This is a genomic window from Microtetraspora sp. NBRC 13810 (genome assembly GCF_030268685.1).
Lineage (GTDB): Bacteria > Actinomycetota > Actinomycetes > Streptosporangiales > Streptosporangiaceae > BSRQ01.
Genome location: NZ_BSRQ01000008.1, coordinates 173,127 through 230,797, shown reverse-complemented (window position 1 = coordinate 230,797; position 57,671 = coordinate 173,127). Strand labels below are relative to the sequence as shown.

The window sequence follows — 57,671 nt, the reverse complement described above, 5'->3', positions numbered from 1 at the left end:
TGCAGCGAAAACAGACTCTCGGGCGAGGCCACCGGCGAGGACACAACTGGGTCATGCCCACTAACGAACCGGAAGAGCGTGGTAAACCCCCAGGCAAGGCCACGCGTCCCAATGATGTGACCACCGAGACCCTCGTGGCCGACAGGTCGCTCGGGGCGGTGCCCGTCGGGTGGGACGCCGATATGGCCGTGACCGCGCTTTACAGCGCGCATTATCGGTCTCTCGTGCGCCTCGCTGTGTTGCTCGTCCGCGACAGCGCCACTGCGGAGGAGGTCGTGCAAGACGCGTTCGTCGCCATTCATGGCGCCTGGCGCAGATTACGCGATCCCGACAAGGCACTCGCCTACTTGCGCCAGTCGGTCGTCAATAGATCCCGTTCCGTGCTGCGTCATCGCGCGGTGGTGGAGAAGTACGCGCCCAAGGGCCTGCCTGACGCGCCGAGCGCCGAGAACGGCGCGATCGGCGAGCTGGAGAGGTCCGCCGTCATCGAGGCGCTGCGGAGTCTGCCGACACGGCAGCGGGAGGCCCTGGTTCTGCGGTATTACGGTGACCTGTCCGAAGCTGAGATCGCCAACGCCATGGGGATCAGCAAGGGCGCCGTGAAGAGCCACACCGCCCGCGGCATGGCCGCACTACGTACTGTTCTGGAGCAGTTGTCATGACCGAGTCCCCCGACGAGCACGGCGAGATTCTCCGCCGTGCGCTCCGTGCGGAGGCCGACGCGGTCGTTCCCTCTCCGGACGGACTTGAGATCATCCGCGCCAGGATCGAGCAGCGCGGTTCACGCTGGCTGGTGTGGTGGCGGGTGGCGGCCTCGGCGGCCGGCGCGGTCCTGGTGGCCGCCGTGGTCGTCGTCGTGGGCCCCCAGCTCGTCGGCGACGACACGCCGCGCAGCAGCCAGGTCGCCCCGGTGGACGACGAGTCGACCGCGCCGCCGGAGATGGCGGCCACCTCCCGTCCGCAGACCACGATCAGGACCGTGCCGCACCAGCCCGCTCCGCCCCAGCCGCCGCCCACGACGGCGGCGGGCAACGACCCGAGCAGGCATCCGGTGACCCGCACGCCGAGCGCCGATCCGCGCCCGACGACGACCCGCCCCTGTCCCACCGGGACCGGCGACGCCGTCGCGGCCGCCCCCTCACCCGACGACGAGAGGTGCCCGGCCAGGGCGACGCAGACCCCGACTCCGACGCCCACGCCGTCGGACGTCACGCCGCCGACCGGCGAGCCGTGCCCGGTCAGCCAGTGCCCGCCCGCCGACCCCGAGCCCTCACCGGCCGGCACCCTGTCACCGCTTCCCACCGGCACCGTCGGCGCCGGTCCCGTGGCCACCACGGGCGGCTGACCCGGCCGCCCGCCCGGGCGGCGCCGGTCACCAGCGGCCGGTGCGGGCCTGAAGGACCGCCGCCGCCACCACGCCCGCGGTCGAGGTGCGCAGCACCGTCGGCCCCAGCAGCGCCGGAGCGGCCCCGGCCGCCGTGAAGCGCTCGATCTCCTCTTCGGCGATGCCGCCCTCGGGCCCCACCACGACCACGATGTCCCCGTGCGCGGGGAGGTCCAGACCGGACAGCGCGTGCCCCGCCTCCTCGTGCAGCACGACGCCCAGCGCGGCCTTCGCCAGCAGCGCCGCGACGTCGGCCGTGCCCGCCTGCTCGGTCACCTCGGGAAGGTGGAACCGGCGGGCCTGCTTGCCTGCCTCCCTGGCGGTGTTCCGCCAGCGGGCCAGCGCCTTGCCGGCCCGCTCGCCCTTCCACTGGGTGACGCACCGGGCCGCCGCCCACGGGACGATCACGTCGACGCCGGCCTCGGTCATCATCTCCACGGCGAGCTCGCCCCGCTCACCCTTGGGCAGCCCCTGCACCACGACCAGCCTGGGCCTGCTCGCGGGCACGTCGTGGCGACGCAGCACGGCGAGCCGGAGGGAGTCCTTGCCGACGCCGGTGACCGTGCACTCGGCGACCCGGCCGGCACCGTCGGTGAGGTCGACCCGCTCACCGGCGCGCAGCCGCCGCACCGTCGCGGCGTGCCGCCCCTCGGCGCCGCCGAGGACGACCTCGTCTCCCTCCAGCTCCGCCCGCCCGGCCAGGAACACGGGAACGCTCATCGGTCAGCGGCCGTTGAACGCGTCTCTCAACCGGGAGAAGAAGCCCTGTTGCCCGGGTGCGAACTTGCCGGGCGGGCGCTCCTCCCCGCGCAGCTTGGCGAGCTCCTTGAGCAGATCCTCCTGCTGGGTGTCGAGCCGGAGCGGGGTCTCGACGTTGACGTGGATCAGCAGGTCGCCGCGGCCGGTCTCGTTGAGCCGTTGCACACCCTTGGCGTACAGCGGGATGACCTGACCGGACTGGGTGCCGGGGCGCACGTCGATGTCCTCCTTACCGTCGAGCGTCTCGACGGACAGGATCGTGCCGAGCGCGGCGGCGGTCATCGGGATCTGCACGGTGCAGTGCAGGTCGTCGCCGTGCCGTTCGAAGATCTCGTGCGGCAGCTCGGCGATCTCCAGGAAGAGGTCTCCGGCCGGGCCGCCGCCTGGGCCGACCTCGCCCTCGCCGGCGAGCTGGATGTGCGTGCCGTCCTCGACGCCCGCGGGGATCCGGACCTTGATCGTCCGGCGGGTGCGCACCCGGCCGTCGCCGGAGCACTCCTGGCAGGGGTTGCGGATGATGGACCCGAACCCGCCGCACTGCGGACACGGGCGCGAGGTCATCACCTGCCCCAGGAAGGACCGGGTGACCTGGGAGACCTCGCCGCGGCCGTGGCACATGTCGCAGGTGTCCGGGTGGGTGCCCGCGGCGGCGCCGGCGCCCTGGCACACCTCGCACAGCACGGCGGTGTCCACGACCAGCTCGCGGGTGGTGCCGAACGCGGTCTCGCGCAGCTCCAGCTCCACCCTGATCGTGGCGTTGCGCCCGCGGCGGGCACGCGAACGCGGGCCGCGGGCCGCGCCCGCCGAGCCGAAGAACGCGTCCATGATGTCGCTGAACGGGAAGCCCGCGCCGAAGCCGCCCGCGCCCGCCCCCGCGCCGGAGGCGAACGGGTCGGCTCCGAGGTCGTACATCTGCCGCTTGTTGGGGTCGGACAGGACCTCGTAAGCCTGGGTGATCTCCTTGAACCGCTCCTGGGTGGCCGGATCGGGGTTGACATCGGGGTGGAGCTCACGGGCCAACCTGCGGTAGGCCCTCTTGATCTCGTCCGCGCTGGCGTCGCGGCGCACCCCGAGGGTGCCGTAGTAGTCGCTCTTAGCCACTTATCGACCTCTTAAGAAGCAGCCAGGATCTGGCTGACGTAGCGTGCCACCGCGCGCACCGCTCCCATCGTGACCGGATAATCCATACGGGTGGGCCCCAGCACTCCGAGCCGGGCCAGTTGCTTGTCGCCCGAACCGTACCCGGCGGCGACGATGGACGTGCCACGGAGTCCGGTGTAGGGATTCTCCGAGCCGATCCGCACGGTGAGCGCGGCCGAGTCGGAAGTCTCCCCGAGGAGGCGCATGAGCACCACCTGTTCCTCCAGCGCCTCCAGCACATCGCGCAGGCCGACGGTGAAGTCGCCGCCCGCCGCGAGGTTGGCCGCGCCGGCGAAGACGATCTTTTCGTCGTGGCGCTCCACGAGAGTCTCCAGGAGCACCGAAAGGATCATCGCCGCCACGGGCCGGTCCTCCACCGGCACGTGCTCGGGCAGGTCGGCCACCGTCTCCGGGACCTTGTCCAGCCCGCAACCGTCGAGGCAGGCGTTGAGCATCGCGCGCAGGTGCGCCACGCGGGACTCGTCGACCGCCTCGGGAAGCTCGATCACCCGTTGGTCGACTCTACCGGTGTTGGTGATGAGGACCAGCATCACACGGCGGTCGGTCAGCGGGACGAGCTCGATGTGCCGCACCGTCGAGCTGCTCAGAACCGGGTATTGCACGACCGCCACCTGGCGGGTCAGCTGCGCCAGCAGGCGCACGGTGCGCTTGACCACGTCGTCGAGGTCGACGGCCCCCGCGAGGAACGACTCGATGGCCCGCCGCTCGGCTCCGGACAACGGCTTGATCTGGGAGAGCCGGTCCACGAACAGCCGGTAGCCCTTGTCCGTGGGGACGCGGCCCGCGCTGGTGTGGGGCTGGGTGATGTACCCCTGCTCCTCTAGCACGGCCATGTCGTTACGGATCGTCGCGGGTGAGACGCCCAGGTTGTGCCGCTCCACCAGGGCCTTCGATCCCACCGGCTCGTTGGTGGAGACATAATCCTCAACGATCGCGCGGAGCACCGCGAGCTTGCGGTCGTCGACCAACGCGCTCACCTCCCTGCGATCCTCGTCGGTCCACTGAGAAACGCCAGGTCTGGCACTCTGTGTTCCCGAGTGCCAAGTGTACGGCGCTCGGACACGAGGTGCGATAACGCCGCAGGCGCGATCTGCTCCGCCGCCGGTCAACCGGCCGTCTTCCGGTGCCGAGCCGGCAAGGTACACACTCTGCTGTATGGCCGAAACCCCCGCCTCCGACGACGCCGGCGACCCCACCAGACGCGTCCAGCGCTCCCCCCGGGGCGTCCCGCCGCCGCCCGCGCACGGCGGCGGCCCTCAGCACGGCGGCCCACGCCCGGGCGAGCCGCCGCACGGAGGCCCTCCCCACGGCGGTCCCCCGCCCGGCGGTCCCCCGCCCGGCGGTCCCGGGTACGGCGGTCCGGCTTATGGCGGTCCGGCCTACGGAGGTCCCAGGTACGGCGGGGCGCCGCCGCCGCAGGGCGGGCCGCGGTTCGGGGAGCCGTACCACGGCGGGGGCGCGCCGCAGTACGGGCAGCGGGCTCCGGTGGACCGGCGGCGGCTGCGTCCCCGCCTGCTGTGGATCGCGGTGGCCTGGGTGGTCGCGGCGGTGTGCGTGGCCGGCGGGGTGGTGGGGGCTGGGCTCGGCGTCGCCTCCGGCGTGACGGACGCGATCCCCGGCGACGTCTTCGCCCCCGGGCAGGGCAGAACCGTCACCCTCGACCCGGCCGACCACCCCGCCCTCTACATCGCCACCGGCGAGACGGTGAGCTACCGCTGCTCGATCCAGGGCGACGGCAGGGAGGCGAAGCTCAACCGCGCGGGAGGTACGCAGACGGTCCGGGACGGCGGCACCACCTGGCAGCTCATCCTGGACATCGGGGTCGCCGAGCCGGGCTCCTACCGGCTCACCTGCGACATCGGGCAGGAGGCGCCGGGCGTGCGGTTCGCCGTCGGGCGGAATCCCGTCGGCGTGGCGGGCTCGATCTCCGGTTCGGTGCTGGTGGCGGTCGTCGTGTCGGCGGCGGGCTTCCTGCTCGCGATCGTCGTCAGCGTGGTGGTGCTGGTCCGGCGCGGCGCCGCGTACCGCCGCCTCGCCGCGGCCCCCGCCGACGGCCCGCCCCTCGGCGCGGCCCCCTTCGGCGCGCCCCCCTTCAGCGGGCCGCCCTTCGGCGGTGCGCCTCTCGCGGGCACGCCTCTCGGGGGCCCGTCCCCGGAAGGTTCTCCGACGAGTGGTCCTCCCCTGAGCGGTCCTTTCCCGGGCGGCCTTCCCCCGAGCGGTCCTCCCCCGGGCGGTCCTCCCCCGGGGGGCCCTCCGGCGGGTGGCCCAGCCGGGGTGCCGCCGTATGGCGGGTAGGGCGGTTGATCGCCGTGTTTGCTAGCGTCGGGTGGCATGTACGGGCGTGACGTGCTGGCCGGAAACTGGCGGCGGCCGGGCAAGGGCAAGATTCCCCAGGTGCCGGCCGAGACCGACCTCGTGGTGGAGGACGCCGGGAGCGGGTTCTGCGGGGCGGTGGTGGCCTGTGACAAGGAGGCGGTCACCCTGGAGGACCGGTTCGGGCGCCGGCGGCTGTTCCCGCTCGCGCCCGCCGCGTTCCTGCTGGAGGGCAAGGCGGTGACGCTGGTCCGGCCGCAGGCGGCCGGACCGCCCGCCGCGCGGCGCAGCGCCTCCGGGTCGATCGCCGTCGAGGGCCTGCGGGCCAGGGTGGCGAGGGAGAGCCGGATCTACGTCGAGGGCGTGCACGACGCCGCCCTCGTGGAGCGGATCTGGGGCCATGACCTGCGGGTCGAGGGCGTCGTCGTGGAGTACCTGGAGGGCGTCGACGACCTGCCGGCGATCGTCGCGGAGTTCGAGCCCGGTCCGGGGCGGCGGCTCGGCGTGCTCGTCGACCACCTGGTGGCCGGGTCCAAGGAGAGCCGCATCGCCGCCCAGGTCACCTCGCCGCATGTGCTGGTCGTCGGGCACCCGTTCGTGGACATCTGGCAGGCGGTCAAGCCGTCCGTCCTCGGCATCCCCGCCTGGCCGAAGGTGCCCCGGGGCGTCCCGTGGAAGGAGGGCGTCATCGCCGCCCTCGGCTGGCGGATGGAACCGGCGGACGCCTGGCGCCGCATCCTCGGCTCCGTCTCCGTCTACACCGACCTGGAGCCCGAGCTTCTCGGCCGGGTCGAAGAGCTGATCGACTTCGTCACCGGCGCCCCGGAGACCTCCTGACCACCGGCCGGGTCCCCGTCAGCCCCGGCCGGCCCCGGTCAAACCGGCCAGATCAGCTAAGGTCAGGTGGGGCTCAGGTCAGGTCGCGGATCAGCGCGTCGGCGAGGAGCCTGCCGCGCAGGGTGAGGACCATCCGCCCGGCCTTGAACGGCTCCGTCTCCAGCAGGCCGCCGGCCAGCGCGCCGGCCACCGCCGTACGGGACTCGGGGGCCACCTCGGCGAGCGGGAAGCCGGTGACGAGGCGGAGCTCCAGCATCAGGCGCTCCATGGCCCGGTCGGCGGGGGTGAGGATCTCGCGGGCGTGCGCCGGGGTCTCACCGGCGGCCAGGCGGGCGGCGTACGCGGCGGGATGCTTGACGTTCCACCAGCGGGTGCCGCCGACGTGGCTGTGCGCGCCCGGACCCGCGCCCCACCAGTCGCCGCCGGTCCAGTAGAGCAGGTTGTGCCGGCACCTGGCGGCCTCGGAGGCGGCCCAGTTGGAGATCTCGTACCAGGTGAGGCCGGCGGCGGTGAGCAGCTCCTCGGCGATCAGGTAGCGGTCGGCGGCCACGTCGTCGTCGGGCATGGGCAGCTCGCCGCGCCTGATCCTGGCGGCCAGGCGGGTGCCGTCCTCGACGATGAGCGAGTAAGCCGAGACGTGGTCGGGACCGGCGGCCAGCGCGGCCTCCAGGGAAGCCCGCCAGTCGTCGTCGGTCTCCCCCGGCGTGCTGTAGATCAGGTCGAGGTTGACATGCTCGAAGCCCGCCTCCCTGGCCTCGCGCACGGCCTGCGCCGCCCGGCCGGGCGTGTGCCGGCGGTCCAGCACCCGCAGGACGTGCTCCCGGGCGCTCTGCATGCCGAAGCTCACCCGGTTGAACCCGCCGCTCCTGAGCGTGGCCAGCGAGGCCGGGTCCACCGACTCGGGATTGGCCTCCGTCGTCACCTCGGCGTCCGGGGCGAGCCCGAACTCCTTGTCGATCACGCCCAGGACGCGGGTCAGGTCGTGGGAGTCGAGCAGGGTCGGCGTGCCGCCGCCGAAGAACACGGTCCGCACCGGCAGGTCGGCGTCGCCGAGAACACGGCGCGCCAGCCGTACCTCCTCGGCCACGGTGTCCGCGTAGTCCCCGTGGGAGGCGCCCGGCCCCAGCTCGGCGGCGGTGTAGGTGTTGAAGTCGCAGTAACCGCAGCGGGTCGCGCAGAAGGGCACGTGGACGTAGAACCCGAACGGCCGCGAGCCGAGACCGTCGAGCGCCCCGGGCGGCAGCTCTCCTGAAGCGGGCACGGGGTCGCCGTCGGGCAGCGTGGAAGGCACGCCTCCAGTCTGCCGCCGCCCGCCCCATGCCTCGACCATCGCGCCCGCGTCCCGGGGCCGCACCTTCCGGAGCATGTGTCCCCGGGTGCTTCGGATGGCGGGCGGATGGGCACCAACGAGCGAGAATCCCCGTGGATTCCGCGGAAGTCGGCCAGCGCGCCGACGAATCTTCCCGGCGCCCCACCCGTGCACTTCAACGGAGAGCCGATGCATACACCGGAACCGGACGACCGCACCGTCGCCCACCCCTCCTCCACCGGCCGCCCCCTGCCCACCGGCGACGCGGCCCCGTCCCACGACGATCCGCGCAGCCACCCCGCCGAGGCCGAACCGTCCCTTGGCGACTCGCACACCCACCCCACCGGGGCCGACCCGCACGACCGGTACCGGGCGTCCGCCGGCGTTCCCGGCGGCCACTTTCCGCCTCCCGCCAGCGACCTTCCGCCCTCGGGCACGGGGGAGCACGCGTTCCCGCCCCCGGACACGGAGCACGCGTTCCCGCCGCCCGCGGGGGGCGAGCATCCGCCGCAGGGTCCGCGGTTCTCGCCGCCGCAGGAGCAGCAGGCGCCGCCGGCTCCCCCGCTGGCCAACCCGACCCGGTACCTGGCGGCGGGCGTCCATCTCGACGACGGGTTCAGGCACCGGGTGCTGCGCGAGTTGCTCGGTGACCGGTTCCGGGCGGTCGCGCCGTCGCTGGGCGGGGTGGACGCGGTGCCGGTGCTGGTGCACGGGCTGCGGGCCGAGCGGCTGGCGGTGTTCCGCGACGCGACGGTGACGGTGTTGCTGCTGCTGGCGTTGCTCCTGTCGTGGTCGGTTGGGGTGGCCTGGGTGGTGGCGTTGCTGCCGCTCGCGCTGCTCGGGCTGCCGGAGGTCCGGCGCGGGCACGTGGCGTGGCGGGTGCTGCTCGCCGTCTGGGCGGGGATCGCGCTCACCGGCACGGTGTCGGCCACGCTGGGCGTCGCGGTGGACGCGGTCTTCGGCGGTTTCTTCGCCCGCGCCACGCCGGGCTGGACGGTGATCGTGCCGGCGTTGTTCCTGCTGGCCGCGTTCGGCGTGGCCGTGGCGCACCGCATCACGGGCTACCTGACGCTGGCCCGTACGCTCGGGCCGGGCGCGGTCCGCGGGCCGGTCGAGGGTTCGCAGGCCCTGCGGGAGCGGCTGGACTACGTCGGCCAGGCGCAGTGGGGGAACGTCACGCTGTACGCCGGTGACGATCCCTTCGTCGGCGCGGGCGACGTCGAGAGCACGTGGTCGATCGCCGTGGAACTGGACCGGCCGCGCGGCGGGTACGGCGAGGGCTCGGCCGTGCCGGTCACCTGGGTGGACCCGGTGGAGACGCACCGCTTCCTGCGCCGGCGCCTGCTCGAGATGCGCGACGCGGTGGACCATCCCGCCCGGCGCCTGGACCGGCTGCACGTCTCCGACCATGTCGTGGCCCGCGGCACGTACGTACGCCCGCACCGGCAGGCCGCCGCCCGGCCGTTCCCCGGCCAGAGCCACCCGCTGATCGACGCGCACACCGGCCTGCCGTACTTCGTCGCCGTGCCCGACACGGTGGACGCCGCCGTCAGGCACCCGCAGGGCGGCATCCGGCACTACCAGCGGATCACGGTCGGTCCGGAGAGCCCGGAGACGCGCAACCCGGCCGGGGCGCTGATAGCTCCCGCGGAGGACCAGGAGGCGGTCGTCTCCGCGTTCGTGCATGTGGCGGTGGAGGGGCGGATGCTGCACCTGCGGTGTGTGACGACGGTGCTGCCGCCGGTACGGGAGGAGTTCCACGTGGTGGATCTGCTGCCGTCGATGTCGCAGCGCGCGGTGGCGCTGGCGGCCGTCCGGCGGATCCGGGTGGACCTGGTGACGGACGTGCTCTTCGCCCCGCTCCGCCTGGCACGCGCCGGGGCGGCGCTGCTGGGCAGGAACGCGCGCCGGGCGAGCCCGTCCGCCTTCCCCGTCTACCCCTACGGCGCCCGGGCCGGCCTGCGGGAGCTGGGCGCCGAACGCGACGCCGCCCGCCTCATGCGGAGCCTGGACGCGGGCAAGTACGCCCAGCTGATCGAGCGCCGCCTCCTCCAGGCCATGCTGGACCACCTGGAGGCCCACGACCTCGACACGACCGCCTACCGCGCGCAGGCGGCAGCCGTACTCGGGCGGACCACCGTGGCGCCGTGAGGACCGCCCTGGCGCCGTGAGGGCGGCGGCCGTGCTCGGGGCGGACCGCCGTGGCACGGTGAGGACCGCCGTGGCGCCCGTGACGGCGGCGGCCGTGCTCGGGGCGGACCGCCGTGGTGTCGTGCGGGGGCGGCCCGGTGTCCGCCCCTGGCGGTGAGGGCCTCGCGGGGTCAGATCTCGTGTTCGGCGCGCTCCGGGAGGCCGTGCTGCCGGGCCAGCGGGTTCCACAGTTCGACGAACGCCCGCTTGGCCTCCGTGGCCCTGGTGGAGGAGTCGACGCCGCGCCGGTAGTCGGGGTCCCGGTTCCAGTCGGCGTCGCAGTCCTGGGCCTGGCGGCGGGCCCAGGTGAGGAAGCTCTCGTCGGCCTCCAGCGACGCGCCGAGGGCGTCGGCCAGCCGGGACCGTACGGCGTCGCCGTCCGCGACGGCGTCCACCTGGAGTTCCTCGACCTGGCGCACCTGCTCGCGCCGGGCCTCGGTGATCCGCTCGATCGTCGCGATCCCGGTCTGCGACTCCGCGCAGCCGCGTACCTGGTCGAGCGCGGGACCGAGCCCGGAGCGGGCGCCACCGCTGTCGGCCAGGACGTCGTCGACCGCCTGGGCCTGCTCCGCCGCCCCCGGCGCGGCGGACGGCTCCCCGGACGGCTCGGCCTCCTCGGAAGGCTCGTCCTCGGGAGGCGGCTCCTCCGACTCCTCGGGGGACGTGGTCTCGCCGGGCTCGCCGGGCTCGCCCCCGACGGGCGGGGCGTTCTCCTGAGGGGCCTGGGAGCCCTCCAGCGTCGCCGTGGGGGCGCTCACGGGGGTGGTGCCGGTTGATCCGTCGCGTCCCAACACGAACGCCACCACGCCCACCACAACGGCCGCGAGGACCACCACGCCTAGTGGCAGCAGAAACCGCCGCGACGACCGCGGCTCCTCCCGCACCTCGCCCCCGGCCCACAACTCCGGCCCACCGCCACCACGCCCGTCCGCCCGGCGTCCCTCCGCATCCCCCGCCCGAGAGCCCCCCGCCTGCCACTCCCCCGCCTGAGCACCACCACCAGCCTGAGGCCCTCCCACCTGAGGCCCTCCCACCTGAGGCCCTCCCACCTGAGGACCGCCCGCTTGGTGACCCGCCCGAGGACCGCCCGCCTGAGGGCTGCCCGCCTGCCTATCGTCCGTGTGCTGGCCGCCCTGTGCCCAGCCCCCCGCCTGCCGATCGCCCGCCTCCCCGCGCCACCATTCCCCGTGTTCCCGCCGGACGGGTTCGCCGCCGCCCGCCTGCCATCGCGGCCCGGGGTCGCCGAGCCAGCCCGCGCCGGGGTCGGTGACCTCCTGCCGGCTTTCAGCGGCGCCGCGGGGGGATTCGCGGGGCGGGCGCCATCGGACGGTGTCCTCCGGCGGGCCGGGGTAGGGATCCGCCCGCCGTTCCGAGGCGTGCCGGCCGGTCGGCGGCGCGGCGCCCCCCGAGCCGCTCCTTGAACCGCTTCCCAAGCCGCCCCCCGGACCACCCGCCTGGCCACCCACCTGGCCGCCCCCCGGACCGCCTCCCGGACCGCTCCCCGGGCCGTCCGCCGGGCCGTCCGCCGGGCCGCCCGCCGTGGCGCTCGTCGAAGCGCTCGTCGAGGCGCTCGTCGAGGCGCCGCAGCGCGGGCACCAGGGAGAATCCCCGGCATTCGCGCCGCAACGGAGACATAAATGCTGTTCGTTCATACCGTCATCACCCACCGATCTCGAAGGGCGGCGACGCAGGTCGATCCCGTCGCCGAGAAATCGCCGTGGCCGTTGACGGCGCGATCGGACCGCTCTACGATCCGGGAAAAACTTAAAGGAAACTTTCCTATAAGTTCAGCCCCGAGCAGTGGAGAAACAGTGGTCCGACTCTCCAGATCCCTCCTCGCCGCCGCCCTCTCCCTCGGTCTGACCGCGATCGCCGTACCGGCCCAGGCACAAGCACACCCCACCCAGGACGCCCGGTTCAAGCGGGTGGGCTACTTCATCCAGTGGGGGATCTACGCCAGGAACTTTCACGTGCGCGATCTGCAGACCAGCGGCGCGGCCGGAAAGCTCACCCACATCAACTACGCGTTCGGCAACGTCGCCGAGGACGGCACCTGCGTCTCCGCCGACGCGTGGGCCGATTGGCAGCGTCCGGTGCCCGCCGAGCAGAGCGTCGACGGGGTGGCCGACACCGCCGAGCAGCCGCTCAAGGGCAACCTGAACGAGCTCAAGGAGCTCAAGGCGAAGAACCCCGGCCTGAAGGTGCTGATCTCGCTGGGCGGCTGGACCGGCTCCAAGTACTTCTCCGACGCCGTGCTCACGGCCGAGTCCCGGGCCAGGCTGGCCGCGTCCTGCGTGGGCCTGTGGCTCAAGGGCGACCTGCCCGGCCTGCCCGCGGGCACCGGCGCGGGCGTCTTCGACGGCATCGACCTGGACTGGGAGTGGCCCGGCTCGGCCGGCAACGACGGCAACGTCATCCGCCCGGAGGACAGGCGGAACTTCACCCTGTTCGTCGCCGAGCTGCGCAGGCAGATGGACGCGTACGACCGGCGCGCGGAGCTGACCGCCTTCCTCCCCGCCGCCGCGGCCAAGATCGACGCCGGGTTCGAGGTCGCGAAGGTGTTCGGCCTGCTGGACTTCGCCACCGTCCAGGGCTACGACCTGCGCGGCCCGTGGGAGCCCCGCACCGCCCACCACGGCAACCTGCTGACCGACCGGCGCGACCCCAACGAGGTGCGCTACAGCGTGGACCAGACCGTGCGCGACTACGTGAACCGGGGCGCGCCCAAGCGCAAGATCGTCGTCGGCGTCCCGGGGTACGGGCAGGGCTGGACCGGGGTGCAGGGCGGCAACGGCCTCTACCGCCCGGCCACCGGCCCCGCGCAGGGAACGTGGGCCGCCGGGACCGAGGACTACAAGGTCCTGGTGGACAAGCCGGGCAAGCGGTACCGCGACCTGGTCACCGGCGCCATGTGGCTCTACGACGGCAACGACTTCTGGTCCTACGACGACCCGGCCGTGCTGCTGCAGAAGGCGGCCTACATCCGGCTCAAGGGCCTCGGCGGCTCCATGATGTGGTCGCTGGACCAGGACGACGCCAAGGCGTCCCTCTCCTCGGCCCTCTACAGCGTCCTGCGCTGACGCCGCACCGCGCCCACGGCGGGGCGGGCGGGCGCGCGCCAGGGGGGCGGCGCGCCCGCCCCCTTGCTACTTCTTGGCCTTCTCGGCGGCGGCGGCCGAATCGGTGGACAGGGCGGCCACGAACGCCTCCTGCGGCACCTCGACCCGGCCGACCATCTTCATCCGCTTCTTGCCTTCCTTCTGCTTCTCCAGCAGCTTGCGCTTACGGCTGATGTCACCGCCGTAGCACTTGGCGAGCACGTCCTTGCGCATGGCGCGGATGTTCTCCCTGGCGATCACGCGCGAGCCGATGGCCGCCTGGATCGGCACCTCGAACTGCTGCCGCGGGATCAGGTCCTTCAGCTTCTTGGCCATCTCGACGCCGTAGCCGTACGCCTTGTCCTTGTGCACGATGGCGCTGAACGCGTCGACCGGCTCGCCCTGGAGCAGGATGTCCACCTTGACCAGCTCGGACTCCTGCTCGCCCGAGGGTTCGTAGTCCAGCGAGGCGTAACCGCGGGTGCGGGACTTCAGCTGGTCGAAGAAGTCGAAGATGATCTCGGCGAGCGGCAGCGTGTACCGGATCTCGACGCGGTCCTCGGACAGGTAGTCCATGCCGAGCAGCGAGCCGCGCCGGCCCTGGCACAGCTCCATGATCGCGCCGATGTGGTCGGACGGCGCGAGGACCGTGCCCCGCACCACCGGCTCGAAGATCTTGTCGATCTTGCCGGCCGGGAACTCCGACGGGTTGGTGACGGTGAACTCCTTGCCGTCCTCCATCACCACCTGGTAGATCACGTTGGGCGCGGTGGAGATCAGCGAGAGGTTGAACTCCCGCTCCAGGCGCTCGCGCACGATCTCCATGTGCAGCAGGCCGAGGAAGCCGCAGCGGAACCCGAACCCGAGGGCCGCGGACGTCTCCGGCTCATAGACCAGGGCCGCGTCGTTGAGGCGGAGCTTGTCCAGCGCCTCACGAAGCTCGGGGTAGTCGTCGCCGTCGATCGGGTAGAGGCCGGAGTAGACCATCGGCTTGGGGTGCTCGTAGCCGCTGAGCATCTCGGCGGCCGGGCGGACGGCCGAGGTGACGGTGTCGCCGACCCGCGACTGCCGCACGTCCTTCACGCCGGTGATGAGGTAGCCCACCTCGCCGACGCCGAGCCCGGCGGCGGAGACCACCGGCTCGGGCGAGATGACGCCGATCTCCAGCGTCTCGTGCTGCGCCTGGGTGGACATCATGAGCAGTCGCTCGCGCTTGCCCAGGTGCCCGTCGACCACCCGGACGTACGTGACGACGCCGCGGTAGGTGTCGTACACCGAGTCGAAGATCAGCGCCCGCGCCGGCTTGTCGGCCGCGCCGACCGGGGCGGGGATCTCGGCCACCACCTTGTCCAGCAGCTCGCGCACGCCGACGCCGGTCTTGCCGGACACCCGCAGCACGTCCGACGGGTCGCAGCCGATCAGGCCGGCGAGCTCCTCGGCGTACTTCTCGGGCTGCGCGGCGGGCAGGTCGATCTTGTTGAGCACCGGGATGACATGCAGGTCCGCGTTCAGCGCCAGGTAGAGGTTGGCGAGGGTCTGCGCCTCGATGCCCTGGGCCGCGTCCACCAGCAGGATCGCGCCCTCGCACGCCTCCAGCGACCGGGACACCTCGTAGGAGAAGTCCACGTGCCCCGGCGTGTCGATCATGTTGAGCACGTGCTCGACGCCGTCGACCTGCCATGGGAGGCGGACGGCCTGTGATTTGATCGTGATGCCGCGCTCGCGCTCGATGTCCATCCGGTCGAGATACTGAGCCCGCATCTGACGGTCGTCGACGACGCCGGTGATCTGCAGCATGCGGTCGGCAAGCGTGGACTTGCCGTGGTCGATATGCGCGATGATGCAGAAGTTGCGGATCACCGTGGGATCGGTCTGGCCAGGCTGGGTGCGCACCGGGGTCCGTTTCGAGGTAAGGGGCGATCTGCGGCTGGCGTGACAGCCGACCTTCATGGTGACATGTCCAGGTGCTGACCCGGACCACCGCACGATTCGGCGTGCGCCTGCTCGTGCTGACGGCGGCAGTGTTGCTCGCCCTCGTCGGCGTCTTCGCCGCCGCGTTGCGGCTCCAGTTTACCGGGACGCCCGCCGTGTGGGCGAAGAGCAGTGGACATGACGCGCTGTGGCTAGGCCATATGTGGATCGACGGCCGCCGCACCGAGCGCGACGTCCGGGCGCTCGCCGTACGGCTGCGCGGCACCGGCATCCGGGACGTGTACGTCCACGCCGGCCCGTTCGAGAAGGACGGCACCCTCAAGCCAGACAAATATCCAAATGCACGAAATTTCTTGAAATGGTGGGATGAGGCGTTGCCTGATGTTCGGGTTTCCGCCTGGCTCGGGCAGAAGGTGGACGGTTATCTCGATCTGGACGATCCGGCGGCCAGGAAACGCGTGCTGGACGGCGTCCGCGACATCATGGCGGCCGGTTTCGACGGGGTGCACTACAACTTCGAGCCCATCGGGAACGGCGACACGGACTTCCTCGACCTGCTCACCCGTACCCGCGCGCTCCTGCACGGCAGGACGCTGTCCACCTCGACGCCGCAGATCGAGCCCTATCCGGGGATGCGGCCGCTCGCCCGCGGCGTCCTGGGCCGCGACAAGTACTGGTCCCGGGACTTCTTCCGCGAAGTGGCGGAACGCACCGATCAGGTGGCCGTCATGACGTATGACTCCGGTCTCCCGCTTTCCTGGCTTTACGGGGGGCATGTCGCCAGGCAGGCGGAGATCGCGCTGGAGACGGCCCCCGCGCGCACGACCGTGCTGGTCGGCGCGCCCGCCTACCACGACCACGCGGCTCCGTGGAACGACTCGGCCGAAAGCGTCGTGGTCGCCGCAGAGGGCGCGCGGCTCGCCCTCACCGGACACGCCGACCGGAAGGATCGTTTCGGCCTGGCGTTGTACGTCGACTTCGCCGCCACCGACGCCGACTGGGCCGAATACGAGGAGTTCTGGGTCCGGCCGGGCTAGACTGCCCACAGGGCTGACCTGTGGGCGCAGCCAGCTTCGATTTGAGCCAGGCACCCGATGATTGGTAGTCTGTTCAACTGCGTGTGGCGCGCCCTCTCAATCTTGCCCGCGCGCCCCATCCATCGACTTTCCAACCGAGGCTTCTTCGTGGCGAACATCAAGTCCCAGATCAAGCGCAACCGGCAGAACGAGAAGCGCCGGCTGCGTAACAAGTCTGTCAAGTCGTCCCTCAAGACGGCGATCCGCAAGTTCCGCGAGGCCGCCGAGCAGGGCAACGCCGACGAGGCCCTCGCGGCCATGCAGCGCGCTTCCCGCCAGCTGGACAAGGCCGCCAGCAAGGGCGTGATCCACAAGAACCAGGCTGCCAACCGCAAGTCGGCGATCGCCAAGCGCGCCGCCGCCCTGGCCGCCGCCAAGTAGTTCCGCTCTTCCAGCGCCGCATCCCATGAGTGGGAGGCGGCGTTCTGGTTTTTCCACAGGAAAATCCTCTTCAGCGACCGCCGTCCACAGCCCGGTATCGATCCTCCGCCGCCGTCCCGCGGAAGTGTCACGATTTCGATATCACGCGGGCGTCGCCGCCGGATATCGGCTCCATCACCGAGGAGCCGGGCTACTTGCCGCCGGACCACTGGTGACCAAGGGTGCATAACGTCGGCGGCCGGTTCGAGGAGGCGGGTTCATGCGGGGACGGGCACCGCTCATCCTTCGGCGCGCGTTCAATGAGCCGCTGCTGCTTCTCGCCGCCTTCGGCTCCATCCTGCTCGCCACGACCACGCTCGTCGCCCTCACGCTCTACGCCTCGACGATCGCCGACGTGGGAGTCCGCCGGGCGATGGCGACCGCCTCGGTGCACGACGTGTCGGCCACGGTGACCGCCCCGGTCACCGGGGAGGCGCTCCCCGCGCTCGACCGCGCCGTGCGGGAGGCGCTGACCCGCGCCTATCCGGGCGTCCCCACCGCCGTGACGCTGAGCTCCCGCTCCGACTCCTACGCCATGCCCGGCCAGGAGGACCGGGAGACCCCCGAGCTGACCAGGTTCGCCGTCCAGAGCGACCTCCAGCGGCAGGCCCGGCTCCAGTCCGGCGCCTGGCCCGCCGGGTCCCCTCCCGCCTCGCCCGGCGAGTCCCCCGGCGAGTCCTCCGCCGGCGGCGTGCTGGAGGCCGCGCTCTCCCAGCCTGCCGCGCGGGCCATGGGGCTGGCCGCGGGCAGCGAGATCACCGTCGTCGGCCGCCTCGACGACGACCCCGTCAAGGTCCGGATCACCGGCGTCTACACACTGGACGACCCGCTCTCCGACCGCTGGGCCGCCGACCCGCTGCTGACCCGGGGCGTGGAGACGAAGGGCTTCACGACCTACGGGCCGCTGATGGTGGGCGAGGCCGCCTTCCGCGCCCGTTTCGTCACCAACGTGCCCGTCACCTGGACCGCCGTCCCCGACCTGCGCACGCTCTCGCCGGAGCGGTTGCGCCCGCTCGCGGCGTCGGTCGCCGCGCTCACGACCGCCGTGCCCGAGCTGCCCGGCTGCGCCCAGTGCACGGTCGCCGGCGACCTGCCGGGGATGCTCGCCCGCCTCGGCACCGCGGGCCTGGTCGCCCGTTCCACCATGCTGGTGCCGGTCCTGCAACTGCTGCTCCTCGCCTCCTACGCCCTGACGCTCACCGCCAGGCTTCTCGCCGACCACCGGCGCATGGAGGTGGCCCTGCTGCGCTCACGCGGCGCAGGCAGCGTCAGGCTCGCCCTGCTCGCCGGGGGCGAGGCGCTGCTGGTGGCACTGCCCTGCGTGATCATCGCGCCGCTGCTGGCCGCGCCGCTGCTGCGCTTTGTGGGCTCCATCCCGTGGATCGCCGCCTCCGGCGTACGGCTAGCGCCCGGCGTCGGCGCGGCGAGCTTCCTCGTCGCGGCGGCGGTCGCGCTGGCCTGCGCCGTGCTGCTCGCGTTGCCCGCGCTGCGCGGCGCCCGCCTCAGCTATATGGAGGAGCAGTCGGCCCGCGGCCGCGGCGACCGCAGGGGGCTCTTCCAGCGGGCCGGCGCCGACGTGGCGCTGCTCGTGGTCGCCGCGCTGGCCATCTGGCAGCTCCAGCGGTACGGCGCGCCGGTCACCGCGACGGTGGGCGGCGACCTCGGGCTCGACCCGCTGATCATCACCGGCCCGGCGCTGGCGCTGCTGTGCGGCGGCGTGCTCGGCCTGCGCCTGGTGTCGCCGGTCAGCCGCCTGGCCGAGCGGTTCACGGCGAGACGGCCCTCGCTCGCGCCCGCGCTGGGCGCCTGGCAGGTCAGCCGCAGGCCGTTGCGCTACTCCGGGCCCGCGCTGCTGCTGATCATGGCCGTGGCGATCGGCGTGGTGTCGATGACCACCGCCGTGACCTGGCGTGGATCGCAGGACGACCAGGCCAGGCACCAGGCGGGGGCCGACCTGCGGGTCGCGGGCTCCACCGACGGGCAGGAGCTGGGCTCACTCGGCCGCGGCCCGGCCTACGTGGGGCTGCCGGGGGTCGAGTCGTTCAGCCCCGCCTACCACGGCGTCTCGGAGTTCGGCGGTGACGACGCCACGCTGCTCGCGCTCGACGCCGACCGGCTGGGCGCGCTGGTCAAGCTCCGCCCCGACCTCTCCGCCGAACCGCTGGGCACCCTGGCCCGCCGCCTGAGCGCCGCCCGGCCGCCGACGCGCGGGCTGCCGCTGCCGGGCGAGCCCCGGCGGCTCACCCTCGACCTGCGCCTGACCGCCGAGGGGGCGACCGGCGCGCCCGGCCGGATGCCGATCCACATGGTGGTCGTGGACGCGCTGGGCGTGCGCAAGGAGATACCGCTCGGGTCGCCGCGGTCCGGCGCGAGCGAGATGAGCGTGGACCTCTCGGCCCTCGCGGGGCGGTCGGGCCGGCTCGCCTATCCGCTGGCGGTGAGCGCGTTCTCCGCCGACGTGGCCGCGCCGCCGGGCGGTGGCCTCCGTCTCACCGTGGAGCGCGTCCGCACCGATGACGGCACCCTGGTCCCCATGCCGGCGGGCGTCCGCTGGGCGCAGCCGCCGTCCGCCGCCGGCGCGCCGCGGGTGACGGTGGGCGGGGACGGCGCGCTGTTCGGCCTGGAGGTCACGGCCCCGCAGACTCGGGATGGCCGCGCCGACCCTCGGCGGGTGACCTTCCTCGCGGTCCCCGCGGAGACGAGCGACGCCGACCTGTTCGGCGAGCGGGCCCTGGCCGCGCCGCTGCCCGTGGTGGTCACCGGTGAGCTGGCCGCCGCCGAGAAGCTCGTCACCGGCCAGACCGCCACGGTGACGCTGGACCAGACGCCCGTGCCGATCTCGGTCGCCGGGGTCGTCGGCGCGCTGCCCGGCACGCCCGCCGACCGGCCGGCCCTGCTGGTCGACTGGGAGACCCTCCAGGCGCGGGACCTCGCGGCCGGCAGGGCGCCGCGGCCGGCCACGGAGTGGTGGCTCGGCCTGCGCGGCGGCGAGAGCGCCGCCGCGGTCGCGGAGCTGGGGCGGCACCCCGAGTGGGACCAGAGCGTCGTCGACCTCGCCAGCCTCACCCGTCAGTTGCGCGACGACCCGCTGGCGAGCGGCCTCCAGGGGGCGCTGATCCTCGGATTCGTAGCGGCGCTGATCTTCGCCCTGCTGGGGTTCCTGGTCAACGCGGCGGTGGCGGCCAGGGAGCGGGCGGCGGAGTTCGCCGTCCTCCGGGCACTGGGTATGAGCGCCCGGCAGGTTCTCGGGATGCTCGCGGTCGAGCAGGCGTTCCTGATCGGCCTGTCGCTGGCCGCCGGGACCGCGCTGGCCGTCGTGGTGGCCCGCCTCGTGGTGCCGCACATCGTGCTCACCGGCCAGGCGACCACGGTGACCCCGGCGGTGCTGCTCGACATCCCGTGGCTCGCCACCGCCGGTCTGCTGGCCGTGGTCGCCCTGCTGCTGTTCGCCATCGTCGCCGCTCTCGCCCGCACGCTGCGCGGCACAGGCCCAGGCGGCACCCTACGCATCGGGGAGGACGCATGACCCCCCACCCGACCGCCTCGGCAGCCCTCGGGAGCCACCCCCGATCACCCCACCACCCGGCGAACATCCCACTAGCCACCGACCGTGAAAGGCGGGAGGCCAGTCGCGACACGCGGGCCAGCGACCGTGGAACGCGGGAGGCGGGTCGCGACACGCGGGCCGGCGGTCGCCAGACGTGGGAGGCCGGTAGCGGAAGGCGGGAGGCCAGTTGCGACACGCGGGCCGCCGACCGTAAAAGGCGGGAGGTCGGTCGTGACACGCGGGCCGGCGGTTGCCAGACGTGGGAGGCCCGTTGTGGGAGGCGGGAGCGTGTGGTGGGCGTCTGCACGCCGAGGAGGCGGCGGTGAGCGTTTTCACGCTGGTGCGGGCGCACCGGGGGGCCTCCGCCGTGCTCGCGGCGCTGGTGTTCAGCGCCGCCCTGCTCGTCTCCGCCGTGCCGCGGGCCATGCAGGCCGCCTACGACGACGCGTTGCACCGTTCGATGGCCGAGGCGTCCGTCAGCCAGACCGACCTGCTGGTGACGGTGCCGAGCAACGCGATGCACCTTGCCCGGCAGGAGGACTTCACCGAGCGGAGCGCCCGGTGGCAGCGGCTGCTGCCGGCCGAGCTGGCCGCGGTGGCCGACCGCGGCCCCGCCTCGCGCGCGCATGCCGGCGCCAAGACCTACGACACGCCCGTGGGCGGCCGCGTCGGCCCCGGTTACCGCAACCACCAGTACGTCAACGTCGCCTGGCTGTCCGGCGCCGACCGCCGCGTGCGTTACGTCGAAGGGACGCCGCCCGGCCCGCCAGGCACCCTGACCGTGCCGGGCCGCCCGGAGTTCCGCGAGATCCCCCGGGTGGACCTCGCCCTGACCAGGGAGGCGGCCCGGAAGCTGGACACGCCGGTGGGCACCGTGCTGCTCCTCGGCAACAGCGACACCATCGCCGCCCGGATCACCGGGTTGTTCGAGCCGGTCGACCCGGCCGACGGCTTCTGGCTGCACAACTCCGACGTGCTGAACGTCGTGGCCGAGCGGATCCCCGGCGGCGACGGCGACGAGACGCACGCCACCGGCCTGACCCACGCCGGGAGCCTGAGCGTCCTGAAGGGCTACGAGCGCGACCTGTCGTACTTCTGGGTCCTCCCCGTGCGACAGAGCGCGGTGACCGCACGCAACGCGCGAAGCCTGATCGGGGCGGTCGCCGATTACAAGGGCGTGATCGCCGGCGACCGCACGGACGCCGATTCCCCGGCCGGGCGCACCGGGGTGACGCCGCCCTACACCGCGCGGACCGGCCTGGACACCGTGCTGTCGGACCATCTGCGGCGGCAGAGCAGCGCGGAGGCGTTGCTGCTGCTCATCCTGGGCGGGCTCGCCGGAGTGGCGCTGGGCGTGATCGCGCTCGCCGTCCAGTTGCTGACCGGGCGGGCGCGGCCGGCCCTCGGGCTGATGCGGGCCCGGGGCGGCTCGCTGCGCCAGGTCGTCGCGGCCGGCGTCTGGCCGGTCGTCCTGGTGGCCGCGCCCTCGGCGCTTCTCGGCTTCGCGGCGGCGGCCCTGGTCCCCGGCGCCGCCACCCCGGTCGTCTACGCCGGGCCGCCCGCGATCGTGGCGGCCGCGGCCGGGTTCGCGGCCGTGCGGATCGCCGTCGAGCATCGCCGGCCTCTGCGTGACGGCCGCACCGACGTCGTGGCCCGCCGTCCCTCGCCGCGCCGGGTCACGCTGGAGGTCATCGTCGTCGTCCTGGCGCTCGCCGGGGCTTACCTGCTCCGCGCCCGCGGTCTGACCACCGGTGTCTCCGAGCAGGGCACCGATCCCTACCTGATGCTGGTACCGGTCGCCCTCACGGTGGCCTGCGCGCTGGTCACGCTGCGCCTGTACCCGTATCCGCTGCGGCTGATCGCCCGGCTGGCCACCCGGGGGCGCGGCGCGGTGCCGTTCCTGGGGCTCACGCTCACCGCGCGGGCCGGGGTCCAGTCGGCGCTGCCGGTGCTGATCCTGCTGCCCGCGCTGACCGTGTCGGTCTTCGCGGCGGTGGTCTCCGGCGGCCTCGACGCCACCCAGCGCGACGCGGCGTGGCAACGGGCCGGGGCGGACGCGCGCGTCGAGAGCGCGGTGGAGATCCCGCAGGCGGCGATCGAGCGGGTCCGGAAAGTGCCGGGGGTGCGGGCGGTGGTGCCCGCGTCGCGCGGGAGGGTCCAGATCGGCGGCGGCGGCAGGTACGGCACAGCGCTGGCGGTCGACCTGGCCGCCTACCGCTCGGCCCTGGCCGGCACCCCGCTGGCCGTGCCCGGCCCACCGGCCGACGTCCCGGCTCCGCAGGTCCCGGCCCTGGTCAGCCCCGACCTGGCCGGAAACGAGCGGTTGCAGATCGGCTGGCAGACCAGGATCACGCTGGTGCCCCGGGGCACCGTCGTGGCGCTGCCCGCCCTCGGCCGGGAGCTGCGGGACACCGTCGTCGTCCCGCTCGACGCCAACGAGCGCGCGGGCAGCCGCACGGTGGTCAACATGCTGATCGTCCAGGGGGCCGGGCTCGACGCCGAGCGGTTGCGGGCGGCGCTCGCCCTGCCCTCGCCGCCGACGGTCACCACGTTCGACGCCGAGCTGGCCGAGATCACCGCCATCCCGCTGGTCGGCGCGATCCGGACGACCCTGCTGGTGGTGACCGCCGCGCTGGGCTGCTACGCGCTCGCCGCGGTGAGCGTCGCGCTGGTGATCGGCGGCGCGGAGCGCGGCACGGCGCTGTCCTACCTGCGCACCCTGGGGCTGTCCGAGCGGCAGGCGCGGGCGGTCACCGTGCTGGAGGTCGCGCCGGTGATCGTGCTCCCGTCGCTGGCGGGGCTGCTCCTCGGGCTGAGCCTGCCCGCGCTGCTCGGCCCCGGCATCGATCTGAGCGTCTACACGGGCGAGGTGGCCGTGGGCGGCTATCCCCTCGACCTCGTCACCCCGACGCTGCTCGCCGCCGGCCTGACGGTGGTGGCGGTGCTCGGCGCGTTCACGCACGCCGCCGTCACCCGGCGGCGATCCCTCGGCTCCGTTCTGCGAGTAGGTGATTGACGGACATGGACACTCCGACGCTCTCCGAGCTGGAGGCGCAGGCCGTACGCGAGAGGCCGGTCTTCGGCGAGGGCGCGCACATCCTGTGCGACAACCTGGTGCGGATCTTCAAGACCGAGGGCGTCGAGGTGGTCGCCCTCCAGGGACTGGACCTGCTCATCGAGAAGGGCGAGCTGATCGCCATGGTGGGCGCGTCCGGTTCCGGTAAGTCGACGCTGCTCAACGTGCTGTCCGGGCTCGACGTGCCGACGGCCGGCGTGGCGCGGGTGGCCGGGGTCGACCTGCTCTCCATGACGGCCAAGGACCGGCTCCGCTACCGCAGGGAGACTGTCGGCTTCATCTGGCAGCAGACCGCGCGCAACCTGATCCCCTACCTGACGGCCCGGGAGAACGTGTCGCTCCCCATGCGCCTGGCGGGCAACCGCGCCCCGAGGTCGCGGGCCGACGAGCTGCTGGAGTTGCTGGAGGTGTCCTACTGCGCCGACCGCCGCCCAGGGGAGATGTCCGGCGGCGAGCAGCAGCGGGTGGCCATCGCCGTCGCGCTCGCCAACTCGCCGGAGGTCGTCCTGGCCGACGAGCCCACGGGCGAGCTCGACAGCGAGTCCTCCGAGGAGGTCTTCGCCGCGTTGCGCAAGGCCAACAGGGAGCTGGGGGTCACCGCCGTGATCGTCACCCATGACGAGCTGGTCTCCGAGCGGGTGGACCGCACCATCGGCATCCGCGACGGCCGGACCAGCAGCGAGACCCTGCGCCGCACGTCCGAGGACGGCGGAACGGTCGCACGCGAGTACGCCGTGCTGGACCGGGTGGGCCGCCTCCAACTGCCACGCGACTTCATGAGCTCGCTCAACATGGAGCGCCGGGTCCGCCTGGAACTGGAACACGACCACATCGGCGTATGGCCGGAGGGCTCAAACGACGAGCCATCAGAGGACGGACGATGAGCCAGGCGGGGCCGATGGGGGCGTTGGGTCGATGATGGCCTCGGGTTCGGTAGGGGCTGTCGGTCCGGTAGAGGGGGCGGATTCGGCTGGGGCGCTGGGTTCGTTTGGGGCGATTGGAACTGCATGGGGCGCAAGTTCTGTAAGCGCCCCACGTCCTGCAAGGTCCGTAGGTTCTACCAAGGCCGCAGGTTGGGCGGCGATGGCCGGTTCGGCGGAAGCCGCACGTCGGCGGGGGGCGGCGGGTTTGGCAGGGGTGAGTACTTCCGCTGAGGCCTCACGCCCAGCGGAGGTGGCCAGTGCGGCGGAGGCCTCACGCTCGGCGGAGGTGACTGGTTGGGCGGAGGCCGCATGTTCTGTGGGGGCGGCCGGTTTGGTAGGGGTGAGTGCTTCGGCAGAGCCCGCACGCTCAGCCGAGCTGGCCGGCGCAGCGGAGGCCTCACGATCGGCGGGCGCGGCTGGTTTGGCGGAGGCCGCATGTTCGGCGGGGGTGGCGGGTTCGGTGATGTGGGTGGCGAGGGTTCGGAGGGGTGGGCTATGAGTGAGCCGTTGGTTGTCGTTGAGGGGCTGCGGAAGGTTTACCGGTCCGGGCCGAAGGAGGTGGTGGCGCTCAAGGAGGTCTCGTTCGAGGCGCGGCCGGGTGAGCTGATCGCGATCCGCGGGCGTTCGGGTTCGGGGAAGACCACGCTGCTCAACCAGATCGGCGGGCTGGACCGGCCGGATGCCGGGCGGGTCGTCGTGGCCGGGCAGGAGGTCACCGCGCTGCCCGAGGACGGGCTGCTGGCGCTGCGCCGGGACGTTGTGGGATTCGTGTTCCAGTCCTTCGGCCTGATTCCGGTGCTGTCCGCGGCCGAGAACGTCGGGGTCCCCATGCGGCTGGCCCGGGTACCCGCCGCCGAGCGCGACGATCGTGCGCGGACACTACTGTCTCTTGTCGGCCTGGACCGCCAGGCGGCTCAGCGTCCGTACGAGCTGTCCGGCGGGCAACGGCAGCGGGTCGCCATCGCCCGCGCCCTCGCCAACCGCCCCCGCCTGCTCATCGCCGACGAGCCCACCGGCCAACTCGACTCCCAGACCGGCCGCCAGATCATGCAACTGATCCGCACCCTGGTCCACAACGATGGCCTGACCGCCCTGGTGGCCACCCACGACCCCACCCTGATCACCCTCGCCGACCAGGTCCTGCACATCCACGACGGCACCCTCACCCCCTCCTCCACTCTGGACAGCCCCCAGCAGACAACCGCCCAGGGCGCACGTTGAGGACGTGGGATGTGGTCGTGCTGAGGGAGTTCAGGGGTGGGTGGGGGTGGTCTTGAGGGCGTAGCCGAAGTAGGTGACCTGGGGGCTGGCGTTGGGGGCTAGTTCGAAGCTGACCATCGGGGGGATCTGCTCGTCGGTGATCTCGCCGCGGCGGCGGGCGATGGCGGCCTTGACGAGGTTGCGCGGGTCGTCGGGCTTGAAGCCGCAGATGTCCTCGTTGCGGAGACCGTGCCGGTTGAGCTCGGCCGCGAGTTCGGCCGGCGGGCGCAGCCGTGCGGCGGCGTAGCGTCCGGCCGGCATGATGCGGGTCATGGGCAGCGCCTGGAACGCGCCGAGGTAGATCAGGCGGGACACCACGGTCCTGTTGACGGTGTCGTAGAGGAGCAGGCCGCCGGGCTTGAGGACCCGGCCGGCCTGCTTGACCACGCGGCCGAGGGCCGGGGTGATCTCGAAGGTGTCGGCGTAATAGGCGACGTCGAACGATTCGTCGTCGAAGCCCGGGGCCTCGGCGGGCGCGGTCTCGTACACGATGCCGGGGTACTCGCGCTCGTTCGCCTCGCGGGCCAGCGCGGTGGCCGTGGCGGACGGGTCCACGGCGACGACGTCGAAGCCCAGCCGGGCCAGGCCCGCGGCCAGCAGACCGCGACCGCTTCCCACCACCAGGGCCCGCCGCCCGGTCGCGTCCAGGCCGAGCCGCCGCAACACACCCGTCACGTACTCGATCCGTACGTCCTGGAAGGCGACGGCCCTGATCTGCCGTCCGTCCACTGCACCCGGTAACCGTGAGTCCAGTTCGATATGCGGGGTGACCGCCATCGTCCCCTCCTCCGTTTGGAGTTTCCTCAGGGAACCTAACATGCAAGAAGTTCCCTCAGGGAACCTGGATACAATCGACGGGTGACCAGAACCTCGCTCGCGGACGTGGCCTGCTCGATCGCCCGCGCCACCGATCTGTTCGGGGACGCGTGGACCGCGTTGATCATGCGTGACGTGTTGTGCGGGATCACCCGGTTCGACGACCTGGCCAACGATCTCGGGATTTCGCGCAAGATCCTGGCGGCACGGCTGGCCCGGCTGGTCGAGGAGGGCGTTCTCGCCCGCGAGCGGTACCAGGAGCACCCGCCCCGCGAGCACTACCAGGCGACGGAAAAAGGCAAGGAGCTCTACCCCGTGCTCCTCGCCCTGATGAACTGGGGCGACCGCTGGTACGCGGGCCCGGCCGGGCCGCCCGCCCGGATCCATCATCTGACCTGCGATCAGGACACCACGCCCGTGGCCACCTGCGCCCACTGCGGCGGTCCCCTCACCGTGGACAACACCACCCAGCTCCCCGGCCCCGGCGGTCGCATCGGCCCCGGCACCCACGTCCTCGGCCCGCTCATCGCCTCCCGCCACCAGAGGAGACCCTCCGCATCGGCGTGAACGACCCCGAGCACGCCGAACACCGCCGCGGCCGGTCGTGGGCGATGACGGGTGGGGGTCAGCGGCCGGTGCGGCTGGCCACGATGGTCTAGACGGCCTGTTACAGGGCGTGAGCGATGACAGGTGGGGGTCAGCGGCCGGTGCGGCTGGCCACGATGGTTTGGACGGCGTGTTCCAGGGCGTAGGCGGGGTCGGCGCCGCCGCCCTTGACCTGTTCGTCGGCGACGGCGACGGCCTGGATGGCGCGCGCGATGCCCGTCGGGCCCCAGCCGTTGAGCTGGCGTTTCACCCGGTCGACCTTCCAGGGCGGCATGCCGAGCTGACCGGCGAGCTGACCGCCGCGTACGTTTCTGGGGGCCCCGCCCACCTTCGCGAGCGACCTCAGCCCGCCCGCAAGCGCGCTGACCAGGAGCACCGGGGCCACGCCTGTGGACAGCGCCCACCGTAGTTGCTCCAGCGCGTCGGCCAGGCGGCCTTCGACGGCGGCGTCGGCCACGGTGAAACCGCTGACCTCGGCGCGGCCGCGGTGGTATCGCGCGACATCCGCCGCGCCGATGCCCTTCTTGTCGGTGGGCGTGTCGAAGACGAGCTGGCCGCACGCCGCGGCCAGCTCGCGCAGGTCGCTCCCGACCGCGTCGAGCAGGGCCTGCGCCGCGTCCGGCGCGATCGTACGGCCGGCCCGCTTGATCTCCGTCTTGATGAAGTCGAGCCGCTCCCCCGGCTTGGTCATCTTGGACACGGTGACGACGTGCGCGCCGGCCTTCTTCACCCCGTCCACCAGGGCCTTGCCCTTGACGCCTCCGGGATGGAGGAGGACCAGCCATATGTCCTCGGACGGGCGGGCGGCGTAGGCGACGACCTCGGCGATCACGTCCTTCGTGAGGTCCTGGGCCGACCTGATCACCACCACGGATCTATCGCCGAAGAGCGAGGGCGAGGCCAGTCTGGTCAGCTCTCCGTGCTCGACCTTGGAACCGCTCAGGTCGTGGGCCTCCGTGCCGGGCTCGGCCTCCCGCGCGGCGGCCACCACCGCGTTCGCGGCCCGCTCCGCGAGCAGCTCCTCGTCGCCGATCACCAGGGTCACGGGTGCGGGTGTCGTCGCCATGCGCAGAGCATGCCACGCCGACCCCCCGGACCGTGAACCCGACCGACGGGCCCGGCTCAGCGTCCCAGGGTGCTCACGCCCCACAGCTCGGCGATGCGCCCCTCGCGCACGCGGAAGATCTCCAGCATGGTGGGCGGCTCTCCGGTGGCCGCCGCAGTCCCGTGGAGGGTCGTCCGCACGGCGGCCCTGTCGCCGTCGGCGAGCATGTCCTGAACGGTGACCCGGATGCCGGGGAAGGCGGCGAAGAGCTTGGCCCAGGCGCCGGTCACGGCCTCGACGCCGGTGGTGCCGAGCGGGTGGCTGACGAATCCCGGCGACAGGATCGTCTCCAGGGCCGCGAGGTCGCGGGCGTTGAACGCCTCGTACATGCGGTGACCCACGGCCTTCGGATCCTCCGTCATCTCAACCGTTCCCTTCCTGTGTTTCGGCGGCGATGCGGTCCGCATTGGAGCTCAGCCGCTCCAGCGCGCGCAGCACGGCCTCCCGCTCTTCGGGGGTGACGCCGTCGAGGAGCCGTACCTGGTAGTCCTGGTGCCTGCGGGCGAGGTCGGCGGCCACCCGCTCGCCGACGGGCGTGAGACGGGCCAGCGTGTAGCGGTTGTCGCCCGGGTCGACGCGCCGGGTGAGCATCCCCTCGGCCTCGAACTCCTTGACGAGGCGGGTCACGCTCGCCCCGTCCAGCGCCAGGAGGCGCCGCAGCTCGCTGTGACTGGTCTCGCCCGTCCGCCACAGCCGCATCAGCACCATGAGACGCGGCCCGCTCATCCCCACGTGCCGCGCGAACGCCTGACGGATCTTCGCGTACCCGGAGCCCAGCCCGGCGAAGAACCTGTCCTCCGAGGTCTCCACATATCCTCCCAACGGCTGATAGTTGATATCACTAACTATTGAGCAAATCAAGAGTTGGCCAGATCATGGACCGTTCCGCGGGTGAGGATCGCGAGCCCGTCGCCCTCGTCGACGACGGCGATGTCGCCCAGCAGGTCGGTGCGGTGGATCCGGGTGCCCTGGAGGCCGAGCCGGGCGAGCGTGACGGGGGCGGGGTGGCCGTAGTCGTTGCCGGCTCCGACGCTGATCAGTGCCGCGCGGGCCCCGGTGGCCGCCAGGAAGGCGGGATCCTGCCGGGCCGCGCCGTGGTGCGGCACCTTGAGGACGTCGACCCGGGGGACGCCGCGGCGCACCAGCTCCGCCTGGGTCTCGGTCTCGATGTCGCCGCTCAGGAGCGCCGAACCGGACGCCCAGCGCACGTGCACGACGACGCTCCCGTTGTTCGCCTGGGCGCCCTCCCCGGCTCCGGCGGGCACGGCGTCGCCGTACGGGGCCAGGACCGTGATGTCGGAGGGACCGAAGCGCCAGCGGGTACCCGCCGTCACCGGGGTCACTGGCACGCCGCGCCTGGCGAGGTCCGCGTACAGCCTCCCCTCCGCAGTGCCGGAAGCGGGCAGGCTCCCGCTCGCCATACCGGAAGCGGACAGGCTCGGGTCTGTGGTGCCGGAAACGGGCAGGCTCGGGTCTGTGGTGCCGGAAACGGGCAGGCTCGGGTCTGTGGTGCCGGAAGCGGGCAGGCTCGGGTCTGTGGTGCCGGAAGCGGGCAGGTTCCCCTCCGGGGTGCCGGGGGCGGGGTGGCCGACGGCCGCCGCGTGGACGGTTCGGCCGCGTAGGACGCCCGCCAGCCCTCCCACATGGTCGGCATGCGGATGGGTGAGGATGAGCAGCGGGATCTCCTGGACGCCGAGGTCGCGCAGGCAGCGGTCCACCAGCAAGGGATCGGCCCCGGCGTCCACCACGACGCCCCGGCCCGGACCGGCGGCGACCACGAGCGCGTCGCCCTGCCCGACGTCGCAGGCGACGAGCAGCCAGCGGCCGGGCGGCCACGACGAGACCGCCGGGCCGAGGGCGAAGACGGCCACGAGGGCCCCGCAGGCCAGGGCCGGACCGAGGCGGCGGCCGACGGGATGGCGCAGCACGGCGACCAGGAGCGCGACCGCCACGGCGAGCAGGGCCAGGCCCGCCAGGCCGCCGGGCCAAGGCACGGACGCCGCCGGTTGTGCGGCGGCTCGCGATGCCACCCAGATGATCCACCCGGTGGCGAGCCCGGCCGGGCGGACGAGGAGCCGGGCCGCCTCCAGGTGGACCGGGGCGAGCAGCGTGGCGGCGAAGCCCAGCAGGGTCGCGGGGGCGACGGCGGGACCCGCGAGCAGGTTGGCTGGGACCGCCACCGGCGAGAGCTGCCCGGCCAGCAGCACCAGCACCGGCGTGACGGCCGCCTGAGCGGCGAGCGGGATGGTGATGACCTCGGCCAGCCAGCGGGGCAGCCGCACGGCCATCCGGTCCCGCCAGCGCGGCGCCAGCAGCAGGATCCCGCCGGTGGCGCATACGGACAGGGCGAAGCCGTACGAACGGGCCAGGGCGGGATCGAAGAGGACCAGCCCGAGCACCGTGACCGACAGGGCCGCCACGCCGTCCCTGGAGCGGCCGGTGCCGAGCGCGACCGCCGCGACCAGGCCCATGAACAGCGCCCGCAGCACGCTCGGCGAGGGCCTCGCGACGACGGCGAAGGCGACCATCGCGACCGCCGCGAGCGCGGCCCTGACGGCCAGCGGCATCCCGCCGAGGCGGCCGAGCGCCAGGGCGGCGCCCGCGACGATCGACAGATTGGTGCCGCTGACCGCGGTCAAATGCGCCAGGCCCGCGGTGCGGAAGTCGGCCCTGACGTGCTCGTCCATCCGGGAGACGTCGCCGACGACGAGGCCGGGGAGCAGCCCGCGCTGGTCCGGCGGCAGCACGTCGGACGCCGAGCGCAGCCCGGCGCGGAGCACGCCCGCCGCCCGCTGGATCGCGCTGGGCAGGGTGAGCGTCTCCGGTGTGCCGCGCACGAGCAGCACTCCGGCGAGCAGCTCGCCCTCCTCAGCCGGGGCCAGCCGTCCGCTCACCTTGAGACGCTGGCTGGGCAGCAGCCCCCGCCAGGCGCCTCCCGAGGCGAACACGAGCACCGGGGCGCGCACCGCGTACCTCGCCCCGGCGGTCTCCAGCGCCTCGATCCTGGCGTCGGCGACCACGCTCTCCCCGCGGAACCCGGTGCCCTTCGGCGGCAGCACCCGTGGATCGCCGGTGAGCACGATCTCGGCGCTCACCGGCCGGTTGGCGCGCGCCGCGTCGGCGACCGGCCCGGTGCCGACGGCGTGCACCCGGAACGCCACCGACGCGGCCGCGGCCGCCGCGCACGCCAGCACCGCAGCGCCCACCCGCAGCCACCCGCCGCCCACGCCCGGTCCGCACCCCCTCAAAGCCCCCAGGCCCGACAGCCCACCCAGCCGCCTCGAAACCCCCAGACCCGACAGCGCGCCCAATCGCCTCCAAGTCCCCCGGCCCGGCGGCGCGCCCGGACGCCTCGACGCCCTCCCACCGGGCCGCGACGGCGCTCCCCCGCCAGGCGGCCCCGAGGCTCCCCGCCGCCCGCCGAGCCGCTCGGACGCCAGGAGCGCGCCCGCTCCCAGCGCGCAGAGTCCCGCCACGACCGCCCCGGTGGCCGCGGAGCAGCCGAGCAGCACCAGGGCGCTCCCCCACGCTGCCAGCGCGGGCGGCAGGAGATGCGGCGCGTGACCGAGGGGCCCTCCCTCCACGGGGGACGCCCGGCCCGCTCCGGCGGTCACACCCGGACCTTGTCTTTGATGTCGGCGTATTTGCTGTCGCCGATGCCGGAGACGTCGTTGAGCTGCTCCACGCTGCGGAAGCCGCCGTTGGCCTCGCGGTAGTCGAGGATGCGGCGGGCGAGGACCTCTCCGACGCCGGGGAGCAGGTCCAGTTGCTCGACGGTCGCGGTGTTGAGGTCCACCACGGCGCCGGTCATGGGGTCGGCCAGGGGCGGAGGAGAACCGCCACCCGGGGCGCCGACGACGATCTGCTCGCCGTCGATCAGCCGGCGGGCCAGGTTGAGCGTGCCGGTCGCCGCGGCCTTCTTCGCGCCGCCGGCCGCCGCGATCGCGTCCTTGACCCTGGCCCCGCCGGGCAAGGTGACCACGCCGGGCCGCCGGACCTTCCCCGCCACGTGCACGGTGACCTCCGGAGAGGGGGAGGCCGAGGGCCGGGCGACGACGGGCGGGGCGGCCGGCGGCGGAGGCAGCGGCTCGGCGACCGGCTGGGCGCGCCAGGCGTAGAGCCCGCCCACCGCGGCCGCCAGCACCCCGATCGCGACGAGGACCTTCAGCCGCGGCCCGCCGGGATCCGCGTCGGCGACCAGGCGGCGCAACCCCGCCAGGGACGGCCGGGACCCCGGGGGCGCCAGGGCACGGCCGCCGGGCCGGTCGTCCTCCTCGAAGGGGCGCGCTGGAGACGGGTGCCCGCGCAGCGCGCGCAGCCTCGCCTCGGCTGTCGCGCGCTCGTCGGCCCGCTGGTCGGTTCGCACGCGCGCAGGCTATGGCGGCGGCGATCCCCCCGAACGCCCCGAACGCCGTTCTGTGGACAGCACGCTATCCCCGAGAACGACCCGAGAACGCCCCGAGAACGACCCGTGGACGCCCCGGGGACGACCCGAGAACGCCCCGGGGACGGCGCTATCCCCGGGGGCGGCGGGCGAAGTACACCAGGGCGGGCGGCAGGTTGAGCCACACCGTGCGGCTCAGCACGACCTCCTCGAAGGTCCTGCGCAGGTCGAGCAGATACCGCTGCGCGGGCGGAGCCCACCGGGTCCAGCAGTAGGCGAACTGCGTGAAGACCCCGTGGCCGGACAGCGACCCGGCCACCAGGGGCAGCAGCGGCCGCTTCCCGTTCGGCTGGTAGGCCACCCAGGGGAGGCCGCTGACCACGAGATCGGCGGACAGGCCGCGCTCGGCCAGCAGCTCCGGCAGCCGGGCCGCGTCCGCGTGCACGACCTCGACGCCGGGGAAGCGGCGGCTGAGCGGCCCGGCGAGACGCGGGTTGAGTTCGATGGCCAGGTGGTGGCCGCGCCCGCCCAGGCGCTCCTGGATGCCACGGGTGAAGGCTCCGGTGCCCGGTCCCAGCTCCACCACGGTCGGCTGGCCGCTCTCGGGGATCGGCACGACCATCTGGTCGGCGAGCCACCGCGAGCTCGGCGCCACGGTGGCGGTCAGCAACGGGGCCCGCAGGAACTCGCGCAGCAGCGAGGTATCGCCGCCAGTCGGCATCACGGCACATGCTCCCAGGTCGTGGTCCGGCTACCGGGGCTCATGATGCCAACGGGCCGCCGATCAGGGGCACCTCGCCGGAATGAACAGCGAGCGACATCTTCCGCCGATATGCCCCGGACTCACTGAACCGGGACGCCGCCGCTCCAGACGCGGCGGGGCTTGAGACCGAACGCCCAGGCGAAGGCGCCCTCGTGGTCGGCGTCCCACTGGACGATGTCGGCGAGGCGGCCGGGGGCGAGCACGCCGCGGTCGGGGGCGCGCAGCACGGTCGCGCCGCCCAGGGTGGCGGCACGCAGGGCGTCGCCCACGCTCATGCCGAAGGCGGCGACGGCGAGGCTGATCACCAGGGACATCGAGGTGATGCCGCAGTGGCCGGGGTTGTGGTCGCTGCCGAGCGCGATCGGCACGCCCTGGCTGATCATGCGGCGGACCGGCGGCAGGTTGTCGTCCTGCAGCGCGGTGCTGGGGCAGACGACCGCGGGCACGCCGTACCGGGACAGGACCGCGATGTCCTCGTCGGAGACGTGGTGCAGCAGGTCGGCGGAGGCGCAGCCCAGCTCGGCGGCGAGCTGTACGGCGCCGCGGCGGCTGTGGGCGCCGGCGTGGATGCGCGGCAGCAGGCCGACGTTGCGCCCGGAGGAGAGCACCCAGCGGGCCTCCTCGGTGGTGAAGTGACCCTCGTCGCAGTAGACGTCGACGCTGTCGGCGCCGGCCGCCGCGGCGTCGCCGCACCAGGAGCCGACCGCCTCCACGTAGTCGCGCTGACGGCCGAAGTACTCGGGCGGCACGACGTGCGCGGCCAGGAAGGTCACGTGCACCCGCGGCATCATCGGCTCTTTCTCGAGCTCGCGCAGCAGGCGGATGTCGGCGAGCTCGCCGTCGCGGGTGAGGTGGTAGCCGGTCTTGGCCTCGACGGTGGTGGTGCCGCTCAGCAGCCATTCGCGCAGGCGCTCGCGGACGCCGTTGCACAGGGTCCACGGGTCGGTGCCGCGGGTGACGGTCACGGTCGAGCCGATGCCGCCGCCGGCCGCGGTGATCGCGCTGGGCGAGGAGCCGCCGGTGCGCATGGCCATCTCGGCGTAGCGGTTGCCGGCGTAGACCGGATGGGTATGGGCGTCGATCAGGCCGGGCGTGACGAGCGCGCCGCCGAGGTTCTCCACATGATCCACGTCGACGATGTCGTCGACGACACCGGGGACGCTCTGCGGCAGGTCGGCCGCACGGCCCACCCACGCGATCCGATCGTTGTGCACGAGGATCGCCGCGTTGCTGCACACGTCGTTGCCGGTCCACAGCCGGCCGATGTTGGTCAGCAGCCGCACGGTCATCGCATCACCGGTCCCGGGGAGAGCAGGCCAGGCTCGCGCGGGCGCTGGCGCCCACGGGGTCCGCTGGCAGTCCGGACGACATCGGGGGTCTCCTGCTTCTCATCCGCAAGTGTTGTGCGGTGACCGTATCGCCGAGATCATGATCTGGCGATTTCAGTTCAGTTACGTTATTTCACAGGTCGGCTTGCTGTACAGGGGTATTGGGGAAGAACGTCGGTCTCTCGCCGGGCGCCCAGGCCGGCAGATCGGCCTTCCCGTCCTCCTCGCCAAGCCGTTCGCGCACCTCAGGGCATATCACATCCGGCAAGCACCACGACTCACAGCAAGCGTCATGCGAAACCTGCATCAGAATGGGGTCGCGAGGCTTGAGCAATAGTAGCAATCCCCGGCATGTACGACCACCGTCGCATTTGCCGCCCAGCGCGAAGTTTCCGGCGCACGGGAAGGGCCGCCGGTGTCGTACGGCACCGGCGGCCCGCCCGTCGCGATCCGGGGCTAGGAGACCGTCTCGATCGGCTTGGCGAACCGGTCGAGGTCGCCGAACAGGCTGGACAGCACACGCGCGTGCAGCACGGTGCCGTCTCCGGTGTGCTCCACCGACAGCACCTCGCCCTCCTTGTGCGCCCGCGAGATCAGGTCGCCCCGGTCGTAGGGCACCAGCACGCGGACCTCGTGGTCGAGCCTGGGCAGCTCGCGCTCGATGAGCGCCATCAGCTCGTCCATGCCCGCGCCGGTGCGCGCGGAGACCACGACGCTGCGGCGCTCCCTGGCGGTGAGCCTGGCCAGCACCACCGGGTCGGCGGCGTCGGCCTTGTTGATCACCACGATCTCGGGCAGGTCGTTGGCCTCGATGTCGGCCAGCACCTCCCGCACGGCGGCGAGCTGCGACTCGGGGTCGGGGTGCGAGCCGTCCACCACGTGCAGGATCAGATCGGCCTCGCCGACCTCCTCCAGCGTGGACCTGAACGCCTCGACGAGCTGGGTGGGCAGGTGCCGCACGAAGCCGACGGTGTCGGCGAGCGTGAACAGCCGGCCCTCCGGCGTGCGCGCCCTGCGGACCGTCGGGTCCAGCGTGGCGAACAGCGCGTCCTCGACCAGCACGCCGGCTCCGGTGAGCCGGTTGAGCAGCGAGGACTTGCCCGCGTTGGTGTAGCCGGCGATGGCGACCGCGGGCACCTCGCGGCCCCGCCGCCTGGTGCGCTTGGTCTCGCGGGCGGTGGACATGCCGCTGATCTGCCTGCGCAGCTTGGACATCCGCTCGCGGATCCGCCGCCGGTCCAGCTCGATCTTGGTCTCACCGGGGCCGCGCCCGCCGATGCCGACGCCGCCGGCGGCCCGGCCGCCGACCTGCCGGGACAGGTTGCCACCCCAGCCGCGCAGCCGCGGCATGAGGTACTGGAGCTGGGCCAGCTCGACCTGGGCCTTGCCCTCGCGGCTCTGGGCGTGCTGGGCGAAGATGTCGAGGATCAGCGCGGTGCGGTCGATCACCTTGACCTTGACGACCTCCTCCAGCTGGCGGAGCTGGCCGGGGGTCAGCTCACCGTCGCAGATCACCGTGTCCGCGCCGGAGGCCGCCACGATGTCGCGCAGCTCGACGGCCTTGCCCGAGCCGATGTAGGTCGCCGGGTCGGGCCGCTGGCGGCGCTGGATCACGCCGTCCAGCACCTCCGAGCCCGCCGTCTCGGCGAGGAGCTTGAGTTCGAGGAGGGAGTTGTCCGCGTCGGCCGCGCTTCCCGAGGTCCAGACACCGACCAGGACGACCCGCTCAAGTCGAAGCTGACGGTACTCGACTTCGGTGATGTCCTGAAGCTCGGTGGACAGGCCGGCCACCCGGCGTAGCGCCTGACGGTCCTCCAGGTCGAGCTCGCCGGTCTCGGGGACGTCGGCCGTGGTGGCCTCCAGGTCGTCCAGCCGGCTGCGGTCGTCACGGGTGAAGCGAGCACGGGAATCGTTCTGCATAAATGTCATCTCTGTGAAATCAACGTCCGAACACCGTGGTGTCTTCCCCGATGGTGACACGCCACCCGCGGAAGCTCACCTGGTTATCGCCGCGATCACTGATTTTTCAACACATTGGCGTCGCCGGAACCGGTGGACACGTCCACCTTTCGCGGGGCCGAATCGTCGTCGGTCACCTCTATCCTCTCATCACCCGCGCCGCTTTCCGCGGTGACGGCGTAGGCGCCCTGCGGCAGCCGTACGGTGGCGTCGCCGGAGCCGGTCTCGACGCGCGCGTCGTCGGGGGCGGCGGAGAATCCCAGGTCCACGGTGCCGGAGCCGGTCTCGGCGACGACCCGCTTGACGGCCAGCCCGCCGGCCTCGATGTCGCCCGAGCCGGTGGAGGCGACGAGGGTGCCCGAGATGGAGCGCAGGGTGAGCCGGCCCGAGCCGGTGTCCACGTCCACGTCGAGCCCGCGGGGCACCTCGACCTTGTAGTCCACCCAGCACTCGCCGAACCCGAACCGGTCGGGGCAGGCGTAGCCGAGAGTGAGCTTGGCGCCGTCCACCGGGTGCTCGGTCTCCGGGCGGGCGTCGCCCCGCCAGTGCAGGGTCTCGGTGACCCGCAGCCCGGTGCGGTCGGACTCGTTGACCACGATGTCGCCCGCGCCGGTCTTCACCTCCAGCGCGGTCACCGCGCCCTTGACGTCGTAGCCGACGACGTCCTCCTTGGCCGGCCCGCCGACGCCGTCCAGGCCGCAGCCGGTCAGGAGGAGTCCTGCGCCCAGTACCGCTCCGGCGGTCGCCATGCGTCTCATCGTGTTTCCCTCGGTCCCCTCGGGTAGGCCGTCCGTCCTCACCAAGAGTGGCGGACCGCGTGCCCGCCGGGCATCAGGGACGCCCCCGGGCCATCCCCGGCTCGCCCCTGAGCGGGAGGCGGGTACCCGGTCTTTGACCCCCCAAAAGCCATGAAGTAGCGTCACTTCCATAATCCAGAATCGTTTTTCCACATAGCGGAAAGGCAGCTCATGGACGCCGTTGAGATCACCGGTCCGGTCCTCGATCGATACGACGAGATCCTCACGCCCGAGGCGCTGGCCTTCGTGGCCGCGCTCCAGCGCGAGTTCGGCGCGCGGCGGCTCGACCTGCTGCAGGCGCGCCAGGTCAGGCAGGCGGAGCTCTCCGCGCGGGGCACGCTCGACTTCCTGGCCGAGACCAAGCACATCAGGGAGGACGACTCCTGGCGGGTGGCGGAGCCCGCGCCCGGCCTGACGGACCGCCGGGTGGAGATCACCGGCCCGGTCGACAAGAAGATGACGATCAACGCCCTGAACTCCGGCGCCAAGGTCTGGCTCGCCGACTTCGAGGACGCCAACTCCCCGCTGTGGGAGAACTGCGTGGGCGGCCAGCTCAACCTGCGCGACGCGCTGGACCGCGCGATCGACTTCTCCACCGGCGGCAAGAGCTACACGCTGCGCCCCGACGAGGAACTGGCCACCATCGTCGTCCGGCCGCGCGGCTGGCACCTGGACGAGAAGCACCTGCTCGTGGACGGCGCCCCCGTCTCGGCATCCGTCTTCGACTTCGCCCTCTACTTCTTCCACTGCGCCCGGCGTCAGATCGCCCGGGGCAGCGGGCCGTACTTCTACCTGCCCAAGATCGAGTCGCACCAGGAGGCGCGGCTCTGGAACGACGTCTTCGTCCGGGCGCAGGAGCTGCTCGGCGTCCCCCGGGGCACCATCCGGGCGACCGTGCTCATCGAGACGTACCCGGCGGCGTTCGAGATGGAGGAGATCCTCTACGAGCTGCGCGAGCACTCCGCGGGACTCAACGCGGGCCGGTGGGACTACCTGTTCAGCGTCATCAAGAAGTTCCGCACCCGGGGCAGGGAGTTCCTGCTGCCCGAGCGCAACTCGGTGACGATGACCGCGCCCTTCATGCGCGCCTACACCGAGCTGCTGGTCCGCACCTGCCACAAGCGCGGCGCGCACGCGCTCGGCGGCATGGCGGCGTTCATCCCCTCGCGCCGCGACCCCGAGGTGAACGAGGTGGCCCTGGAGAAGGTCAGGGCCGACAAGACCCGCGAGTCGGGCGACGGGTTCGACGGCTCCTGGGTGGCCCACCCCGACCTGGTGCCGATCTGCCGGGAGGTGTTCGACTCGGTGCTCGGCGACCGGCCCAACCAGCTCGACCGGCTGCGCGAGGACGTCCAGGTGTCCGCCGCCGACCTGCTGGCGGTGTCCGAGACGCCGGGCCAGATCACCGAGACCGGCCTGCGCAACAACGTGGACGTGGCGCTGCGCTACCTCGCCGCCTGGCTGGGCGGCCTCGGCGCGGTCGCCATCCACAACCTGATGGAGGACGCGGCCACCGCCGAGATCTCCCGCTCGCAGGTCTGGCAGTGGATCCACAACGACATCGAGCTGGCCGACACCGGCACGGTGGTGACCCGCGACCTGGTCGAGCGGATCATCGCCGAGGAGCTCGACCGGATCAAGGCCGAGCCCGGCTACGACGAGCACCTCTTCGAGGAGGCCGCGACGCTGTTCAAGGAGGTCGCCCTGGACGACGACTTCGCGGAGTTCCTCACCCTCCCCGCCTATGCGCGCATGCCCTGAGCGGGGCAGGATCGTAAGGAGACCCGAGCGACCGGAGGAGAGATGACCCTGACGACGCCGCTGCGGGAGGTGGCCGCCCGCCTCTCCGGAGTGCTCGAACCCGAGGCGGTGATCACCGACCCGGTCCGGCTGCGCACCTACGAGTGCGACGGCCTGACCTACCACCGGGCCGTGCCGGGCGTCGTGGTGCTGCCGCGGACGGCCGGGGAGATCTCCGCCGTGGTCCGGCTCTGCGCGGAGTACGGCGTGCCGTTCGTCGCGCGCGGCGCCGGGACCGGGCTGTCCGGCGGGGCGCTGCCGCGCACCGACGGCGTGCTGATCGTGACCTCCAGGATGCGCCGCGTCCTGGAGGTCGATCTGGACAACCGGCGGGCGGTGGTGGAGCCGGGCGTGACGAACCTGGCGATCAGCGAGGCCGTCCGCGCCCAGGGTTACTACTACGCGCCCGACCCCTCCAGCCAGCAGGTCTGCTCGATCGGCGGCAACGTCGCCGAGAACTCCGGCGGCGCCCACTGCCTGAAGTACGGCTTCACGGTGAACCACATCGAGGCCCTGGAGATCGTCACCCCGGACGGCGACGTCGTCGAGCTCGACGCCCGCGACCCCGGCTACGACCTGCTCGGCGCCTTCGTCGGCTCGGAGGGCACGCTCGGCATCGCCACCAAGATCACGGTACGGCTGTCGCGCACCCCCGAGACGGTCACCACGCTGCTCGCCGCGTTCGCCGACACCGAGGCGGGCGGCGTCGCCGTGTCGGAGATCATCGGCGCCGGGATCGTGCCCGCCGCGATCGAGATGATGGACGCGCTGGCCATCGAGGCCGCCGAGGCGGCGGTGAGCTGCGGTTACCCGCAGGGCGCGGGCGCGGTGCTGATCGTCGAGCTGGACGGCCCGGCCGAGGAGGTGCGCCACCAGTACGGCGAGGTCACCCGGATCTGCCGGGCGAGCGGCGCGTTCGAGACGCGCACGGCGGACGATCCCGCCGAGCGGGCGGCGATCTGGCGGGGCCGCAAGTCGGCCTTCGCCGCGGTCGGCAGGATCAGCCCCGCCTACATCGTGCAGGACGGCGTGGTGCCGCGCACGGCGCTGCCCAGGGTGCTGGCCGGCATCGACCGGCTGGCCGAGGAGCACGGCATCAGGGTGGCCAACGTCTTCCACGCCGGAGACGGCAACCTGCACCCGCTGGTGCTGTTCGACGACGCCGAGGAGGGCGCGGGCGAGCGCGCCGAGATCGTCTCGGGCCGGATCCTCGACCTGTGCATCGAGCACGGCGGTTCGATCACCGGCGAGCACGGCGTCGGGGTGGACAAGGCGCGTTACATGCCGAGGATGTTCTCCGCGGAGGACCTGGACACGATGCAGCTCGTGCGGTGCGCGTTCGACCCCGCGGGGCTGTCCAACCCGGGCAAGGTCTTCCCGACGCCGCGGTTGTGCGGGGAGGTGCCGGGGGTGCGCAGGGGCGTGCATCCGCTCGTCGCCTCCGGGCAGGCGGAGCAGTTCTGATGACGGCGACGCTGGAGGCGCTGGAGAAGACCGGGGTGGCGGTCAGGGAGGCCACCGCCGGCGACACGGCCGCGGGAGCGGCGCCGCGCTGGGTGGCGCTGCCCGAGTCCACCGGCGAGGCCGCCGCGCTGATGCGGGCCTGCGCCGAGCACGACCTCGCCGTCGTCCCGGTGGGCGGCGGCACCAAACTGCGCTGGGGCCGCCCGCCCGAGCGGTGCGACCTGCTGGTGGACACCCGCCGGATGAACCGGATCACCGAGCACCTCGCCGGTGACATGGTGGTCAGGACCCAGGCCGGTGTCACCCTGGGGGAGCTGTCCCGGGTGCTGGCCGAGGGCGGGCAGGAGCTGGCCCTGGACGCCGCGTTCAAGGGCGCGACCGTGGGCGGCACGCTGGCCACCGCGACCGCCGGACCGCGCAGGTTCCGCTACGGCACCGCCCGCGACCTGCTCATCGGCATCACGGTCGTGCTGGCCGACGGCACCGTCGCCCGATCCGGCGGCAAGGTCGTGAAGAACGTCGCGGGCTACGACCTCGGCAAGCTCTTCACCGGCTCGTACGGCACGCTGGGGCTGATCACCGAGGCGACCTTCCGGCTGCACCCGCTGCCGCCGCTCAGCCGCTGGGTCCGCCTGACGCTGCCCTCCTCCGGCCGCCTCCAGCCCCTTGCCCTGGCGCTGGCCGCCTCCCAGGCCGAGCCGGCCGCGGTGGAGCTGGACCGGCCCGGCCGGGAAGGGCCCGTCGAGGTGGCCGTCCTGGTGGCGGGGGTGGCCGCGGACGAGCGGGCGGAGGCGATGCTCGTCATGGCGCGGGCGGTGGCCGACGTTCCGGGCACGGCGGTGAGCGTGACGCGGGAGGCGCCCGGATGGTGGGGCCGCCCGCCGGGCGAGGAGGTCCTGCTGGAGCTGCGGCTGGCGCCCACCGGGCTGGCGGACGCGCTGCGGGCCGTCGCCGCGTGGCCGGGCGCGGCCGTGCGCGGGTCGATGGCCTCCGTGGTGCTCCAGGTCGCGGTGCCGGCCGGCGGCGGTGCGGCGGAGTTCGCGGCCCGGGTGACGGAGCTGCGGGCCGCTACTGCCCGGCACGGCGGCCGGGTCGTCGTGCTGGCCGCGCCCGCCGGGCTCGCACGCGAGGTGGACCCGTGGGGCGCCACCGGCGCGATGACGTTGATGCGCCGGGTCAGGGAGCGTTTCGACCCCGACCGCCGGATGTCGCCGGGCCGCCTGGCAGGAGGGATCTGATGGAGGACGGGATCGAGCGCGGGGACGCGTTCATGGAAGAGCTGATCAAGGACTGCGTGCACTGCGGCTTCTGCCTGCCCACCTGTCCCACCTACGTGCTGTGGGGCGAGGAGATGGACTCGCCGCGCGGCCGGATCCACCTGATGAAGCAGCACGTCGAGGGCACCCCGATCACCCCGGAGATGGCCGGGCACTTCGACGCCTGCCTGGGGTGCATGGCCTGCGTCACGGCGTGCCCCTCCGGGGTGCGGTACGACCGGCTGATCGAGGAGACCCGGGCCAGGGTCGAGCGGGAGCACCCCCGCGAGCCGCAGGACCGGGCGCTGCGCGCCCTCGTCTTCGCGCTGTTCCCCTACCCCCGGCGGCTGCGCGCGCTGCGGCTGCCGCTGCGCCTGAGCGCGCCGCTGCGGGCCGCGCTCGCTCCCCGGCTGGCGAGGTTCAGCCCCTCGCTCGCCGTCATGGCCGATCTCGCGCCCCCGGTCGCCGGGCCGCGTCCCCGCCTGCCCCGGCTGGTGCGGGCGCGCGGGCCGCGCCGGGCCCGGGTCGGCATGCTCACCGGGTGCGTGCAGGGCGAGTTCTTCCCGCAGGTGAACGCCGCGACCGCGCGGGTGCTGGCGCTGGAGGGCTGCGACGTGGTGATCCCGCGGGGCCAGGGCTGCTGCGGCGCGCTGTCCCTGCACTCCGGGCGCGACGAGCAGGCCCTGCGGCTGGCCCGGCGCACCATCGCCGGTTTCGAGCGGGCCGGGGTGGACACGGTCGTGGTCAACGCCGCCGGCTGCGGCTCGACCATGAAGGACTACGCCGAACTGCTCGCCGGGGATCCTGAGTGGGCGGCGCGGGCGCGGGCGATCAGGACCGTGGACGTGGCGGAGTTCCTCGCCGAGCTGGGCCCGGCGGCCGAGCGGCACCCGCTGCCGGTCACCGTCGCCTACCACGACGCCTGCCACCTGGCGCACGCCCAGGGCGTCCGCGCCCAGCCGCGTTCGCTGCTGGCCGGGATCCCCGGGCTCACTGTGCGCGAGGTTCCCGAGTCGGCCGTCTGCTGCGGGTCCGCCGGGACGTATAACCTGTTCCAGCCCGTGGCGGCGCGGGAGCTGGGCGAGCGCAAGGCCGAGCGGGTGCTGGAGACCGGGGCCGGCCTGCTGGTGTCGGCCAATCCCGGGTGCACGATGCAGATCACCTCGGCGCTGCGCCGCCTGGGCAAGGAGGAGATCCCGGTGGCGCACACGGTCCAGGTGCTCGACGCGTCCCTGCGCGGACTGGGGCCGCGGGCGCTGACCGGCGAGGGGCGAGGGGAGGCCGGTTGACCGGTGTGCAGAGCGTCGACCGTGCCTTCGACGTGCTGGAGGCGCTGGCCGACCTGGGAGGCTCGGCGGGGATCTCCGAGCTGGCGGGGCGCACGGGCCTGCCGTACGGGACGATCCACCGGCTGCTGCGCACCCTGCTCGCCCGGGGTTACGTGCGGCAGGAGACCGACCGGCGTTACGCGCTCGGGGGCGGGCTGGTCCGCCTGGGCGGGGTGGCCGAGCGGATGGTGGGGGCGTGGGCGCGGCCGTACCTGAGCCGGCTGGTAGAGCTGTCGGGGGAGACGGCGAACCTCGCGGTGCTCGAAGGCGACTTCATCGTCTACATCGCGCAGGTGCCCTCGCCGCGGCGGCTGCGCATGTTCGCCGAGGTGGGACGGCGGGTGCTGCCGCACAGTACGGCCGTGGGCAAGGTCCTGCTGGCCCACCGGCCGGACGACGAGGTGGTGGCGCTGATCGAGCGCACCGGCATGCCGCGCAGGACCGCGAACACCATCACCGCGCACACCGAGATGCTCGGCGCCCTGTCACAGGCCAGGGAGCGCGGTTACGCGCTGGACCTCGGCGAGGAGGAGCTGGGCGTGCACTGCCTCGCGGTGCCGGTGCACGACGGCGACCGCGTGGTGGCGGCGATGTCGATCTCCGGGCCGGCCGAGCGGATCACCGCGCTCGACCAGGACGAGCTCGCCCGGCACATGCGCAGGATCGCCCACGACTTCGGCACCCAGCTCGCGCCGCGCGCCGCCAGGGCGACCTGACCGCCGCGCGGTCGTTGTCGTTCTGTCGGGGGCGCGGCACACAATGGGGGCATGTGCCGAAGCATCAAGACCCTGCGCCCGCCGTTCACCGAGACCGTCACCGACGAGGACATGCGGGCCGCCGCGCTGCAATACGTGCGTAAGATCTCCGGTTTCCGAGCGCCCGCCGCGCACAACGCCGAGGCGTTCGACGCCGCGGTGGCCGCCGTGACCGCGGCCACCGCCGACCTGCTCGCCACGCTGAAGGTGCGCGGCGGCTGAGGCGGGTTCAGGACTTGCGGGCCACGCCGCCCACGATGCCGCCGGGCGGCTCGTCGAGCGCCGGCGGCTCGGGAGTCCGCCACTCCCACAGCGGCACGAGCCCCGGCGGCACCAGCCGGAGCCCGTCGAAGAGCGCGAGCACCTCCTCCTCGCCGCGCTCGACGATGGGGGTGGTCGAGCGGCGGTAGACCGCCTGGAGCGCCCGCGCGTCCTCGCGGGAGGTCTGCTCGCCGCGCACGCCGTGGGTCACGACGAACATGCCGCCGGGCGGCAGCGCCTCCTTGAGCGGCTCGACGGCGCCGGCCGCGTCCGGCACGAAGTGCAGCACCGCGACCAGCAGCACGGCGAACGGGCGGGAGAAGTCGATGAGACCGCACCGGGCGACCTCGTGCAGCAGGTCGACGGGCTTGCGCACGTCGCCGGGCACCGCCGCGGTCCGGCCGGCCTCTTCGAGCAGCGCGCGGCCGTGGCTGATGACTATCGGATCGTTGTCGACATAAACCACCCGGACGTCCGGGTTGACCGCGGATGCGATGTCATGTGTGTTGTCCCGGGTCGGTAGTCCTGCGCCGATGTCAATGAACTGGGTAATACCGTTATCGACACAATGACGTACCGCTCTGCCCAAGAAGGCGCGATTGTGCCGCGCCAACAGTCGCGCTTCGGGCATGGTGCGGAGAACGCGCTCCGCCGCCTCCCGATCAGCGGCGAAGTTGTCCTTACCACCGAGCAGATAATCATATATCCGAGCAGCACTGGGAATGCTCGGATTGATCCCCCGAGGTGTCGTTTCGGTCACGACGCCCTCCCTCGTTGGGCACGATACTAACCATAATGCGATCGGTTATGCACGCTCTGCGAAAACCGCGCTGAATGCGGGGTTTCGTGCGCCGAATGGCGTATCGGAAGGTGCGTCAGTCGAGGTGCACCCGGTGCACCGGGCGGTTGCCGGGGCCACAGTGGACCTCCAGCTTGACATCCGTCTCCTCGGCCTCGAACTCGACCCGCGCCCGGCCGGCGGGCCCCCGCTCGACGTCGTCCACCTGGTAGCCCTGCGCCGGGGTCCACGACCTCAGCGTCACCAGCCCGCCCTCGCACCGCGCCACCACCGTGCCGCCCTCGGTGGAGATCACGTCGCTGACGGCCCCAGAGGCGGCCGGCGCCGGGGTCGCGGGAAGGCTCGGGGTGACGACCGGCCGGGCGGGCGGGGACGGGGTCGCGGCCAGCTCCCGCCGCACGTCCTCGGCCGAGAGCGGGCGGCCGGCGGGATCGCTGAACGACTCCCCGAGCAGGCCGATGACCCCCACGCCCGCCCCCGTGGCCAGCGCCGCGGTGGCGATCCAGCCGGTCACGGCAAGCACCAGTCGCCTCTGCACGGGTCCACCCTCCCCCAGGAAACCCTAAGGAGCGGTTAAGGGCACGATAAGAGACTTAAGGAAAAGGTCACACAAAGCTACGGTTGGGGGCAAATGTCGAACGTCCTGCTCGTCGAGGACGACGTGACGATCCGCACCGCGCTCACCCGAGGGCTGCGCGAGCGGGGTCACGCCGTCGCCTCCGCGCCCACCGCCCTGGACGGCCTGCGCCAGGCCGTCGAAGACCGCCCCGACCTGATCGTGCTCGACCTCGGGCTGCCCGACCTGGACGGCACCGAGATGCTGCGCATGCTCAGAGCCGTCAGCGGCGTCCCGGTGATCGTGGCGACCGCCCGGGACGGCGACACCGCGATGGTGGGCGCGCTGGACGCCGGAGCCGACGACTACGTGGTCAAGCCGTTCAGCGCGGCCCAGCTCGACGCGCGCATCCGGGCCGTGCTGCGGCGGTCCGGCGAGAGCCGTACCGACTCCTCGGTGACCGTCGGGACGCTCAGGCTCGACCCGCGCAGCCGGGAGGCCACCCTGGAGGGCGCCGCGCTGGACCTCACCCCGCGCGAGTTCGACCTGCTGCACTACCTCGCCGCCCGGCCCGGCGAGGTGGTGAGCAAACGCGAACTGCTCACCGAGGTCTGGCAGGTGCCGTACGGCGGCGCGGACAAGACGGTGGACGTGCACCTGTCCTGGTTGCGCCGCAAACTCGGCGAGACCGCCCAGTCCCCCCGTTATCTGCACACCGTCCGGGGCGTCGGCGTCAAGCTCGTCGAACCCGCGTGAGGAGGTGGCTGGCGGCCCTGGTGGCGGCCACGACGTCCCTGGTGCTGATCGCGTTGCTGGTGCCGCTGGCGCTGCTGGTGCGGGCGGTCGCGGAGAACGGGGCGGTCGAGCAGGCGACCGGCGAGGCCGAGTCGGTGGCGGTCGCGGTCGGCGTGGTGGACCGCGAGACGCTGGCGCTGACGGCGCGGCGGGCGACCGAGGCGAGCGGGCACCCGATCACGGTCTTCCTGCCCGACGGCGGCGTGGCCGGCTCGCCCGCCCGGCGCACTCCCGCGGTCGAGCTGGCCGCCCGCGGGCGCAGCCTCACCGCGTCCGCGCCCGGCGGCAGGGAGATCCTCGTCGCCGTGCAGGACGCCGGCGGCACGGCCGTGGTCCGGACGTTCCTGTCCGACGCCGACCTGATGCGCGGCGTGCGGGAGACCTGGCTCGGCATGCTGGCGCTCGGCCTGGCGCTGATCGGCATCGGCACCGCCGTGGCCGACCGGCTCGCCAGGGCGGTCATCCGCCCGATGGCGGCGACGGCCCGGGTGTCGCACCGGCTCGCCGCCGGGGACCTGTCCGCCCGTGCCGTGCCCGGCGGCCCGCAGGAGGCCCGCGCGATGGCGCTGGCGCTGAACCGCCTCGCCGGGCGGATCGGCGAACTGCTCGCCGAGGAGCGGGAGAACGCCGCCGACCTCTCGCACCGGCTGCGCACGCCGCTCACCGGGCTGCGCCTGGACGCCGAGTCGCTGCGCGACCCGGAGGAGGCCGCCATGATCGCCGCGCGGGTGGACGACCTGGAACGGGCCGTGAGCGCGGTGATCAACGAGGCGAGACGCAGGTCGGGCGGGCGGCGGCACTGCGACGCGGCGGCCGTGGTGGCCGAACGGGTCGCCTTCTGGTCGGCGCTGGCCGAGGACCAGGAGCGCACCACCACCCTGGACCTGCACCCCGGCCCGCTCCCCGTCGCCGTCGCCGCCGAGGAACTCGCCGCCTGCGTGGACGCCCTGCTCGGCAACGTCTTCGCGCACACCCCCGAGGGCGTCGCCCTCACCGTACGGCTGTCGCCGGGCGTGCTGCTGGAGATCCTCGATGAGGGCCCCGGATTCCCCGCCGGACGCCTGGAACGCGGCAGCAGCGGCGCCGGATCCACCGGCCTCGGCCTCGACATCGCCCGCCGTACGGCCGAGTCCGCGGGCGGCACGCTGACCCTCGGCCGCGGCCCGGACGGCGGCGCCCGGGTGACCCTCACCTTCCCCGCCGACCTTAGTGCGGGCTTAACGATCGGCTAGCGCGCCGCTATCGCGCCCGTCGGCACTGTGGGGGCATGAACACACGACGCAAGCTCATCGCCCTCGGAATCGGAACCGTGGCCGTGCTGACCGGCGGCGCGACCGCCGCAGGCGCCATGTCCGCCGCCCCCGCGGCGGCCACCCCCACGGCGGCCACCGCCGGGACGGCCGCCGTGACTACCGCCGTGACCACCGCCGTGACCACCGCTGTGACGACCGGGACGGCCAAGCAGGCGATCACCTGCAAGCAGGCCGTGGCGATCGCCAAGAAGAGAGCCCCGGGCGGCGCCCGGGTCACCGACGTGGAACGCGAGTGGGAGCACGGGCACCGGGTGTGCCAGGTCGAGCTGAAGAAGGGCAACTGGGAGTACGACGTCTACGTCTCGCTGAAGACCGGCAAGGTCGTCAAGTTCAAGCGGGACTACGACGACTGACCCGGTTCAGCAGTCGTCGAGCACCTTCTCCATCGCGGCCTTCTCGGCCGTGGTCACCCACAGGTCGTACTCGGCCTTGATGTCGATCTGGCGCGCGACGTAGGCGCACCGGTAGGCGCGGCGCGGCGGCAACCAGGTCGCCGCGTCGCCCGCGCCCTTCTGGCCGTTGAGCGGTCCGTCCACCGCCATGAGGTTCAGCGGGTCGTTGGCGAACTCCTTGCGCCGGTCGGCCTTCCAGTTCCTGGCGCCCTTCTGCCAGGCGTCGGCGAGCGCGACCACGTGGTCGATCTGCACCTTGGTGCTGGTGTCCTGGCCTCGCTCGAACTCGATCGTCTTGCCGGTGTAAGGGTCCTCCAGGGTGCCGGTGAGCACGATGCAGTCGTGCGTGCCCTCCTTGAAGGTCTCCCCCTCCAGGTCGCGTTTGAGGATGTCGTTGCGGGTGTCGCAGCCGTTGTGGTCGACGTCGGACCAGGCCGGGCCGAACTCGTCGCGGTCGTAGCCGGTCATCGGGGCGCGGCCCTTGACGTCCAGCCGGTCCAGGTCGGCCCGCGCCTCCTTGACGTTCACGGCGGCGTCGCCCCCGCCGCTCCCGTCCTGCGCGCCCACCCCGGTCTCCAGCGCGCCGCACCCGGCGAGCATCATCGCCGCGAACACCCCCGCGGCGATCTTCCGGCCGCCCACCCGCCACCCCCAGATCGTGGAATCGCTCCAAGTCTAGGCAAAGGGCTACCCACGAAATGGTAGAAACCCACCCATGTCAGGTGATCAGGATGCCGCCGTCAACCGGCAGGACGGCACCGGTGACATAGGAACCGGCGGCGGACGCCAGGAAGATCGCCGCCGTGACCAGCTCCGCCGGGTCCCCGGCGCGGTTCATCAGCACCCGCCGGCCGAGCTGGGCGTCGAGGTAGCCCTCGGGATACTGCTCGGTCATCTCGGAGGCGAAGAAGCCCGGTTCCAGGCAGTTCACCCGGATGCCGCGCCGCCCGGTCCACTGCTGGGCGAGGTCGCGGGTCAGGCCGGCCACCGCCGCCTTGGAGGCGCTGTAGGCGGCCTGCGGCAGCCCGGCCGTGGTCTCGCCGAGGACGCTGCCGATGTTGACGATCGAGGAGCCCGGCTTCATGACCCGGGCACACGCCTGGGCCATGTAGAAGGTGCCGTGCAGGTTGACCTCGACGACCTGGCGGAACTCCTCCGGGGCCTCCCGCAGCGCGGGCACCGCCGTACCGACCCCGGCGTTGTTGATCAGGATGTCGACTCCGCCCAGCCCGGCGACCGCGGCGTCCACCAGCGCCTGGCAGTCCTCGGGGCGGGAGACGTCGGTGGCCACCGCCACGCACCGCCTGCCGGTCTCCTCCACCAGGCGCCTGGTCTCCTCCAGGCGGTCCTTGCGGCGGGCGCCGATCGCGACATCCGCGCCGGCCTCGGCGAGCCCTCTGGCGAAGGCGACACCGAGGCCCGCGGACGCGCCGGTCACCACGGCGACCTTGCCGTCCAGCCGGAATCGGTCGAGCATGCGCGTTCCTCCCGGGGTCCGGAGCTCTGCCGAACATGATTCTAGGCAGAGCCCGGGACCGCGGGACTACAGGCCGTACTGCTTCACGATGTGCTCGTGCCGCTCCACCTCGACGCCGACCTCACGGGCGAGGTCGAGCCAGGCCAGCGGGTGCACCCAGCGCTCGGTGGCGTCGTCGAGCAGCGCGTCGAGCTCGACCGCCTGCACGTCCGGCGGGACCGCGACCCAGCCGAACACGCCCGGCAGGCTCTCGCCGCTGGTGGGATGGGTGACCGTGTAGTTCTCGTCGCTGTAGACCCACATCGGCCAGCCGCGCTCGGCCAGCACCTCGTTGAACTCGTGCCAGTCGTGCTCCGAGGGCGCGGCGCCGTCGAAGAACCAGCTCGTGTAACCGCCGGGACGCAGCATCCGCACCGCGGAGAACGGCGGCACGAAGCCCTCGCGCTCCTCCGGGTCGTCCGGAACCGGCTCAAGGAGCTGCGGGTCGAAGACGACCAGGTCGCCGGCGTTGTAGTCCATGCCGGGCGGCTGCGGGATGGCCAGGCGCGCGGTGGCCGGGCCGGTGCGCACGCTGATGACCTGGCGCTGGCTGCCGTCGGGGGCGGGCAGGATGATCCGGACCAGGCCCATCTCCTGCTCGATCGGACCCTCGCCCGGCTCGACCGGCATGCCGATCTTGGCGGCGCCGGCCCGGACGGTCTCCCAGTCCTCGGCGGACGTGGCCAGGACGATCATCCGCCAGACGTCCTCGTCCTCCACCTCGCCCTGGTCGAGCGCCTCCCTGAGCGCCTGGGCGCCCTTGGCGTTCTGGTCGAGCTGCTGGGCGGCGCCGGCCAGCAGGCGGCGGGCGTCGATGCCGGCCCCTCCGGCGAGCGCCTGCTCGGCCTCGGCGAGGGTCTCGGTCCACCGGTCGCGGGCGCGGTGCAGCCGGGCCAGCGTGAGGTGACGCTGCGCGTCGGGCAGCTTCGCGGCGAACTGCTCCAGCCGCTCGTCCTGCCGCGCCTCGATGAGCAGGCCGGCCAGGTAGGCGATGTCGTCCTCGGCGGCACGGGCGAGGTCGGCGTCCGGCCCCTCGACCAGCATCGTCCAGTAGATGTCGGCGCCGCGCGAGGGGTAGCCGAGGAAGCCGAGGGTGGTGGTGTGCCGCCGGGTCGCCTCCAGGTCGCTGCCGGACAGCGGGGTCAGCCAGCCGACCCAGCGCTCCGGGTCGGCGTTGAAGCCGTCGGCCGCGTCGAACAGGCCGACCAGCTCGGGCAGCGGGCCGGGCGCCTCGGGCGCGGTGACCGCGTCGGCGGCGGCGCGCAGCGCGGCGATCCGCTCCGGCAGGCCGTCGGTGTTCCTCAGCTCGGCGAGACCGCTGTCGGCGATGTCGGCGAGGGCTTTGGCCTGCCACACGCCCTGCCGGGCGACCGCCAGCTCACCGGCGATCAGCGCCAGCTCGACCCGGGCGCGGTAGCCGCCCATCATCGCGAAGTAGTCGATCCACTGGCGCAGCACGCGGCCGAGCTGCCAGGTGTTGGTGATCTGCTCGGAGTCGGCGAGCAGGTGGACGGTCCTGGCCCATTCGACGAACGAACGCGGGTGGTCGCCGACCACGTCGAGATCGGGCAGCGCCTCCACGGCCTCCCGGGTACGGCCGAGCGTGCCGAGCACCAGGGCGCGCAGGACACCCTCCCGGTGCGCCTTGGCCACCGGGTCGTCGGCCCTGAACTCGGCGGCGGCCTGCAGGGCGGTCAGCGCGTCCTCGCCGCGGCCCGCGGCGAGCAGGGCGCGGGTGGCGGACGCGGCCAGCTCCCAGCTCGCCTCCCGCCCCGCGCCGCGCAGCCGCTCGATGGCCGACTCGGCGTAGGCGATCGCCTCACCGGCGCGGTCGCCGTCGAGCAGCGCCGCGACATACTGCGCGGTGAGGCCGCTGAAGGCCGGCGAGGTCGGCTCGACGCCGACCAGCGCCTTGCCCAGCAGGGTGAGCCGCTCCGTGGCGTAGCCGGGGCCGTCGGCGTTGGCCTGCGCGACGGCGAGCGCCTCGTGCGCGGCCGGCGCGGAGGGGCACTCCCGCACGTCTTCGCGCTCGGCGAACACGACCAGCTCCTGCGCGTCGCCGAGGGCGACCGCACCCTGGGCGCGGTCGCCGATCCGGCCGACGAGGTGCCAGTAGCGGGCGTAGAACTCCAGCCAGGGCAGCTCCATCGTCTCCGCCTGGCCCGCGATGGCCGGGGCCACCACGTCGAGCTGGGAGTATCGCCCCTCGTAGGCCTGAGCGGGAAGATCGCTCAAGGCGATGGCCAGGCCGGCGTTCCCGGCTTCCTGAAGTTGCCGCTGGGTGTCGCCGACCCAGGCCCAGATGTCCACGTCCATGAGCAGTCAGTCTGCCAGGTTGGCGAGCATGCCCCAAACGCCTCCGGGCATGCCGCGTTTGCCGTGTGATCTAGGAAAGGTCAAGCTCGCCCGCCGCGACCAGCACCGCCGGGCCCGCCAGGTAGGTTGTCTCCTCCGTCAGCGTGACGCTGAGCGTGCCGCCCGGCACCTCCACCGTCCAGGTGCCGCTGGTCTCGCCGGTGAGGGCGGCGGCGGCCACCGCCGACGCGACCGCGCCGGTGCCGCAGGACCGGGTCTCGCCCGAGCCGCGCTCGTAGACCCGCATGACGACCCGGCGCGGGCCCACCGCGTTGACCAGCTCGACGTTGACGCCGTGCGGGAAGACGGTGGGGTCGAAGCCCGGCTGGTGGGTCAGGTCGAGCTGGGCGACCGGGTCGCCGATCACGCAGGCGAGATGCGGGTTGCCCAGGTCCACGTGCAGCCCGGCGTACTCCTGCCCGGCGACGGTGGCGGTGCTCTCGCCGAGCGTCGTGGCCGGGCCCATCTCGACGCTGACGTCTCCCTCGCTCGCCAGCCGGACCCGCCGCACGCCGCCCCTGGTGGCGATGGTCAGCTCGCCGGGGGCGGCCAGGCCCGCGTCCACGAGGTAGCGCGCGAAGACCCGGGTGCCGTTGCCGCACATCTCGGGCACGCCGCCGTCGGCGTTGCGGTAGTCCATGAACCACTCGGCGCGGTCCGCCTGGTCGGCCACCTCCGGCACCGCCTTGGTGCGCACGACGTGCAGCACGCCGTCGGCTCCGATGCCCGAACGCCGCTCGCACACCGCTCGCACGAAGGCGCCGGTGAGGTCGAGCTCGTTGTCGGGGTCGGGGAGGATGACGAAATCGTTCTCGGTGCCATGCCCTTTCAAGAACCGCATGTCGCCACCCTATCGAGTGCGCGTTCCAGAAGATCCGGCGCGTCCTGGGGCAGCCAGGTGATCCGGGGGTCCCGGCGGAACCACGACTCCTGGCGGCGGGCGAACCTCCGCGTCGCCCGCACCGTCTCCTCCCTGGCCGCCTCCTCGGTCCACTCCCCCGCGAGCTGCCGCAGCACCTGGGCGTAGCCGAGGGCGCGGCTCGCCGTACGGCCCTCCGCGAGGCCCTGGGCGGCGAGGCCGCGCACCTCCGCCACCAGACCGGACCGCCACATGCGCTCCACGCGCAGCGCGATGCGCTCGTCCAGCACCGGCCGGGGGACCTCGACCCCGAGCTGGACACTGGGGTAGACGGCGTCGTAGGACGGCATCGTGGCGGAGAACGGCCGGCCGGACAGCTCGATGACCTCCAGCGCGCGCACGATGCGGCGGCCGTTGCCGGGCAGGATGGCGGCGGCGGCCACCGGGTCCAGCTCGCCCAGCCGGGCGTACATCGGCGCGGCGCCGTGCCGCTCCAGCTCCTCTTCCAGCCTGGCCCTGATCAGCGGGTCGGTGCCGGGGAAGTCGAGGTCGTCCAGCGCCGCCCGGACGTAGAGGCCGGAGCCGCCCGCGAGGACGGGCACGACGCCCCGCGCGAGCAGCCGGTCGATCAGCGGCCGGACCAGCCGCTGGTACTCGGCCACGCTCGCGGTCTGCGTGACGTCCCAGATGTCCAGCAGATGGTGCGGCACGCCGCGCCGCTCGGCGGGGGACAGCTTGGCGGTGCCGATGTCCATGCCGCGGTAGAGCTGCATGGAGTCGGTGTTGATCACTTCGCCGCCGAGTCTCAGCGCGAGATCGACCGCGAGATCGGACTTGCCCGCCGCGGTAGGGCCGACGACGGCGATGACTGGTAGCTGTCCCACAGGCCAAGTCTGTCAACGATCCGGGCGTGCCTCGTACCGCCGGGGTCAGAGCACCCAGTCGAGCATGGGCTGCAGGTAGCCCTCCAGGGTGAGCAGCCACCGCTTGGACTCCACGCCCTCGCCGCCGCTGAACCCGCCGAGGCCGTTGCCCGCGACCACCCGGTGGCAGGGCACCACGATCGGGATCGGGTTGGCCCCCATGATCGAGCCGACGGCCCGCGCCGGCACCGCCCCGCCGCTCATCGCGGCCAGCTCGCCGTAGGTGACCGCGCGGCCGTACGGCACGCGCTCGTACAGCGTGCCGAGCACCTGGCGCTGGACCCTGGTCGTCAGCCGCCAGTCGAGGGGGAGGTCGAAGGCGGTCAGGCGGCCGTCGAAGTAGGCGGCCAGCTGCTCGCGGGCGCCCGCCGTACGGGCCGGGTCGCGCACCTCCGGCACGCCGAGCCGCGCGGCGATCAGCGCCCGCCGCTCCGGGTCGTCCCGCCAGCCGACGGCGGCCACGCCGTCCTCGGTCATGGCGATTGCCACCTGTCCCAGCGGCGACGGCACGGAGCCGAAGGCAACCGTTCCCCCCATGGCGACCATGCCCCCTTCCCGGCCCCGCAGACCGGCGGAAACCGTGACCTTCCTCGCGAGCCTACGGCCTTCGCCGCGTACCGGCATCCGTAGCATGGCGGCCGTGTCCCTTCGCGAACTTCTCGTCCTCGGCACGTCGAGCGCCGTGCCGACCCGGCACCGAAACCACAACGGCTACCTCCTGCGCTGGGACGGCGAGGGGTTCCTGTTCGACCCGGGCGAGGGGACGCAGCGGCAGATGCTGCTGGCCGGGGTGAGCGCGCACGACCTCACCTGGATCTGCGTCACCCACCTGCACGGCGACCACTCCCTCGGCCTGCCCGGCGTCATCCAGCGCGTCGCCCGCGACGGCGTGCCGCACCCGATCGCGGTCGCCTACCCCGCGACCGGCGAGGAGTACTACCGCCGCCTGCGCCACGCCACCTCCTTCCTGGACACCGCCGTCGTCACCGAGCATCCGCTCACCGGACCGCGCCCCAGCCTGCCCGCCGGCCCGCTCACTCTCACCGCCCGCCCGCTGTCCCACTCCATCGACACGTACGGCTACCGCCTCGACGAGCCCGGCGGGCGCCGCATGCTCCCCGACCGGCTCGGCGCGCTCGGCGTGCACGGCCCCCTCGTCGGCCGGCTGCAACGCGAGGGCGTCGTCACCACCCCGGCCGGCGTCACCGTCACCCTGGACGAGTGCAGCGAGCCGCGTCCCGGGCAGAGCTTCGCCTTCGTCATGGACACCCGGCTCTGCGACAACGCCTACGCCCTCGCCGAGGGCGCCGACCTGCTGGTCATCGAGTCGACGTTCCTGTCCGCCGAGGCGGAGCTCGCCGAGCGTTACGGCCATCTCACCGCCGCGCAGGCCGGGCACGTCGCCGCCCGGGCGGGCGCCGGCCACCTCGTCCTGACCCACGTCTCCGAGCGCTACGACGCCGCCGACGAGCCCCGTTTCCTCGCCGAGGCGGCCACAACCTACCCCGGCCCGATCACCCTCGCCCACGACCTCCAGCACATCCCCTTCCCCAGACCCCCACGCCCCACCGCCACGACGTAGCCGGTCCCAGCGGGACCGCCGTCACGGTGTGGGGAGCAGCCTCGGCGGGTCCCCACTCGCCCACCGTCACGACGTGAGCACCAGCCTCCGCAGGCCCCCGCGGGTCCGCCGTCACGGCGTGGAGAGAAGCCCCCGCGGGTCCGCCGTCACGGTGTGGGGAGCAGGAGGGCCCGGGTGCGGTCGTCGCCCCACGCCGAGGACGCGTCCACGTGCGGGCGGAGCAGCGCGGTGAGGTCCGCGTCCCCGCGCCCGGCGAGCTCGTCCGACGCGATCTTGCGCGCCACCCCGGCCAGGAAGTCGGCCACCTGGACCCGCGGATCCGAGCGCGAGTCGACGAGCCGCACACCGGCCAGTCTCGGCGCGGGGAACGGCCCGGCGAACGTCTCCTCCAGCAGTGCGATCCGCCGGGCGGTCAGGGCGTCATGCTCGTCGTGCACGAGGAGGACGGGCCTTTCCCCCGCCCCCCAGTGCACGATCGCCCGCATGACGGCCCCGACGAACGGGTTGAGGACGGGCGTCATCCCCGGTTCGTGGGCGAGCCTGGCGAGAAAGGCGTCCGCGCGCGGCCCGGCCCCGGCGAGCGATTCCATGATCTCGCCTATCGGACCCCGCCCGCCGGTAAGACCGCCGACCATATGGAAGAACGGCCCGGTGGGCATTCTGCCGCGCATGACGTCGTTGAACGACTCCAGAAACGCCTGCCACCGGTCCCGGCCGAATACCCGCCCGCCTTCGCGATACAACACCAGCGCCCTGGCGTCGTCCCGCCCCGGCCCCCCGAACTCTCCCACGGCCAGTTCGACAACCCTGCCCACGGCGTAAAAGGTCTTGTCGACGAGATGCACCCGGGCGTTTCCGCGAAGGGGGCCGTCCGGCCCGAGCAGCCATTCCAGCGCGCCTCGATGCTTCGCCCGGAGCAGATGGCCGGCTTTGTACTCGGTCGCCGGCGAACGTATCCTCCGCCGCAACTCCAGGACGCACTCCGCCGCCGATTCCCCGCTCAGCCGGACCCCGGCGTGCGCGAACACATCGGTGTTCCCGCCGATGAGCCGGTCACCTTCCGACCCGGACTCGTCGCAGGCGATCTCCAGGAATTCCGCACCCATAAAGCTTTTCGATTTCCTTTTGCGCGTTCCCTTCACGCGTCGATCATCGACTTTATCAACGGGGGGTCATCCGGCGGCAACGGTTTTCGCCGGGTACGCCGAGCCTGCGTTCCGGGAGCGTGTCGCGGGTGGCGGGCGGCATCGTGCTCGTCCATCGACTGTCCGGTGGGCGTCGTCCTCGGGTACGGCGTCACCGTCGGCGTGACCGTGTCTGTCCTGCCAGCGGCGCGTCCGCCCGGAGCGCGCCGTGCGGGGTGCGCCGTGCGGCGCAGTCGGCCGGCGTACGCCGTGCCCGTGGGCGGACCCACGGCCGGGATCAGCAGCCGCGCCGGGTCCACAGGCTGACGTAGTAGCCCACGCCGTAGCAGTCCTCGTAGTAGACCGACCGCTCGCGGAACCTCGGCACGCTCTCCACGCGCCCGGCGGCGTCCGGCTGCCCCGGTTCCCCCGGTTCTCTCGGCTCCCCCGGCTCTCCCGCGTGGGACTCTCCGTGTCGGGGCTCACCGGCTCGGGGCTCCCCGGCCCGGCAGGCGCCGGCGAGTACCTGGAGGGCCGCCCGGCCGCCGAACCACAGCTCGTCGGCCTCCGCCGGGTCGAGGGCCGCCAGCGCGGCGAGGTCGGCGGTCTCCAGCACGTGCCGGATGTGTTCGTCGTAGGAGCGGGCCCGCGGGTCGAGGTACCCCGGGGCCTTCTCGGTGAGGCAGGCCGACCCGTCCGCCATCACCAGCAGCGCCACCCGCTCGGCGGAGTCCGCCAGACGCTCCCCCAGTGCGGCGCACACGCCGGGCGCGGCGTCGTACGCCACCGACCACATCCCCGCGACCGGCCCCACCTGCTCCCGCTCGACCAGCCACCGCCCCACGGTCAGGGACAACGGCAACACGGGCGCCCCGTCCCCGACCCTGACATCAACACCCCAGGGAGCCAGCGACCCCGCCGCCTCCGCCGGATAGGCGACCACGTCCACCCGCCCAGGCCCGGCCCCCTCCACCTGGTCCGGCCCCGTCCCCTCCACGTGGTCCGTCCTGATCCCCGCCATCTGGCCGGGCCCGGTCTCATGGTCCGACTCGGCCCCAACCATCCGATCCCGCCCGGACAGACCGCCCCGATCCGGCCTGAACACCCCCGCCGGTCCCGAGGCGGACACCTCCGGTCCGCCCCGCCCGGACACTCCTCCGCCCTGTGCGGACACTCCCGCCTGGCCCCGCCCCAACACCTCCCGGCCCTGGAGGTATACGTGAACTGAGAGGTCGCCGAGGTGGCTCGGATGGCCGGGCGTCGGCTCGGCGAGGTCGGCTCCGCCCACGATCACGAGCCGTTCCGCCCCCGATCTGCTGAGCCCTCGGATCGCCCGGGAGCAGGCCGCCCGCAGGCCGTCCAGCTCGATGGCGGCGTCCCCGGCGAGTTCGGGCACGACCAGCGGAGGATACGGGCACACGGCGGCGGCGACGATCACCACTCCACGTTATCCCTCCCACTCCCCCCGGCAACCGGCAGCCACGCCACAGCTACGCCCACCCACCCCGACACCGGCCCCGCCCGCCCGCCGGGCCACCAGAGGCCGAGCA

The 57,671-nt window shown here is 73.2% G+C and carries 49 protein-coding genes; 23 read left to right on the top strand and 26 right to left on the bottom strand.

The genetic code is table 11. The annotated features are described in order from the left end of the window. The first annotated feature begins 182 nt into the window (after nt 1-182). Together QSK26_RS18335 and QSK26_RS18330 are read left to right on the top strand one after the other, a co-directional pair. Nucleotides 183-662 (top strand): SigE family RNA polymerase sigma factor, encoded by a 480-nt coding sequence (locus tag QSK26_RS18335; protein WP_285776511.1) that lies wholly within the window; start codon nt 183-185, stop codon nt 660-662. Continuing rightward, nucleotides 659-1,345 carry a hypothetical protein gene (locus tag QSK26_RS18330; protein ID WP_285776380.1) on the top strand — a complete coding sequence of 229 codons (687 nt, stop codon included), beginning with the start codon at nt 659-661 and terminating at the stop codon, nt 1,343-1,345. Before QSK26_RS18335 ends, QSK26_RS18330 begins: the two co-directional genes overlap by 4 nt. 27 nt (nt 1,346-1,372) lie before the next feature. Here QSK26_RS18330 and QSK26_RS18325 read toward each other — a convergent pair whose 3' ends face one another. The 3 genes from QSK26_RS18325 to hrcA are packed head-to-tail and all read right to left on the bottom strand — an operon-like array spanning nt 1,373 to nt 4,272. Then, on the bottom strand, nt 1,373-2,104 hold the full coding sequence (locus QSK26_RS18325; protein WP_285776379.1) for a 16S rRNA (uracil(1498)-N(3))-methyltransferase: 732 nt from the start codon (nt 2,102-2,104) through the stop codon (nt 1,373-1,375). Nucleotides 2,105-2,107: 3 nt separating this feature from the next. Then, entirely contained in the window at nt 2,108-3,244 is a 1,137-nt protein-coding gene (gene dnaJ / locus QSK26_RS18320) for a molecular chaperone DnaJ (RefSeq protein WP_285776378.1), read from the bottom strand. Between the two features lie 11 nt (nt 3,245-3,255). Then, a complete protein-coding gene (gene hrcA, locus QSK26_RS18315) occupies nt 3,256-4,272 on the bottom strand; it encodes a heat-inducible transcriptional repressor HrcA (RefSeq protein ID WP_285776510.1) in 1,017 nt (338 codons plus the stop codon). Between the two features lie 187 nt (nt 4,273-4,459). On the opposite strand from hrcA, the gene QSK26_RS18310 reads away from it, so the two are divergent. Both QSK26_RS18310 and QSK26_RS18305 read left to right on the top strand, forming a co-directional pair. Next, nucleotides 4,460-5,599 (top strand): hypothetical protein, encoded by a 1,140-nt coding sequence (locus tag QSK26_RS18310; protein WP_285776377.1) that lies wholly within the window; start codon nt 4,460-4,462, stop codon nt 5,597-5,599. Between the two features lie 36 nt (nt 5,600-5,635). Then, complete coding sequence (locus QSK26_RS18305; protein WP_285776376.1) at nt 5,636-6,454, top strand: DUF3097 domain-containing protein; 819 nt, start codon at nt 5,636-5,638, stop codon at nt 6,452-6,454. A gap of 73 nt (nt 6,455-6,527) precedes the next feature. Here QSK26_RS18305 and hemW read toward each other — a convergent pair whose 3' ends face one another. Beyond that, a complete protein-coding gene (gene hemW / locus QSK26_RS18300) occupies nt 6,528-7,745 on the bottom strand; it encodes a radical SAM family heme chaperone HemW (protein WP_285776375.1) in 1,218 nt (405 codons plus the stop codon). A 207-nt stretch (nt 7,746-7,952) separates the two neighbouring features. Between hemW and QSK26_RS18295 the strand changes: the two genes are divergently transcribed. Beyond that, complete coding sequence (locus QSK26_RS18295; protein WP_285776374.1) at nt 7,953-9,914, top strand: AbeC-like domain-containing protein; 1,962 nt, start codon at nt 7,953-7,955, stop codon at nt 9,912-9,914. Nucleotides 9,915-10,084: 170 nt separating this feature from the next. Here the strand turns inward: QSK26_RS18295 and QSK26_RS18290 are convergent, their stop codons facing one another. Beyond that, nucleotides 10,085-10,756, bottom strand: coding sequence for a hypothetical protein (locus QSK26_RS18290; protein ID WP_285776373.1), 672 nt, complete (start codon nt 10,754-10,756; stop codon nt 10,085-10,087). A gap of 1,008 nt (nt 10,757-11,764) precedes the next feature. Here QSK26_RS18290 and QSK26_RS18285 point away from each other — a divergent pair. After that, nucleotides 11,765-13,033 (top strand): glycoside hydrolase family 18 protein, encoded by a 1,269-nt coding sequence (locus QSK26_RS18285; RefSeq protein ID WP_285776372.1) that lies wholly within the window; start codon nt 11,765-11,767, stop codon nt 13,031-13,033. Nucleotides 13,034-13,099: 66 nt separating this feature from the next. Here QSK26_RS18285 and lepA read toward each other — a convergent pair whose 3' ends face one another. Continuing rightward, nucleotides 13,100-14,944 carry a translation elongation factor 4 gene (gene lepA, locus QSK26_RS18280; RefSeq protein ID WP_285776371.1) on the bottom strand — a complete coding sequence of 615 codons (1,845 nt, stop codon included), beginning with the start codon at nt 14,942-14,944 and terminating at the stop codon, nt 13,100-13,102. Between the two features lie 71 nt (nt 14,945-15,015). On the opposite strand from lepA, the gene QSK26_RS18275 reads away from it, so the two are divergent. The 6 genes from QSK26_RS18275 to QSK26_RS18250 all read left to right on the top strand — a co-directional run bounded on the left by QSK26_RS18275 (nt 15,016) and on the right by QSK26_RS18250 (nt 25,246). Beyond that, entirely contained in the window at nt 15,016-16,020 is a 1,005-nt protein-coding gene (locus tag QSK26_RS18275) for a glycoside hydrolase family 18 protein (RefSeq protein ID WP_285776370.1), read from the top strand. Between the two features lie 147 nt (nt 16,021-16,167). Beyond that, nucleotides 16,168-16,440 (top strand): 30S ribosomal protein S20, encoded by a 273-nt coding sequence (gene rpsT, locus QSK26_RS18270; RefSeq protein ID WP_285776369.1) that lies wholly within the window; start codon nt 16,168-16,170, stop codon nt 16,438-16,440. Nucleotides 16,441-16,699: 259 nt separating this feature from the next. Further along, complete coding sequence (locus QSK26_RS18265) at nt 16,700-20,005, top strand: FtsX-like permease family protein (protein ID WP_285776368.1); 3,306 nt, start codon at nt 16,700-16,702, stop codon at nt 20,003-20,005. A 343-nt stretch (nt 20,006-20,348) separates the two neighbouring features. Beyond that, nucleotides 20,349-23,042, top strand: coding sequence for an FtsX-like permease family protein (locus QSK26_RS18260; protein ID WP_285776367.1), 2,694 nt, complete (start codon nt 20,349-20,351; stop codon nt 23,040-23,042). 5 nt (nt 23,043-23,047) lie between these two features. Continuing rightward, nucleotides 23,048-23,986: an ABC transporter ATP-binding protein gene (locus QSK26_RS18255; RefSeq protein ID WP_285776366.1), complete on the top strand. Its 939-nt coding sequence runs from the start codon at nt 23,048-23,050 to the stop codon at nt 23,984-23,986. Nucleotides 23,987-24,520: 534 nt separating this feature from the next. Further along, the gene (locus tag QSK26_RS18250) at nt 24,521-25,246 is read left to right on the top strand and encodes an ABC transporter ATP-binding protein (RefSeq protein ID WP_285776365.1); all 726 of its coding nucleotides are present in this window, start codon (nt 24,521-24,523) and stop codon (nt 25,244-25,246) included. Nucleotides 25,247-25,276: 30 nt separating this feature from the next. Here QSK26_RS18250 and QSK26_RS18245 read toward each other — a convergent pair whose 3' ends face one another. Then, nucleotides 25,277-26,014, bottom strand: a complete 738-nt coding sequence (locus tag QSK26_RS18245; RefSeq protein ID WP_285776364.1) for a class I SAM-dependent methyltransferase — start codon at nt 26,012-26,014, stop codon at nt 25,277-25,279. 129 nt (nt 26,015-26,143) lie between these two features. Between QSK26_RS18245 and QSK26_RS18240 the strand changes: the two genes are divergently transcribed. Then, nucleotides 26,144-26,668 (top strand): winged helix-turn-helix transcriptional regulator, encoded by a 525-nt coding sequence (locus QSK26_RS18240; RefSeq protein ID WP_285776363.1) that lies wholly within the window; start codon nt 26,144-26,146, stop codon nt 26,666-26,668. A gap of 130 nt (nt 26,669-26,798) precedes the next feature. Here QSK26_RS18240 and holA read toward each other — a convergent pair whose 3' ends face one another. From holA to QSK26_RS18195, 9 genes are all read right to left on the bottom strand, one after another. After that, a complete protein-coding gene (holA, locus tag QSK26_RS18235) occupies nt 26,799-27,773 on the bottom strand; it encodes a DNA polymerase III subunit delta (RefSeq protein ID WP_285776362.1) in 975 nt (324 codons plus the stop codon). Between the two features lie 56 nt (nt 27,774-27,829). Continuing rightward, entirely contained in the window at nt 27,830-28,174 is a 345-nt protein-coding gene (locus QSK26_RS18230) for an ester cyclase (RefSeq protein ID WP_285776361.1), read from the bottom strand. A gap of 1 nt (nt 28,175) precedes the next feature. After that, nucleotides 28,176-28,622: a MarR family winged helix-turn-helix transcriptional regulator gene (locus QSK26_RS18225; protein WP_285776360.1), complete on the bottom strand. Its 447-nt coding sequence runs from the start codon at nt 28,620-28,622 to the stop codon at nt 28,176-28,178. 47 nt (nt 28,623-28,669) lie between these two features. Continuing rightward, the gene (locus QSK26_RS18220) at nt 28,670-31,039 is read right to left on the bottom strand and encodes a ComEC/Rec2 family competence protein (RefSeq protein ID WP_285776359.1); all 2,370 of its coding nucleotides are present in this window, start codon (nt 31,037-31,039) and stop codon (nt 28,670-28,672) included. Between the two features lie 383 nt (nt 31,040-31,422). After that, nucleotides 31,423-32,178, bottom strand: coding sequence for a ComEA family DNA-binding protein (locus tag QSK26_RS18215; RefSeq protein ID WP_285776358.1), 756 nt, complete (start codon nt 32,176-32,178; stop codon nt 31,423-31,425). A 148-nt stretch (nt 32,179-32,326) separates the two neighbouring features. Further along, entirely contained in the window at nt 32,327-32,917 is a 591-nt protein-coding gene (locus tag QSK26_RS18210; RefSeq protein WP_285776357.1) for a class I SAM-dependent methyltransferase, read from the bottom strand. Between the two features lie 122 nt (nt 32,918-33,039). Next, nucleotides 33,040-34,248 carry an imidazolonepropionase gene (hutI, locus tag QSK26_RS18205; protein ID WP_285776356.1) on the bottom strand — a complete coding sequence of 403 codons (1,209 nt, stop codon included), beginning with the start codon at nt 34,246-34,248 and terminating at the stop codon, nt 33,040-33,042. A gap of 495 nt (nt 34,249-34,743) precedes the next feature. Next, entirely contained in the window at nt 34,744-36,207 is a 1,464-nt protein-coding gene (gene hflX / locus QSK26_RS18200) for a GTPase HflX (RefSeq protein ID WP_285776355.1), read from the bottom strand. 95 nt (nt 36,208-36,302) lie between these two features. Next, a complete protein-coding gene (locus tag QSK26_RS18195) occupies nt 36,303-36,995 on the bottom strand; it encodes a DUF4097 family beta strand repeat-containing protein (RefSeq protein WP_285776354.1) in 693 nt (230 codons plus the stop codon). A 219-nt stretch (nt 36,996-37,214) separates the two neighbouring features. Between QSK26_RS18195 and aceB the strand changes: the two genes are divergently transcribed. The 6 genes from aceB to QSK26_RS18165 are packed head-to-tail and all read left to right on the top strand — an operon-like array spanning nt 37,215 to nt 43,868. Further along, nucleotides 37,215-38,804 carry a malate synthase A gene (gene aceB / locus QSK26_RS18190; protein WP_285776353.1) on the top strand — a complete coding sequence of 530 codons (1,590 nt, stop codon included), beginning with the start codon at nt 37,215-37,217 and terminating at the stop codon, nt 38,802-38,804. 42 nt (nt 38,805-38,846) lie between these two features. Then, nucleotides 38,847-40,307 (top strand): FAD-linked oxidase C-terminal domain-containing protein, encoded by a 1,461-nt coding sequence (locus QSK26_RS18185; protein WP_285776352.1) that lies wholly within the window; start codon nt 38,847-38,849, stop codon nt 40,305-40,307. Further along, the gene (locus QSK26_RS18180; protein ID WP_285776351.1) at nt 40,307-41,545 is read left to right on the top strand and encodes an FAD-binding oxidoreductase; all 1,239 of its coding nucleotides are present in this window, start codon (nt 40,307-40,309) and stop codon (nt 41,543-41,545) included. Before QSK26_RS18185 ends, QSK26_RS18180 begins: the two co-directional genes overlap by 1 nt. Continuing rightward, complete coding sequence (locus tag QSK26_RS18175; RefSeq protein WP_285776350.1) at nt 41,545-42,852, top strand: (Fe-S)-binding protein; 1,308 nt, start codon at nt 41,545-41,547, stop codon at nt 42,850-42,852. Before QSK26_RS18180 ends, QSK26_RS18175 begins: the two co-directional genes overlap by 1 nt. Further along, nucleotides 42,849-43,607, top strand: a complete 759-nt coding sequence (locus tag QSK26_RS18170; RefSeq protein WP_502888718.1) for an IclR family transcriptional regulator — start codon at nt 42,849-42,851, stop codon at nt 43,605-43,607. Before QSK26_RS18175 ends, QSK26_RS18170 begins: the two co-directional genes overlap by 4 nt. A gap of 51 nt (nt 43,608-43,658) precedes the next feature. Next, nucleotides 43,659-43,868, top strand: a complete 210-nt coding sequence (locus tag QSK26_RS18165) for a DUF2277 family protein (protein WP_285776349.1) — start codon at nt 43,659-43,661, stop codon at nt 43,866-43,868. Between the two features lie 7 nt (nt 43,869-43,875). On the opposite strand, the gene QSK26_RS18160 is transcribed toward QSK26_RS18165, so the two are convergent. Both QSK26_RS18160 and QSK26_RS18155 read right to left on the bottom strand, forming a co-directional pair. After that, nucleotides 43,876-44,667, bottom strand: coding sequence for an SAM-dependent methyltransferase (locus QSK26_RS18160; protein WP_285776348.1), 792 nt, complete (start codon nt 44,665-44,667; stop codon nt 43,876-43,878). A 115-nt stretch (nt 44,668-44,782) separates the two neighbouring features. Beyond that, the gene (locus QSK26_RS18155) at nt 44,783-45,244 is read right to left on the bottom strand and encodes a hypothetical protein (RefSeq protein WP_285776347.1); all 462 of its coding nucleotides are present in this window, start codon (nt 45,242-45,244) and stop codon (nt 44,783-44,785) included. Nucleotides 45,245-45,337: 93 nt separating this feature from the next. Here QSK26_RS18155 and QSK26_RS18150 point away from each other — a divergent pair, with 93 nt between their 5' ends. Genes QSK26_RS18150 through QSK26_RS18140 form a run of 3 tightly spaced genes read left to right on the top strand, consistent with a single transcriptional unit; the run spans nt 45,338 to nt 47,723 of the window. Continuing rightward, complete coding sequence (locus QSK26_RS18150; RefSeq protein WP_285776346.1) at nt 45,338-46,018, top strand: response regulator transcription factor; 681 nt, start codon at nt 45,338-45,340, stop codon at nt 46,016-46,018. Then, on the top strand, nt 46,015-47,289 hold the full coding sequence (locus QSK26_RS18145; protein ID WP_285776345.1) for a HAMP domain-containing sensor histidine kinase: 1,275 nt from the start codon (nt 46,015-46,017) through the stop codon (nt 47,287-47,289). The genes QSK26_RS18150 and QSK26_RS18145 overlap by 4 nt, the downstream gene beginning before the upstream one ends. Nucleotides 47,290-47,324: 35 nt before the next feature. Continuing rightward, nucleotides 47,325-47,723 carry a PepSY domain-containing protein gene (locus QSK26_RS18140; RefSeq protein ID WP_285776344.1) on the top strand — a complete coding sequence of 133 codons (399 nt, stop codon included), beginning with the start codon at nt 47,325-47,327 and terminating at the stop codon, nt 47,721-47,723. 6 nt (nt 47,724-47,729) lie between these two features. Here the strand turns inward: QSK26_RS18140 and QSK26_RS18135 are convergent, their stop codons facing one another. The 6 genes from QSK26_RS18135 to QSK26_RS18110 form a co-directional block, all read right to left on the bottom strand. Next, the gene (locus QSK26_RS18135) at nt 47,730-48,404 is read right to left on the bottom strand and encodes an HNH endonuclease family protein (RefSeq protein WP_285776343.1); all 675 of its coding nucleotides are present in this window, start codon (nt 48,402-48,404) and stop codon (nt 47,730-47,732) included. 76 nt (nt 48,405-48,480) lie between these two features. Continuing rightward, entirely contained in the window at nt 48,481-49,239 is a 759-nt protein-coding gene (locus tag QSK26_RS18130) for an SDR family NAD(P)-dependent oxidoreductase (RefSeq protein WP_285776342.1), read from the bottom strand. A gap of 66 nt (nt 49,240-49,305) precedes the next feature. After that, on the bottom strand, nt 49,306-51,594 hold the full coding sequence (locus QSK26_RS18125) for a tetratricopeptide repeat protein (protein WP_285776341.1): 2,289 nt from the start codon (nt 51,592-51,594) through the stop codon (nt 49,306-49,308). Between the two features lie 70 nt (nt 51,595-51,664). Next, the gene (gene dapF, locus QSK26_RS18120; protein WP_285776340.1) at nt 51,665-52,474 is read right to left on the bottom strand and encodes a diaminopimelate epimerase; all 810 of its coding nucleotides are present in this window, start codon (nt 52,472-52,474) and stop codon (nt 51,665-51,667) included. Further along, a complete protein-coding gene (miaA, locus tag QSK26_RS18115; RefSeq protein WP_285776339.1) occupies nt 52,462-53,376 on the bottom strand; it encodes a tRNA (adenosine(37)-N6)-dimethylallyltransferase MiaA in 915 nt (304 codons plus the stop codon). The genes dapF and miaA overlap by 13 nt, the downstream gene beginning before the upstream one ends. 45 nt (nt 53,377-53,421) lie before the next feature. Then, complete coding sequence (locus QSK26_RS18110) at nt 53,422-53,952, bottom strand: methylated-DNA--[protein]-cysteine S-methyltransferase (protein WP_285776338.1); 531 nt, start codon at nt 53,950-53,952, stop codon at nt 53,422-53,424. A 103-nt stretch (nt 53,953-54,055) separates the two neighbouring features. On the opposite strand from QSK26_RS18110, the gene QSK26_RS18105 reads away from it, so the two are divergent. Continuing rightward, nucleotides 54,056-54,997 (top strand): ribonuclease Z, encoded by a 942-nt coding sequence (locus QSK26_RS18105; protein WP_285776337.1) that lies wholly within the window; start codon nt 54,056-54,058, stop codon nt 54,995-54,997. Between the two features lie 146 nt (nt 54,998-55,143). Here the strand turns inward: QSK26_RS18105 and QSK26_RS18100 are convergent, their stop codons facing one another. Both QSK26_RS18100 and QSK26_RS18095 read right to left on the bottom strand, forming a co-directional pair. Further along, nucleotides 55,144-56,103 carry a DUF3800 domain-containing protein gene (locus tag QSK26_RS18100; protein WP_285776336.1) on the bottom strand — a complete coding sequence of 320 codons (960 nt, stop codon included), beginning with the start codon at nt 56,101-56,103 and terminating at the stop codon, nt 55,144-55,146. Nucleotides 56,104-56,419: 316 nt separating this feature from the next. Further along, entirely contained in the window at nt 56,420-57,559 is a 1,140-nt protein-coding gene (locus tag QSK26_RS18095; protein ID WP_285776335.1) for a class III extradiol ring-cleavage dioxygenase family protein, read from the bottom strand. Nucleotides 57,560-57,671: the final 112 nt, after the last annotated feature.

Excerpts from the sequence above, each read along its gene's own strand:
- QSK26_RS18335 (WP_285776511.1), top strand. The coding sequence starts at position 183 with ATGGCCGTGACCGCGCTTTACAGCGCGCATTATCGGTCTCTCGTGCGC.
- QSK26_RS18330 (WP_285776380.1), top strand. The coding sequence starts at position 659 with ATGACCGAGTCCCCCGACGAGCACGGCGAGATTCTCCGCCGTGCGCTC.
- QSK26_RS18325 (WP_285776379.1), bottom strand. The coding sequence starts at position 2,104 with ATGAGCGTTCCCGTGTTCCTGGCCGGGCGGGCGGAGCTGGAGGGAGAC.
- QSK26_RS18310 (WP_285776377.1), top strand. The coding sequence starts at position 4,460 with ATGGCCGAAACCCCCGCCTCCGACGACGCCGGCGACCCCACCAGACGC.
- QSK26_RS18305 (WP_285776376.1), top strand. The coding sequence starts at position 5,636 with ATGTACGGGCGTGACGTGCTGGCCGGAAACTGGCGGCGGCCGGGCAAG.
- QSK26_RS18295 (WP_285776374.1), top strand. The coding sequence starts at position 7,953 with ATGCATACACCGGAACCGGACGACCGCACCGTCGCCCACCCCTCCTCC.
- QSK26_RS18265 (WP_285776368.1), top strand. The coding sequence starts at position 16,700 with ATGCGGGGACGGGCACCGCTCATCCTTCGGCGCGCGTTCAATGAGCCG.
- QSK26_RS18255 (WP_285776366.1), top strand. The coding sequence starts at position 23,048 with ATGGACACTCCGACGCTCTCCGAGCTGGAGGCGCAGGCCGTACGCGAG.
- QSK26_RS18250 (WP_285776365.1), top strand. The coding sequence starts at position 24,521 with ATGAGTGAGCCGTTGGTTGTCGTTGAGGGGCTGCGGAAGGTTTACCGG.
- holA (WP_285776362.1), bottom strand. The coding sequence starts at position 27,773 with ATGGCGACGACACCCGCACCCGTGACCCTGGTGATCGGCGACGAGGAG.
- QSK26_RS18230 (WP_285776361.1), bottom strand. The coding sequence starts at position 28,174 with ATGACGGAGGATCCGAAGGCCGTGGGTCACCGCATGTACGAGGCGTTC.
- QSK26_RS18210 (WP_285776357.1), bottom strand. The coding sequence starts at position 32,917 with ATGCCGACTGGCGGCGATACCTCGCTGCTGCGCGAGTTCCTGCGGGCC.
- hutI (WP_285776356.1), bottom strand. The coding sequence starts at position 34,248 with ATGACCGTGCGGCTGCTGACCAACATCGGCCGGCTGTGGACCGGCAAC.
- hflX (WP_285776355.1), bottom strand. The coding sequence starts at position 36,207 with ATGCAGAACGATTCCCGTGCTCGCTTCACCCGTGACGACCGCAGCCGG.
- QSK26_RS18195 (WP_285776354.1), bottom strand. The coding sequence starts at position 36,995 with ATGGCGACCGCCGGAGCGGTACTGGGCGCAGGACTCCTCCTGACCGGC.
- aceB (WP_285776353.1), top strand. The coding sequence starts at position 37,215 with ATGGACGCCGTTGAGATCACCGGTCCGGTCCTCGATCGATACGACGAG.
- QSK26_RS18185 (WP_285776352.1), top strand. The coding sequence starts at position 38,847 with ATGACCCTGACGACGCCGCTGCGGGAGGTGGCCGCCCGCCTCTCCGGA.
- QSK26_RS18180 (WP_285776351.1), top strand. The coding sequence starts at position 40,307 with ATGACGGCGACGCTGGAGGCGCTGGAGAAGACCGGGGTGGCGGTCAGG.
- QSK26_RS18175 (WP_285776350.1), top strand. The coding sequence starts at position 41,545 with ATGGAGGACGGGATCGAGCGCGGGGACGCGTTCATGGAAGAGCTGATC.
- QSK26_RS18165 (WP_285776349.1), top strand. The coding sequence starts at position 43,659 with ATGTGCCGAAGCATCAAGACCCTGCGCCCGCCGTTCACCGAGACCGTC.
- QSK26_RS18150 (WP_285776346.1), top strand. The coding sequence starts at position 45,338 with ATGTCGAACGTCCTGCTCGTCGAGGACGACGTGACGATCCGCACCGCG.
- QSK26_RS18140 (WP_285776344.1), top strand. The coding sequence starts at position 47,325 with ATGAACACACGACGCAAGCTCATCGCCCTCGGAATCGGAACCGTGGCC.
- QSK26_RS18130 (WP_285776342.1), bottom strand. The coding sequence starts at position 49,239 with ATGCTCGACCGATTCCGGCTGGACGGCAAGGTCGCCGTGGTGACCGGC.
- QSK26_RS18125 (WP_285776341.1), bottom strand. The coding sequence starts at position 51,594 with ATGGACGTGGACATCTGGGCCTGGGTCGGCGACACCCAGCGGCAACTT.
- dapF (WP_285776340.1), bottom strand. The coding sequence starts at position 52,474 with ATGCGGTTCTTGAAAGGGCATGGCACCGAGAACGATTTCGTCATCCTC.
- QSK26_RS18110 (WP_285776338.1), bottom strand. The coding sequence starts at position 53,952 with ATGGGGGGAACGGTTGCCTTCGGCTCCGTGCCGTCGCCGCTGGGACAG.
- QSK26_RS18100 (WP_285776336.1), bottom strand. The coding sequence starts at position 56,103 with ATGGGTGCGGAATTCCTGGAGATCGCCTGCGACGAGTCCGGGTCGGAA.